The sequence below is a fragment of the Nocardia sp. NPDC058114 genome (genome assembly GCF_042884695.1).
GTDB lineage: Bacteria > Actinomycetota > Actinomycetes > Mycobacteriales > Mycobacteriaceae > Nocardia.
Window position 1 is genome coordinate 1257074 of sequence record NZ_JBHVTK010000001.1, and the last position, 56206, is coordinate 1313279.

Here is a 56206-nt window from a genome sequence, read left to right on the forward strand (position 1 = left end):
CGGCCTCGGCCGCGCCACGGCGTTCGCGGCCGCCGCGAAGGGGGCCTCGCTCGTCCTCACCGACATCACGGCCGACACGCTCGCCACCACCGCCGAGGAACTGCGCGCGGCCGGGGCGACGGTGCATCTCGCGCACGCGGCCGACGTCAGCGACCATTCCGCGGTGGTCGGTCTCGCCGCCCATACTTTCGAGGCCGTGAGCCATGTCGACATCGTCATGAACGTGGCGGGCATCGCCACCTGGGGCACCGTCGACAAGCTCACGCCCCAGCAGTGGCGCCGCACCGTCGACATCAACCTGATGGGCCCCATCCACATCATCGAGGAGTTCGTGCGCCCGATGATCACCGCCGGTCGCGGCGGTCACCTGGTGAACGTGTCCTCGGCGGCGGGCATCTTCGGTCTACCGTGGCACGCGCCCTACAGCGCCACCAAGTTCGGCCTGCGCGGTGTCTCGGAGGTGCTGCGGTTCGACCTGCGCCGCCACAAGATCGGCGTCAGCCTGGTCTGCCCCGGCGCGATGGCCACCCCGATGGTCGACAGCGTCGACATCGCGGGCGTCGACCGCGACAACGCGGCGCTGAACAAGGCGATCAGGCTGTTCATGCGCCACGCCGTCACCCCGGAGCAGGCGGCCACGTCGGTGATCAAGGGTGTCGAGCGCAACCGCTACTGGGTCTACACCTCCCGCGACATCCAGTTGGCCCACTGGGGTCAGCGGTACTTCCCTTACGGCTACACCTTGGCCATGCGCGGTTTGAACTCCGCGATGACCAACTATGTCGACAAGAACGCCCTGGTCCGCTAGACGAGGTCGCTGGGGTCGGTATTGGCCCCACACAGGATCACGCACACCCGTTCGCCGGGTTCGGGCCGATAGGCCGGGCCCGAACCGGTGTCGAGCAGTGCCGCCATCGCGGTGGCCGCGCCGTTCTCCACGGCGATGCGATGGGAGGTCCACAGCTGCTGCCTGGCCGCGCGGATCGCCTCGTCGGGCACCAGCAACGACCGCACACTCGGATGCTGGGCGGCGGCCAAGGCCATCGCCGACACATTCGGGGCGCCGAGGGAATCCGCGGCGATCGAGTCGACGGTGACGTCCACCGGGTGACCGGCTTCGAGCGCGGCGTTCAGCGATCGACAGCCCTCGGGTTCGACGGCCACCGTGCGAATCCCGAAATGCTGTGCGGCGACCGCCGTTCCGGTGAACAACCCACCGCCGCCGACGGCGACGAGCACCGTGTCCAGGTCGGGGATGCGCGCGTGGATCTCGCGCATCAGCGTGCCGGCGCCCGCGGCCACGAGCGTATCGTCATAGGCATGGGCGGCCAGCGCACCACTGGTCTCGGCGAATTCCCGGCAAGCGGCCAACGCCTGCTTGTATTCCGGACCGATCAGTCGCACCCGCGCGCCGTAGTCACGAAGTCGACCGATTTTGACCGCAGGCGCGGTCTCGGGCAGAAACACCGTCGCGGGCACCCCCGCCTCCCGTGCCGCCCATGCGCACGCCAACCCGGCATTGCCGCCCGAGGCGATCGTCACACCCGCGTCCGGCAACGTTTCCGCTGCCGCGTGCGCGCGCACGAAATTCTGCGCACCACGCGCCTTGAACGTGCCGGTGAACTGCAAGAACTCCAGTGCGAACCAGAGCGGGTCCGGCCCTGGTCCGGCCGGTGCGACAGTGATCGGGCGAACCAGTCCGTCGATGCGCGCTGCGGCGGCTTCGATATCAGCGAAAGTCGGGGTCACCCCTGCGACTATGCCACCGGCCACGTCCCCTCGAACCGCCCGTTGAGCGGGCGAATTGTTACGACGGGTTTACGTCCGCACCAGTCTGGGTACATAACAGATCGGTAACAAGCTCGAAGGCGGGTAGTCGTGTCGGTCTGGGGACGCGAAACCCCCCAGTGCACCGGCACACGCCCGGCGTGTCAGCAAAGGATGTGCACACACATGAGCGCGAACCTGATGATCGTGGACGACGATGTCCAGATGCGCGGCGACCTGCGTCGCGCGATGGAAGACGAAGGGTATGCCGTAGCCGAGGCAGGCGTGCCTTCCGACGCCCTCGATCGGCTGCGCAGCGACGGGCCACCCGATCTGATGATCGTCGACCTGATGCGCGGCGAAGCCGACGGCTTCGACTGCATCCGGGAGATCCGTCGTGACCACGATGTGCCGATCATCGTGATCAGCACCCGTTACGACACCCACGACGTGGTCGCGGCCCTGGAGGCGGGGGCCGACGACTTCGTGAGCAAGCCGTTCGAAATCAAGGAGATCACCGCCAGGATGCGCGCGCTCCGCCGTCGCGCCCGCATCACCGCCGATCGCGACACGACCCCCGAGGCCGTGCTCGACGCCGATCCGCACGCGCCACTGGTGCTGGCGGCCGACGCGGGCGCGGTGCGTCGCGGCGCCGAGGAGATCCACCTCACGGTCACCGAATTCCGGTTGCTGTGTGAACTGGCGGAGACCCCCGGCCGCGTGCTGAGTCGATCCGTGCTGCTCGAAAGAGTGTGGGATCAGGGCTTTTTCGGTGACGAACGCATCGTCGACGTCCACGTGCGACGCCTGCGTACCAAGATCGAACGCGACCCGTCCGACCCGCGCATCGTGGTTACCGTGCGCGGTCTCGGGTATCGCCTCGATGTGCAGTCGTAGTAAACGATTCGTCATACAACCGCAAAGAGCTCGACACAAAGACCGCAAAGTCGGCTGGGCACGTTAGATATATGACAACGTCCACCATGTCCATCGAGCCGGCCGCCAGCGCGGCGGCCCCTGGTTCGGAACCGAGATTGCGTCATCCGCGGCTGGGCGACGGTGCCCAGCTGTGGCGGATCGCCCGCGATTCGCAGGTACTCGACGTCAATTCCAGCTACGCGTACCTGCTGTGGTGTCGCGATTTCGCCGCAACCTCGTTGGTTGCCGAAAGTGACGGTCAGCCCGTCGGATTCGTCATCGGATATGTGCGCCCGGAAGCTCCGGACACGCTGTTCGTCTGGCAGATCGCCGTCGACGCGCAAGCTCGCGGCCGCGGCCTGGCCGCCGCCATCCTGCACGCGCTGCTCGATTCGGTAGCCGGCGCGGGCATCACCACCTTGGAAACCACGATCTCACCCGGAAACACCGCCTCGCATGCGCTGTTCTCCGCGGTGGCCCGGGAACGCGGTGCCGATTTGCGCACCGAGGACCTGTTCGAAGAAAACGATTTCCCCGATTCACACGAGGCAGAGCTGCTGTATGTGATTTCACCGGCTCAGCGCCAGGAGGAACGACGATGATCACGACCACCGACACCAGCATTTTCGAGGCCATGGAATCGAATGTGCGCGGATACTGCCGTGACTGGCCGGCCATCTTCAGCACCGCCGAAGGCGCCTGGTTGCGCGACGAGCAGGGCCGCGAATACCTCGACTTCTTCGCAGGCGCCGGCGCGTTGAACTACGGACACAACAACCCGATTCTGAAAAAGGCGCTGCTGGAATACATCGGCAGCAACGGCATCACCCACGGTCTGGACATGTCGACCGTGGCCAAGCGTGAACTGCTCGAGACCATCCGCGACAATCTGCTCTCGCCGCGTGGCCTCGACTACAAGGTCCAGTTCCCTGGCCCGACCGGCGCGAACGCCGTCGAAGCCGCGCTCAAGCTGGCCCGCAAGGTCACCGGCCGCAAGACCATCCTGAGCTTCACCAACGCCTTCCACGGCATGACCCTCGGTGCGCTGTCGGTGACCGGCAACGCCGCCAAGCGGGCCGGTGCCGGGGTGCCGCTCGAGCACTCCACCCCGATGCCCTACGACGGCTACTTCGACAACACCATCGAGGACTTCGGCTGGATGCAGCGCGTCCTCGACGACAGCTCCTCGGGCTTCGATCGCCCCGCCGCGGTGATCGTGGAGACCGTGCAGGGTGAGGGCGGCGTGAACCTGGCCCGCGCCGAATGGCTGCGTCACCTGGCCGGACTGTGCGCCGCGCGCGACATCCTGCTCATCGTCGACGACGTGCAGATGGGCTGCGGGCGCACCGGCCCGTTCTTCTCCTTCGAGATCGCCGGCATCACCCCCGACATCGTGACGCTGTCCAAGTCGATCGGCGGCTACGGTCTGCCGATGGCGCTGGTGCTGCTCAAGCCCGAGCACGACCAGTGGGCGCCCGGTGAGCACAACGGCACCTTCCGTGGCAACAACCCCGCCTTCGTCACCGCGACCGCCGCCCTGCGCGAGTACTGGTCCGATGACAAACTCGCCCAGCGCACCGCCGAGAACGGCGCCTACGTGGGTCGCACGCTCGACGCGGTCGCGCAGCGGCATGCCGGAGTGTCCACTCGTGGACGCGGCATGGTGCACGGCATCGTCTTCGACGACCCGTCGCAGGCGGGCAAGGTGTGCCGCACCGCGTTCGAACAGGGTCTGCTGGTGGAGACCTCGGGGTCGATGGACGAGGTCGTGAAACTGCTGCCGCCGTTGACGCTGGGCAGCGACGAACTCGATCAGGGCCTGTCGGTGCTGGTCTCCTCGATCGACACCGTCTGTGGTGGTGCCGCATGATCGTGCGCACCACCGAAGAGATCACCGGCACCGAACGCGATGTGGCAGGGCCGGGTTGGCGCAGCAAGCGCATCGTGCTCGGCGGCGACAAGGTCGGTTTCTCCTTCCACGAGACCACGATCGAGGCGGGCACCGTCCACCGGTTCCACTACCAGAATCACGTCGAGGCGGTGTGGCTGGTCGAGGGTGAGGGCAGCCTGCTCGATCTCGACAACCAGACAACGTACGAGCTGGGCCCGGGCTCGATGTACCTGCTCGACGGACACGAACGTCACCAGGTCACCGCCCGCACCCAGTTGCGGATGTTGTGCGTCTTCAATCCGCCGGTCACCGGTCGCGAGGTACACGATGAGAACGGGGTGTATCCGCTGATTATCGAGGAGGATGGCGCCAGTGTCTGATCAGCTCGACCGCTACCCGACCCGGTTGTCGGAGCCTGCCCCGCATATCGAACGCACCGATCCCACGGTGTGGGGCCAGGTCACCTCGCCGGAGCTGATCGGATTCGACGCGAACGGTTTCGCGACGATCCCCGACCTGCTCACCCCCGACGAGGTGGCCGCCTTCGGCGCCGAGGTCGGCCATCTCGCGGCCGACCCCGTGCTCTACGGCGATGAACGGGTGATCGTGGAACCCGTTGCGGGGCAGGTCCGTTCGGTGTTCCAGGTGCATCAGCTCAGCAAACCGATCGCGGAGCTGGTCGCCGAATCGCGGATCGCGGGCCTGGCCGAGCAGATCCTCGGTTCGCCGGTGTACCTGCATCAGACCCGGGTGAACTACATGCCCGGTTTCGGTGGTAGTGGTTTCGGCTGGCATTCCGATTTCGAGACCTGGCACGCCGAGGACGGCATGCCGGCTCCGCGGGCGGTGAGTCTGTCGATCGCGTTGACCGACAACTATCCGTTCAACGGCAGCTTGATGCTGATGCCCGGTTCACACCGCACCTTCGTGCCGTGCCTGGGCGAAACGCCGAGCGGTCACTATCGGGAGTCGTTGCGCGAGCAGCGAATCGGGGTTCCGACGACGGACGATGTCACGTTCCTGGCCGCCCGTTACGGGATCACCCAGTTCACCGGGCGGGCCGGTTCGGCGCTGTTGTTCGACTCCAACATGATGCACGGTTCGTCGAACAACATCACCCCGTTCCCGCGCTCGAACATCTTCCTGGTGTTCAACAGCGTGGAAAACGCCCTGGCGGAGCCTTTCGCGGCCCCCCAGCGCCGCCCGCAACACATCGCCGCCCGCGATTTCACGCCCTTGCGTGAGAATTCGGCCGAAGCCGGTGCGGTGCTGGCGGACCAGTCGCCCTAGGCAGGTCGGCCACGAAGCCGCCACCCGCGGATCACCGCGGGTGGCGGCTTTTCTCGTCCTAAGGCTGTTCGGACAGGGCGGAGAGGGAGGCCGCGGCGCGTGGGTCGTCGTGGGCGGCGGCCTTCCACCATTGTTCGGCGGCGGCGCGTTCGCCTTGCTGGAGGAGCAGGGTGCCCAGGTCGTAGGCGGCGCCGCTGTGGCCTGCCTGTGCGGCTTGGGTCCAGAGGGCGCGGGCCGAGTCGTGTTCGCCGCGTTCGTGCATGGCGGTTCCCAGGTCGTGCAGGGCGCCGCCGACGCCCTGGCTGGTTCGTGGGGGCTGGGTGGGATCGGTCGGGGCGATCGAGATTTTCGGTGGGGGATCCGATGATGCCGGTTCGGTGGAAGCGGCGGGGGGACTTGGTTCGACGGGGGGAGTCGAGGGGGCCGGGCCGAGCGGTGTCGTAGCCGGGTCGGCCGGATCGTGGGGTGGTTCGGGGCGTGCCGGTTCGGCCGGGCCGGTGCTGAGTTCGACGACCAGTTCGTTGAAATCGGGTGTGCCGGGACCGGTGCTGCACCACAGGGTCGAGGCCCCGTCGGGGAGCAGGTCGACGACCATGCCGTAGTTGCCGGTCCAGGATTGGTGTGTGCCCGATTCGGCCACCCAGACGGGTGTGAGGGTGAACAGCGCGTCGGGTGCGTCCGCGGTCACCGAGATGTCGATGCCGTCGGCGAGGGCTTCGTACCAGATGTCGACGCCCGCCAGCGATTTCCCGTTCAGATTCACGTGCCCGTCGTGGACGGAGAGACCGAGACCGAGGCCCGACACGTCCTCGGGTGCCATCACCGACAGTGCGCGCAGATGCACCGCCGTCGTTCCGGCGGGCAGCGCCTCGGTGTACATCGGATAGACCGCCGCACCGCACCATTCGATCGGATCGGCGCCGTCGTAGCGCTGATCGAGGGGGAGTGGGTCGCCAGGGCGTTGCGCGTCGGGATCATTCATCGGTGGCACCCGCCCTTTCCGCTGTTACACCCCCTCGCGGCGCCAGACTGTCCGCGGTTGCGCGCTACACCGTACTCGTGTCTACGTGGAGTCGTGGTCGATTCACGACAAGACGGCCGTTGAAAACGACAGTGCCCCGGCGACCCCGGTCGACCTGGTCCGCGACAGTGTGTCCGGATGTCGGGCAACGGGATTCGCCGGGGCCTGACCTGACTGATCAGGCGTGGAATCGACGCCTCAGACGGCCACCGATTCGCCGATCTCTTCCTCGACCGCGGCAGGTGCGACCGGCCGGGGTGCGTGGCGCGCCTCGTACCGACCGGCCACCACGACCAGCGCCACACCCACGACCAGCCACGCGAACAACCCGAACAGGCGGGAGCCGAACCCGGCGCCACCGTCGAAGTAGAGCAGACTGCGCAGGCCTTCGACGAAGTCGGCGCCGTTCCAGAACGAGTGCAGCGCACCGAAGAACCCGTTCTGGAGTTCGGGCCCGTAGACGCCGCCGGAGGTGGTGAAGTTCAGCATCACGAACAGGGTGATCAGAGCGAGGGTGGTCCAGCGCTTCAAGAACGTGTGCAGGCCGATGCCGATCAGGATGATGCCCGAGGTGTAGACCCAGGCGATGGCGAACACGCTCGCGAGATCGGTGTCGATCACGCCGAACACCGGACCCGCCACCACGACGCCGATGAGGCTGACGATCAGCGCGGTCACCACACCGATCGTGGCGCGCACCCGCATCCGCAGCAGCGCGCCCGCTGCGCCGATCACCGCGACGCTGCCGTACGCGCCCACGCTCAACGCGACCAGCAGGAAGAAGATGCCCTGCCCGGTCGGGTCACCGCCCGCCTTGGTCGTGACATCGGTGATCACCAGCGGCACGCCCTGGTGATCCGATACCGACCGGAAGGCCACTTCCGCGGCCATCGCGCTGGTGTCGGAGCTCGCGGTGGCGACCAGCAGTTCCGGCTTGGCGGCGTCGGGCACATAGGCGCCGACGAGCTCGCGATTGCGCAGTGCGTCGATGGCCGCGTCGCGATCGGGCACGGTGACCATGTCGAGCCCGGCGCCGCCCTTGTCCTTCATCGTCTGTGCCAGCACCATCGTCTGCGGGGAATCGCCCACCACGGCGAGCGCGAGATTGTTCGGCTCGGGCTGATGGAACGCGCCGAGGTAGGCCAGAGCCATGCCGAGGCACATCAGCAGCGGCGTCAGCAGGTGTCCGGCGACGTGCCGGAACTGGGTGCGAGTCATCGGGGCAGATCTCCAAACAGTTGGTAAATGCAACTATGTATGGTTGTATGATACAACTATGAACGCGCGGAGCACAAGAACCCAGGCTGTCGACACCATCCAGCGGGAACTCACCGCTTTCGCTCGCCGTGCCCGCGGCCGCGCCGCCGAACTACACCCCGAGCTGAGCCTGGTCGCCTACAGCATTCTCGACCTGATCCTCGAACGCGACGGTTGCCTGGCCACCGACCTGGCCGAGCAGTTCCTGCTCGACAAATCGACCGTCAGCAGGCAGGTCGGCGCACTCGAGAAGCTCGGCTACCTCGAACGCGCGGTCGATCCCGGCAATCGGCGCAACCACGTCCTGCGCGCCACCCCCGAGGGTCGAGCCGTCGCCGGCGAGGCCGAACGCCGGCGCCGGGAGGCCTTCCAGGCGCGTTTCGCCGACTGGACAGACGACGATGTCGCGGCGATGGCCGGTTACCTGACCCGCTACAACCGCGGCGACTGACCAGGCCCGTCTTCAGCGCGTTCGGTTCGTGGGCGGGCATCCGCCTGGCTATTGCGCACGTCACCCCCGCCGATGGGCGGTGCCCCGGCAGCGCGTGTGAGTCGGTATAGTCGCCGCGGATGAGTAGTGACACCACCCACCCCGAGCAAGAGCGTTCACCACGCCCGATCAATCGAGCATGGTGGCTGGTGCCGGTGTTGCTCACCATTGTGTCGGTGGTCTGTGTCAGGACGCCGATCTGGCCCTTCGAACGCTATTCCGGCGGGTTCATCGATCTCCAGGTCTACCGCCTCGGCATCGAGGCGATGCGCGACGGCGCCGATATGTACGGTCAGCTGCCCAAGACCTCGATCGGCATCGGTCTGCCCTTCATCTACCCGCCGTTCGCGGCCATCGCGCTCGCACCGTTCGCGCTGCTGCCGTGGGGCACGGCGAAGATCCTCTACGTCGTGGTGTCGATCGCCGCCGTCGCCTGGACGCTGTATCTGGTGGCCCGCCGCTACCACCCCGACCGCAAGCAGGTCGCCCTGCTCGTCACCGCCTGCGCGGTCCCCCTGGCGATGCTGCTGGAACCGGTTCGCTCGACCATCGACTTCGGTCAGGTCAATCTCCTGCTGATGGTGCTGGTCGCCACCGATTGCCTGCTGCCGAAGACCCGCTACCCGCGCGGCATGCTGATCGGTCTGGCCGCCGCCATCAAACTCACGCCCGCCGCCTTCGTTCTCTACTTCTTGGTCCGCAAGGACTACAAGGCCGCCGCGACCGCCGCGGGCACCGGGGCGATCGCCACCATCGCGTCCTTCGCGTTCCTGCCCACCGAATCCACCCGCTACTGGTTCGGCGGCCTCGGCAATGTCTCGGGCCTGAGCGGCTCGGCCTTCCATACCAATCAGTCGATCCAGGCCGTCATGGCCCGCCTGCACATCACCGGTCTGCTGTTCGACGCGCTGTGGCTCGTGCTGGGCACCCTGCTGCTGGTCCTGGTCGTCGCCGCGATGCGCAAGGCCGCCGACGCCCCCGCGATCGCGCTGTCGCTCAACGCGGTCTTCACGCTGCTGCTGTCGCCGATCTCGTGGTCGCACCACTGGGTCTGGATCGCGCCCGCGTTGCTGGCGATGGTCTGCCACGCCCGTACCCTGCCGGTCAGCAGCGCTCGCGGCTGGTACGCCACGACTGTCGTCGTCGCCGCGGTCTTCGTGATCGCGCCGCACAGTTTCCTGCCCGACGGCGAACACCGTGAGACCTCATGGACGTGGGATCAGCACATCATCGGCGACACGTATGTGTGGCTGGCGGTCGGGCTGGTTGTCTTGTTCCTCGTCACCGGACGTCGGCCGGCGCAGCCCGCGCAGGAGCCCGCGGCGGTCGAGGAACACGCGCGCGTCGCCTGAACATCCGGTGACCCCGGCGGTCTCAGCCCAGGTGGTTGACGACGGCTACCGGGGGCCGGGCAGCGATTCCGTCCGGGTCCGCGATGTCGGCCAGTTGCCGAAGGCTCGAGTCCAACCCGCGCTGAAGGGCGTGACCGAGTACGACCGCGTCGGCGTCTCGTAACACCTGGCCGTGCAGGCCGGTGCGAAGAGTGGCGCGCGAGAGGTCGCGCAGGTGCTCGAGTTCGACGGCGAAGGTGACCGCGATACCGGTCACCGCGCCGCACGTCATCGTCCAGCTGCGGTTCGGGCAGTATTCGGTGATGACCAGATGCACGTCGTGGAGCATGTCGAACATCTGGACCTGAGCGGCGAGTTCGAGATCGGCACCGACTCGATCCGGCGCCGGGCCGGTCCAGGAGTGGAGTTCGGACATCCACGCGGCGATAGTGTGCGGTTCGGACAGTAGGTCCCACAGCGCATCCGGGGCGACGGGCAGGGCGATGGCGCCGCTGACGTGCACCTGGTCCACGCCGTCGCCGGGCGCGCCGTCAGGCGTGATCAGCTGACCGGTCTGCCTGCGATGACTCCGCTGGGCCATGATCCCCCACTTCATCGGGACCCGGCGTGCGGTGGTCGCACGTCGACCGGTCCCGAACGGCGTGCGACAGACGATAGCCGACCCACTCGAAATGTCCATTCGGACAGTGGATTTCGCCGACGAGACTATATCCGCACCGTGTTCTTCGTGGAAAGTCACCATCGCCCCGCGTGCGATCCACGCGGGGCGGTGATGACTGAATCGGGTACTTCAGACCGTGACGGAGGCTTCGCGCCGGAGTTCCAAAGCGATGTCGATGAGTTGGTCTTCCTGGCCGCCGACGAGTTTGCGTTTACCCGCGCGGACGAGCATTTCGGCGGCGGAGACGCCGTAGCGTTCGGCTTGGCGTTCGGCGTGCTTGAGGAAGCTGGAGTAGACGCCCGCGTAGCCCATCATCAGTGATTGCCGGTCGAGCAGGCATTCCTGGGGCATGGCGGGGCGGACGACGTCTTCGGCGGCGTCGGCGATGGCGAAGAAGTCGACGCCGGTCTTGATGGCCAGCTTGTCGGCGACGCCGACGAAGGCTTCGACGGGGGTGTTGCCCGCACCGGCGCCGAAGCGGCGGGTGGAGCCGTCGATCTGGGTGGCGCCGGCGCGGACGGCGTAGACGGAGTTGGCCACGGCGAGGCCGAGGTTTTCGTGCCCGTGGAACCCGACCTGGGCGTCGGTGCCGAGTTCGGCGACGACGGCGGCGACGCGGTCGGAGACTTGTTCGAGGACGAGTGCGCCCGCGGAGTCGACGATGTAGACGCATTGGCAGCCTGCGTCGGCCATGATCCGGGCCTGTTTCGCGAGGGTTTCGGGTGGCTGGGTGTGCGACATCATGAGGAAGCCGACGGTTTCGAGGCCGAGGTCGCGGGCGTAGCCGAAGTGCTGGACGGAGACGTCGGCTTCGGTGCAGTGGGTGGCGATGCGGCAGATGGCGGCGCCGTTGTCCTGCGAGATCTTGATGTCTTCTTTGACGCCGACGCCGGGCAGCATGAGGAACGCGATCTTGGCGTTCTTGGCTGTTCGGGCGGCGACGGTGATGAGTTCTTGTTCGGGGGTTTTGGAGAATCCGTAGTTGAACGAGGAACCACCCAAACCGTCGCCGTGGGTGACTTCGATGACGGGGACGCCGGCGTTGTCGAGGGCGGTGACGATGTCGCGGACTTCGGTGGTGGTGAATTGGTGGCGTTTGTGGTGGGAGCCGTCACGCAGGGAGGTGTCGGTGATCCGGATGTCGAGTTCGGCAGAGAATGGCATGGTCGAGTCTCCTTACGCCCGGCTCGGCTGCGGCGGACGCAGGGCCTCGGGGGTGATGGTGTCCAGGGCTGACGAATCGGTCATGATCACACCCGCGTCGACAGGATCTGATCGGCCATGACCTCACCGACACGGGTTGCCGCGGCGGTCATGATGTCGAGGTTGCCCGCGTACGGGGGCAGGAAATCGCCCGCGCCTTCGACCTCGACGAACACCGAAACCTTCGCCAGTCCGCCGGAAACGACGGAAGGTTCGTCGAACTGGGGTTCGTTGAGCAGGCGGTAGCCGGGCACGTATTGCTGGATGTCGGCGACCATCTGGTGGATGGAGGCGGTGATCGCGTCGTGGTCGGCGTCGTCGGGGATCGCGCAGAAGATGGTGTCGCGCATGATCATCGGCGGTTCGGCGGGGTTCAGGATGATGATCGCCTTGCCGCGCTGGGCGCCGCCGATGGTTTCCACGCCACGGCTGGTGGTCTTGGTGAACTCGTCGATGTTGGCGCGGGTGCCAGGACCTGCCGAATTGGACGAGACCGACGCGACGATCTCGGCATAGGGGACAGGCACGACGCGCGAAACCGCGGCGACGATCGGGATGGTGGCCTGCCCGCCGCAGGTGATCATGTTGACGTTCGGCGCTTCCAGCAGCGAGGCCAGGTTCACCGGCGGTACCACGGCCGGACCCACCGCGGCGGGGGTGAGGTCGACGGCGCGGATGCCGAGTTCGGCATAGCGGGGTGCGGCCGCGCGGTGGACGTAGGCCGAAGTCGCCTCGAACACGATGTCGGGCTTCTCGTCCTGGGCGAGTAGCCAGTCCACACCTTCGGCGGAGGTTTCCAGGCCGAGTCCGCGCGCGCGTTCGAGCCCTTCGCTCTCGGGGTCGATGCCGATCATCCAGCGCGGCTCGATGGACTCCGAGCGCAGCAGTTTGTAGAGCAGATCGGTGCTGATGTTGCCGGATCCGACGATCGCGGCGGTGACGGAACCGTGGGACACGGTTGGCCTCCTCGAGGAATGGCGGCCCGGACGGGCCGCGGGTGGGATCGGCTCAGGTGAACGACAAGCGGACGGAGCCGAGTCCGGTGAAGTCGGCGCGGAAATCGTCGCCGGGTCGGGCGTCGATGGCGCGGGTACAGGAACCGGGGAGCACGATGTCGCCCGCTTTCAGCCGGACCCCGAAGGTCGCGACCTTGCGGGCCAGCCAGGCGACCGCGATCGACGGATCCCCGAGGACCGCGTCGCTGCGGCCTTCGGCGACGATCTCACCGTTGCGGGTGAGCACTGCATCGATCGCGGTGATATCGATATCGCCCGGGGCGACGCGTTCGCGGCCCAGGACGAACCCGGCCGAGGAAGCGTTGTCGGAGATGGTGTCGGCGAGCCCGATCTTCCAGTCGGTGATCCGTGAGTCGATCAGCTCGATCGATGGCGCGTAGGCGACGGTCGCGGCCAAGACGTCGGCTTCGGTGCAGTCCTCGCCGGGCAGGTCGGCGCCGAGGACGAACCCGACCTCGACCTCCACGCGCGGCAGCAGGAACTTGGTGGTATCGACGGGGACGTCCTCGTAGACCTCCATGTCGGCGAGCAGGTGACCGTAGTCGGGCTCGTCGACGCCCATCATCTGCTGCATCGCGTTCGACGACAGCCCCACCTTGTGCCCGACGACCTTTCCGCCGTCGTCGAGCCTGCGCCGGATATTGAGCAGCTGGACCTCGTACGCGTCCACCACATCGATGCCCGGATACCGGTCGACGATGGGGGACACGGCCACCCGATCCAGCTCCGCCCGCGCCAGTTCGGCGGCGAGCTCGGTGCGCATGCCGGTTGTCAGCATCCTGGCTCCCTCTTCTCGTCTGGTGATGCCACCCCATGCTCGTGGTCGAGGCGGCTCGCCGGGCCGGGCTCTCCCGCTGGATGGACAGGAAATTCCCCGGCCCGGCGCGGGATCGCCGCGCACGCGACGACCAGGACAACGGTCATGACCGCGATGGACACGAACACGAGATGTATTGCGGCGGAAAGCGATTGCGGTGTCGGCGCACCGTCGCCGGCCAGGCGCGCGTTGACGATCGCGCCGAAGACCGCGACTCCCACCGCGCTGCCCAGCGACCGCGCGAACATGGTGGCGGAGGTCACGACCCCGCGTTCGGCCCACCGCGCGCTCGTCTGCGCCGCGATGAGCGTGGGCGTGGCCACCAAGCCCATGCCCGCGCCCACCACGAAACACGACGCGGCGACCTGCCACAGCGCTGAATCCTCGTCGAGCAGCAGGGTCGTCACCACGCCGAGCGCCGCGACGGTACTGCCCAGCACCGCGCACGTGCGAAACCCGAAGCGCAGATACACCTTTCCCGCTCTGGCCGCGGCCAACGGCCAGCCCAGGGTGAGCGCTCCGGTGACGAGCCCCGCGACCAGGGCGCTCGACCCGAGCACGCCCTGATTGAACATCGGCACATACGTCGTGAACCCGAACAGCAGCGCCCCGCCCAGCATGGCCGCGACACTGCTCGCGATCACCACCCGCCGGGTGAACACCCACAGCGGCAGAATCGGTTGCGTGGCCCGCGCTTCGACGGCGACGAACAGCGTGAGCGACAGTCCGGCGCACCCGAAGACGGCGATACCGACCGGCGATCCCCACGCCCACGCGTGACCGCCCTCGAGCAGTCCGAGCACCAGTGCCCCCGCACCGAGCGTCAACAGGACCGCCCCGGCGTAGTCGACGCTGCGCCGGCGCCGCGGTACGGACTCGTGGAAGTTGCGGATCAGCATCCAGGCGGCGAGCGCGGCCAGCGGCAGGTTGACCAGGAAGATCCACCGCCACCCGAGATAGTCGGCGCAGATACCGCCGAGCAGCGGGCCCGTCACCGAGGCCACCGCCCACACCCCGGCCAGATAGCCCTGGATCGTGGCACGTTCGGCCAACGTGTACAGATCACCCGCGATGACCATGGTGGTGGGCTGGATGGCGCCGGCGCCGATGCCCTGGACGGCGCGGAACACGATCAGGGCGAGCATGCTGCTCGCCAGCCCGCACAGCAGCGAGCCCAGCGCGAACACCGCGATGCCGAACAACATCACCGGTTTGCGCCCGAACGTGTCGGCGAGCGCGCCGTAGATCGGCACGGTGACGGCCTGGGCGAGCAGATAGCTCGTGAACAGCCACGGGAACAGCGTGAAATCGCCCAGACTGTCGGTGATCGACAGCACCGCGGTCGCCAGGATCGTCGAATCGAGCGCGACGAGTCCGGTGGCGAGCATCAGCGAGGCCAGCACCGGCCCACGGTCCGAGCCGAAGCCGACATCGGGCCGCGCGGTATCGGTTGCCACAGAACACCTCTCGCTCAGAAGCGGATACGGACCCGGTCGGTGCGCGGGCGGGCTTGGCAGGCCAGGGTGTACCCGGCGTCGATGTCGTCCTGATCGAGGACGGCCGAGTTGGTCGTGGTGACCTCGCCGTCGACGACGGTGCACGCGCACGTTCCGCACTCGCCCTCGCGGCAGGAGTACGGGACATCGAGCCCGCCGGCGAGCATGACGTCGACGAGGGTGCGCGAGCGCGGCCAGCTCAACGCGTGCACGGTCCCGTCGAGCTCTACCTCCACGCGCGCGGCATCCGCGTCGTCGACGGGGTCGAGCGGCTCGGGTTCGGCGAACGGATCACCGGACAGCGAGACGAACACCTCGGTGGTGACGCGTTCGCGCGGCCATCCGGCGCCCGAGAGTGCCTCGGTCACCGCCGACATGAACGGGCCGGGCCCGCACACGAACGCCGCGAAGGACGAATACGGCGCGGCGAAGTCGGCCAGCTGGGCCGCGGTGGGCAGGCCCTGCAGCGATTCGAGCCAGTGCGCGACAGTGATCCGGCCCGGGTACCGCGCGACGAGATCGCGCAGGGCGTCGGCGAAGATCACCGATGCCTGCTCGCGATTGGCGTAGAACAGCACCACCCGGCCGGTGCCGCAGGCCAGGGCCGAACGCAGGATCGACATCACCGGTGTGATGCCGCTGCCCGCCGCCCACAACAGCAGATCGGTGTCGAGTGAGGCCGGGGTGAAGGCGCCCTGCGGCGGCAGCACATCGAGGGTGTCGCCGACAGCGATGTTGTCGCACAACCAGTTCGAGCCGTAGCCGCCGGGTGTGCGCTTGACCGTGACCTGCGGCGGATCGCCCGTGAACGGCGAACTCGCCAGCGAATAGCAGCGCGCCACCGGTTCGGGCCGCTCGCTCGGGATCCGCAGCGTGAGGAACTGGCCCGGCCGGAAGGCGAAGCGGTCGGTGACCGCTTCGGGTACCTCGAACACCAGCGTCCGCGCGTCCGCGGTCTCTTCGATCACCGCGGATACGCGCAGCGTCACCACCCGCGAGCTCCGCGGAACGTCGACAGTCGCCCTCGTCACTGGTGTTCTCCTCGATCTCGGAACCGGTCTTGCGGAGCACCGTCGCAGGCTCGCCGGCGTTGCGGAGCCCGTGGCTCCCGGTGGCCGGGAGATCGCGGTGCACTGCCCGCTGACCGGGAAGACCAGGGCGGATGCGGTGGACGGCGACCCTAGCGTCGGGCTCGTGGACACCAGATTCTCCGGGGGCACCCGATGAACCGCATGCAGCACACCGTCGCGCTGGTGACCGGCGCGGCCGGGGGAATGGGCCGCGCCCATTGCCGTCGGCTGGCCGAGGAAGGCGCCGACATCATCGCACTCGACATCGAGGCCGCCGCGCCCGAGCTGGCCGAGACGGCACGCGAAGTCGAGGCAACGGGTCGCCAGTGCGTTACCGGCGTCGCCGACGTGCGCGATCAGGCAGCCCTGGACGTGGCAGTCGCCGACGGCGTCGCCGCGCTGGGTCGCCTGGACGTGATCGTGGCCAACGCCGGCATCTACACCGACCTCGGCCTGTCCTGGGAGCTGTCGGATCAGGCCTGGCAGCGCACCATCGACATCAACCTCACCGGCATGTGGCACACCGTGCGCGCGGCCGTCCCCGCCCTGTCCGACGGCGGCTCGGTGGTGATCGTGAGCTCCACCAACGGCATCGTCGGCGCGGCCGCCGCCGCGCACTACTCGGCGAGCAAGCACGCCGTGGTCGGGCTCGCCCGCACCTTGGCCAACGAGCTCGGCCCGCGCGGGATCCGGGTGAACACGGTGCATCCCGGCTCCGTCGCCACGCCGATGATCCTCAACGACGCGGTGTACGCCAAACTGCGCCCCGACCTGCCGAATCCGACGCAGCAGGACGCGGCGGAGGCGCTGGCCCGGCGCACGATTCTGCCCGTTCCGTGGGTGGATCCGGTCGACATCAGCAATGCCGTGCTCTTCCTCGCATCCGACGAGTCCCGTTACGTGACGGGAACCCAACTCGTGGTGGATGCCGGACTTACTCAGAAGGTGTGACATGGGACGGGTTTCGGGCAAGATCGCGCTGATCACCGGCGCCGCGCGCGGTATCGGCCGCGCACAGGCGATCCGGCTGGCCGAGGAAGGCGCCGACATCGTCGCCGTCGACATCTGCGGGCCGGTCGAGACCGTGGTGTCGCCGGGAGCGACGCACGACGACCTCGCCGAGACCGTGCGCGCGGTCGAGGCGACCGGTGCGCGGATCGTCGCCGCGACCGTCGACGTCCGCGACGGCGCGGCGCTGCGGGCCGCGGTCGACGCCGCGGTCGAGCAGCTGGGTGGTCTCGACATCGTCTGCGCCACTGCCGGAATCAGTTCCAGCGGCGGCGCACTGGAACTGACCGAACAGCAGTGGCAGACGATGATCGACGTCAATCTGACCGGGGTATGGCAGACGTGCAAGGCCGCCACCCCGCACCTGATCGCGCGCGGCGGCGGCGCGATGATCCTGACCAGCTCGATCGCCGGACTACGCGGCCTGGTGGGTGTCGCGCACTACACCGCCGCCAAACACGGGGTGGTGGGGCTGATGCGCTCGCTCGCGAAAGAGCTGGCCCCGCACCATGTCCGGGTGAACTCGGTGCATCCGACCAATGTCGACACCCCGATGATCCAGAACGACATGGTGCGCAAGGTGTTCCGGCCCGACCGGGAGAACCCCACCCGCGAGGAATTCGCGGAGGCGGCCGTGACCATGAACATGCTGCCCATCCCGTGGGTCGACCCGGTCGACATCGCCAACGCCGCCCTGTTTCTCGCCTCGGACGAGGGCCGCTACATCACCGCGGTGACGTTGCCCATCGACGCGGGCAGCACCCAGCGCTAGTGCGCTAGCACCGTTCGTACTGACGCGCGAAGGGCTCCGACTCCGGTGCGACCTCGCGCTCGGATGCCGGGCAGCCGCCGACAAGGACGGCGACCCCGGGGCCGTCGCGCGTCACGATCGTGTAGTCGACCACAGCACCGGGCCGGGACAGGTAACGAAGGTGCCGGTCGGCGAGTTGTGTCGCCTGCGCGGCACTGAATTTCTGTCCGCTGGGCGGGAATACCGTGACGCCCAGTGTGCGGCCTGCTGTGTCGGGCGGGTCGAATACCGACACCTCGGCGAGGAACGGGGTGGGTTGATCGGTCAGGAACCACTCCCACAGTTCGAGTTCGCCGGTGGAGGGGAAACGGGGGCGGCGGTCCGTGTGGGTCGAACTGGGCGCCAGTTTCGAGTAGTGCTCGGACATGCTCTCCCCATGAACGGGGGACACTGTCCAGTAGTTGGATGCCAGTTCGGGGAAGTCCTGGATGATGCGGCGCATCGCCGCGGTGGCCCGGTGGGGTTCGGCCTCGGAGCCCGCTCGCACACTGATGAATTCGGTCGGTCCGTCCATGTCCGCGGTGGCGGTGAAGCTGCTGGTGGACCAGTGGATCTGCGCACCGGTATCGGCCGCTGACACTCGGGTCCAGGTGTATGCCGCGTTCGCTTCCACGTCCACGTTCCGCCACGGACTGCCGGTCCCCGAAAAGGAGTCGGTCTTCCGGTGGATCTTGACCATGGTCGAGTCGCCTCGATAGTGCGGCGGCAGTTGCTGAGCGCCCATGACACGCACGACAGACGCGGTCTCGGCTGGTGTGACGCCGTCCTCGAGCTGCACCTCGAGTCGGGATGTGTAGTAGGAGTTGGGGCCGTACGGGTGGTACTGGAACGTATGCGACGCGTCGGCCACTCCCGGAAGGGCCTCGATGGCTGTCTCGATCACCCGGGACCAGCGGTCACGCTCGGCCTGATCGGGCCCTTGCGGAAAGAGCGAACATCCAGTGAGCAGGACTGCCGCCATCATCACCACGATGGTGGGCACGGTGAAGCGCATAGCAGTTCATCCTGCCAGCAGCCGGCAGAGAATCCGCCGCGAAAACCGCAATGCGCGGGCCGCCCGATGGCGGCCCGCGCATTGTGCCGGTTCAGTGTGCGGTGTCCTCGCGGGTGAGGAAAGCCAGTACGGCCGACTCGAATTCGCCCTTGCGCTCGATCATCGCCCAGTGCCCACAGTGGGGGAACACGTGCAGTTCGGCGCGCGGGATGGTACGCATCGGGATCAGCGCCATATCGAGGGGGCTCACCCGGTCGTCGCGGCCCCAGGTGATCAGCGTGGGGGCAGCCACCTTGTGCAGCATCGCCCACGGCGGCGGTGCGTCGGAGGCCTCCATCGCCTTGATCATCATCGCGAACGCGGCCTTGCTGTACATCCGGCGAGCGCTGTCCAGTGTCGCGGGATCGGTGGCCTGGGTCCAGCGCTCCTCGATCAATTCCTCGGTCACCATCGCGGGGTCGTAGACCATCGAATGCAGCCACTGGATCAACCGCTCGCGGGTCGGTTCCTCGGTGAACTCCTGGAGCAGCTTGATGCCCTCGCCGGGGCCGGGGCTGAAGAGATTGCGGCCGATGCCGCCGATCGTCACCAGCTTGCCGACCCGCTCGGGATGGGCGATGGCGTAGTTGAGCGCTACGCCGCCACCCATCGAGTTGCCGATGATGTCGACGCTGTCGAGGCCGAGCGCGTCGACGAAACGAACCACCGCATCCAGCGCGGTGATCATCGGATGTCCGCCGAAGTCGTCGCTCACCCCGAAACCGGGGAATTCCAGGACGAGACAACGGAATCGTTGCGCGAAGACGGCGAGGTTACCGCGGAAGTTGCGCCATCCGGTGACACCGGGCCCTGATCCGTGCAGGAGCAACAGCGGCGGTCCTTCGCCCGCCTCGTGGTACCGCAAGACGCCCGCGTCGGTGGTGATCTCGCGCAGCGTGCCCTCGTAGCTCAGGTCGGTCATGCGTGGGTACCGCCGTCGATGCGGATCTCGGTACCGGTGATGAAGGCGCCGTCCTCGGAGACGAGCATCGCGATCACGCCGGCGACCGCGGCAGGGTCACCCATGCCCGCGCCGCCGGATTCGAGGTCGGTCGGCAGGACGGGCGACAGCTTTCCGAACAGGGCCCAGTTGGCGTCGGAGGGCACGTATCCGCCAGTGGCTTCGGTGATTCCGGACTTGATGCTGCCGGGCGCGACACAGACCGCGCGCAAGCCCTTGCCGCCGTACTCGAGGGCGATGGCGTGGGTGAAGGACTGGATGCCGCCCTTGCTCGCCGCGTAGGCCGCCATGTACGGGTGCGCGAAGGCCGCCGACGTCGAGCTGAAGTTCACCACGGTCGCGCGCGGGTTGACCAGCAGTGCCGGCAGTGCCTCGCGGACGACGAGGAAGGTGCCGGTGAGGTTCACCCGGATGATCAGGTCCCACAGGTCGAGCGGGGTCTGATCGGTGTGCGAGGCCCGCAGGATGCCCGCCGCGTTCACCAGCGAATCCAGGCCGCCGAGGGTCTCGATCGAGGAGCGGACGCCCTCGATCACCGACTGCTCGTCGCCGATATCGATGGTGAGGGTGGTGAGCCGGTCGGCGGTGCCGCGCTCGGCGGCCTGCGCGCTCGTCGCGGCGAGGCCCTCGGCTGATACGTCGGCGGCGACCACCCTGGCGCCCTCGTCGAGCAGTCGCAGGGCGGTGGCCGCGCCGATGCCCGAGGCGGCGCCGGTGACCAGCGTCCGGTGGTTGTCGAGTCTGTTCATGGGGTTCTCTCCTGGTCTTGGGTGTCAGCCGAGTCGGCCGGGAACCGGTTCGTGGCGGAGCTGATCGGTCGCCAGCGCGCCGACGCGGACAGCGTCCTCGATGGAGTCGCGCAGGGCGGGGCAGGTGGGGATCCAGCTGCTGTGCTCACCGAGGGCCGCGCGCCGAGCGAATTCGGGGCACGCGGACTCGGCGTCGTCGAGCCACTGGATGCTGGTGTGACTGGGACTGAATTTCTCTGCCAGCACCTTGTTTCCGCAGGAAGCGCATTCGACGGGTTGCATGGCCGCCCCTCTCATCGCTCGCCGGCGGCATGGCGGGCGCCGATGTAGCCGAACACCATGGCCGGGCCGATCGTCGCGCCCGCACCGGCGTAGTCGTTGCCCATCACCGCGGCGGAGGTGTTGCCCACGGCGTAGAGGCCGGGGATGGGAGACCCGTCGGCGCGCAGCACCTGGGCGTCGGCGTTGTAGACCAGGCCGCCCTTGGTGCCGAGGTCGCCGATCCGCACCCGCAGCGCGTAGTACGGGCCCTTGTCCAGCACATCGAGTGCGGGCGTGGCCAGGGTCGGATCACCGTAGTAGTTGTCGTAGGCGCTGACACCGCGGCCGAAGTCCGCGTCGTGCCCGTCGCGAGCGAAACCGTTGAAGCGTCCCACGGTGTAGCGCAACGCGTCGGCGGGCACGCCGATGGCGGCGGCGAGTCCCTCGAGATCGGGCGCGGACCGGATCAGGCCGGCCCCCGACCACGAGGCCGGGAACTTCTGGCCGGGCACGATGCCACCGATCGGGTAGCGGCTCTTGGCTTTCGCGTCGAAGACCAGCCAGGCCGGATCGTGGCCGCCCTTCAGCTGGGCGTGCACGAACGTCACATACGGCGATGCCTCGTTGGTGAACCGCTTGCCCGTGCCGTCGACGATGATCGAGCGTGGGATCGAGCGTTCCGACACCAGCACCTGGTTGATGCCCTCCGGTCGCTGGAACGACGGCATCCACCACGCGTCGTCCATGAGATCGACTGCCGCGCCGATCTTTTCGCCCGCGATGATGCCGTCGCCGGTGTTGTCCGCCGACGCCGCGCTGAAGTTGTCGCGCCCGCCCTCGGGCAGGTGGTCCTTGCGCATGGCCTGGTTGTACTCGAACCCGCCGGTGGCCAGCAGCACACCGGCACGCGCCCTGATCCGGATCTCGCGGCCGTCGCGCTCGGCGAGCACGCCGAGCACCGCGCCCGTATCGTCGGTGATCAGCGAGCGCAACGGGGTGTCGAGCCACAGCGGCACTCCCGCATCACGCACGGCCAGGCGCAGCCGGGCGATCAGGGCCCGGCCGAGCGTGTCCATGTGTCTGCGCAACACGATCGCCTTGACCGCCCGCAGGCCGGTCAGCAGCGCGGTCCAGCGGGCCTTCCAGGTGCGGGTCACCATATTGAGCTGGACGAAGTCCTTGGAGGTGATGAACAGCCCCGGCGGTGTCGCGAGCGCGGCCGGACGCAGCAGATCCTCATCGGCGCCGAGCTGTTTGAGATCGACCGGCAGCGGCTCGATGGAGCGGCCCGCGGGCCGTCCCCCCGGTGCTTCGGGGTGATAGTCGGAATAGCCGGCGCACCACTGGAAACGCAGGTGCGGGCTGGTCTCGAGGAAGGCCAGCATCCGCGGGCCCTCGTCGATGAACGCGTCGAGGTTGGCCGACGGCACCCGATCGCCGACCACGGCGTCGAGGTAGGCGCGCACGTCGGCGCGGGAATCGCCGAGGCCCTCGCGCAGCAGCGCCGGGTTGTTGGGCACCCAGATGCCGCCGCCCGAGAGCGCGGTGCTGCCGCCGTACACGGAGGCTTTCTCGATGACCAGGGTGTCCAGGCCGCGATCGGCGGCGGCGAGCGCGGCGGTGAGCCCGCCCGCGCCGCTGCCGACGACGAGGAAGCCGACTTCGTGATCCCAGTGTTGTTCGGTCGCAGTCATCTCCGCCTCGCTCAGCCGACGACCATGTCGTCCTGGGACCAGAACGCGCGCATGCTCACGATGCGGGCGTCCTCGTCGAAGGTCATGACATCGATCGGATCGAGGGTGAAGGTCTGCTCACCGAACTTGGTGACCACCCGGAAGCTGAACGCGGCGCTGTTGCCGGCCACGCGGACGGAGAACAGTTCGGTCGAACGCTCCAGCGGCTCGATGTTCTCGTAGAACTTCGTGATCGCTGCGTGCCCGACATGCGGTTCGGTGCCGACCGGGTCCTCGACCGTCGCGTCCTCGCGGTAGAGGGCGACGACGTCGGCGGCCGTACCGCTGCCGACGGCCTCCACATATTTGCGCACCGTTGCGCGAATGTCGTCCGCTGAAGCCATCGTGTCGCTCCTGAAATGTCGAAAGGGATGAGTCTGTGAACCGAACCACATCCGGTGGCTCGGATGCCCCGGTCTCTCCCGTCCAGCGGGAAAGACCGGGGGTGGATCATTCGCCGAGGATGTGGCGGACGGCGAGGTGGCTGAACAGCATGGACGCGCCGATCGGATTGCCGCCGCCGGGGTAGACCTCGCCGCTCACGGCAGCCATGGTGTTGCCCGCGGCGTAGAGGCCGGGGATCGGCTCGCCGTCGCGGCCGAGAACCCGGGCCGCGCTGTCGGTGCGCAGCCCGCCCTTGGTGCCCAGATCGGAGATGCCGAACGCCGCCGCGTGGTAGGGCCCCTTGTCGATGGTCACCAGTGGCGGTTCGCCGTTGGAGAAGGCCCGGTCGTAGGCCTCGTCGCCGCGCCCGAAATCGGGGTCGGCACCGGTGGCGACGATCGCGTTGAACCGCTCCACGGTGGCCGCCAGGTTCGCCGCGGGCACGCCGATCTTCGCGGCCAGCTCGGCGAGGGTGTCGGCGGTGTGCCACAGCCCGGCCTCGACGTACTTCTCGGTCTCGACCATGGAGACATTGGTGGCCTTGATCGGCGGCACCTCGCCCTCCTTGTCGTCGTAGATCATCCAGAACGGCAGGGTGAGCCCGCGATCGTTCATCTGGCGGATCACGTCGCGGCCGAGCCGGTCGTAGGGGGCCGACTCGTTGACGAACCGCTTGCCGTCCTGATCGACGAAGATGCCGCCGGTGATCCACAGCGCGAACGCGGACCGCCCGTCGGGATGGGTCAGTCCGGGCGACCACCACGCCTGATCCATCAGATCGGTGTCGGCGCCCGCCGCGATGCCCGCCTGATGCGCCTTACCCTGATTTCCCCAGGGCCCCATGGTGTCTCGCGCCTCGCCCGGCACACCGTAGTGCGTGCGCAGCTCGGCGTTCTGCTCGAAACCGCCCGCCGCCAGGATCACGCCGCGCCGCGCGCGGATCGCGACGCGGGCGCCGTCGCGTTCGACGATCGCGCCGGTCACCACACCGTCCTCGACCACCAGTTCCACCAGCGGCGAATCCAGGTGCAGCTGTGCGTGCGGGTAGCTCGAGATCGCGCGCAGCATCCGCCCGATCAGCGCCTGACCGCCGATCAGCAGGTCCTGCGGGGGAGCGCCGAGCCGGTCGGTGTCCAGCGTTCCGCGCAACGATGCGCGCAGCGGGCCCAGCTCCGCGGCAGGCAGCGGCGTCGGCATGATGTGGCGCTGACCGTCGAGCCGGGCCTTGGGTGCCTTCCCGAAGTAGTCCGGCCACGGCAGCACCATGAAGGCGAAATGGTCGTCGGCTTCGAGGTACTCGATGAGATCGCGGCCCCGCCGCACATAGGTCTGCTGCAGTTCGTCGGGGGTGCGGTCACCGACCACCGCGCGGTAGTAGGTCAGTGCGTCGTCGAGGGTGTCGTCGGTGCCCGCGCGCTCCAGTACGGGGTTGCAGGGGAACCACACCCCGCCGCCGCCCGAGTACGCCGTCGTGCCGCCGAACTTGTCGGTCGCCTCGACCACCGCGACGCTGAGTCCCTCGCGCGCGGCGGTGTAGGCGCCGGCCAGGCCACCACCCGACCCCGCGACCAGCACATCCACCTCGTCGTTCCAGTCCACCACTGTTTCCTCCTGGTACCACCTCGAATTGCGCTCGACGGTAGGCCCGGCGCCGGTGGTCGTGGGGCGGCTCTCCCGATCACCGGGAGAGCATCGATGCGCGAATGTGCCGGTCAGCGGGAAGGGGACCTGCTCGAACGCGGCGCGCGTCCTTAGCGTCGCCCGCAGAGAAACCGGTCTCCATCGAAAGGTAGGCACTGTGAACCCCGAGACCCCATCGGCACCAGCGAAAGGCCCGGCCGACGTCGACGTGGTCGTCGTCGGTGCGGGCATCGCCGGCCTCTACGCGCTGCACCGCTTCCGCGGCAGCGGTCTCACCGTGCGGGTGTTCGAAGCCGGCGACGGCGTGGGCGGCGTCTGGTACTGGAACCGCTACCCGGGCGCGCGCTGCGATGTCGAGAGCGTCGACTACTCGTACTCCTTCGACGACGCGCTGCAACAGGAGTGGAACTGGAGCGAGAAGTACGCCACCCAGCCCGAGATCCTGTCCTACCTCGAGCACGTCGCCGACCGCTACGAACTGCGTCGCGACATCGAATTCAACACGCGCGTCACCGATATCGTGCTCGACGAGCAGACCCTGCGCTGGCAGGTCGACACCGACACCGGCCGCGCGGTCTCGGCCCGGTTCGTCGTGCTGGCCACCGGCCCGCTCTCCAACGCCAACACCCCGGCCATCGACGGACTCGACACCTTCGCCGGGCAGCTCCTGCACACGTCGCACTGGCCGCACGAGGGGGTCGATCTCACCGGCCGCCGGGTCGGCGTGATCGGCACCGGCTCCTCCGGTATCCAGACGATCCCGTGCGTGGCCGAGCAGGCCGAGCGCTTGCACGTGTTCCAGCGCACCGCCAATTACAGTGTGCCCGCGGGCAATACGCCGCTGACCGAACAGGACCGGGCCGCGCAGAAGGCGAACTATCCCGAGCGCAGGCGGCTGTCGATGGCCAGCGGCGGCGGTTCGCCACACCAGGCGCATCCGGCATCCGCGGTCGCGGTGAGCGAGCCGGACCGGCGCGAGGCCTACGAGAAGCGCTGGGCGCTGGGCGGTGTGCTGTTCAGCAAGACCTTCCCCGATCAGCTGACGACCCTCGCCGCCAACGACACCGCCCGCGAATTCTGGGAGGAGAAGGTGCGGGCGGTGATCGAGGACCCGCGCGTCGCCGACCTGCTCGTCCCGCACGACCACCCCATCGGCACCAAGCGGATCTGCACCGACACGAACTACTACCAGACCTTCAACCGCGCCAATGTCGACCTCGTCGACCTGAAGGCGACACCGATCACCCGGATCGACGCCGAGGGCGTGCACACCACCGACACGCATTACCCCCTCGACACCCTCGTGCTCGCGACCGGCTTCGACGCGATGACCGGTTCGGTGTCGCGGATGAACATCGTCGGCCGCGACGGCGAGACGCTCAACCACGCCTGGCGGGAAGGGCCGAAAACCTATCTGGGACTGGGGATGGCAGGGTTTCCGAACCTGTTCAACCTCACCGGTCCCGGCAGTCCGTCGGTGCTGGCCAACATGGTGCTGCACTCGGAACTGCACGTCGACTGGGTGGCCGAGGCGATCGGCTTCCTCGACGGCAGGGGAGCGGTGGCGCTGGAGGCACGCCAGGACGCGGTCGCGGAGTGGGTGCTCGAATGCGTGAACCGGGCCGCGGGAACGCTGATGACACAGGCGAATTCGTGGTACCTGGGTGCGAACATCGAAGGCAGGCCACGGGTGTTCATGCCCTTCGTCGGCGGCTTCGGCGTCTACGGCCAGATCATCGCCGAGGTCGCGGCCGCCGGGTACAAGGGCTTCGACGTCATCGAGGCGTGAGCGGCGACGACGGGGTGGTCCGCACCGGACCACCCCGTCGTCGTGTCAGGCCGTGAAGCCGCCGAACCCGCCCTTGTAGAACAGCAGCGGCTCGGCGCCCTCGGTGGCCCGCAGCTCACCGATGCGCGCGAGTACCACGGTGTGGTCGCCCGCGTCGTGCTCGAGCTCCACCGTCACCTCGATCTGGGCCAGCGCCCCGGCCAGCGCGGGTGCGCCGTTGCCCGCCCTGTCCCACTCGACGCCGGCGAACTTGTCGGCCCCGCTCACCGCGAACTGGCGGCACAGCGCGCTCTGCTCCTGCGCCAGGATGTTGATGCACAACGCGCCCGCCGCCCGCAGCAGCGGCCAGCTGGTGGAACTCTTGGCCGGGCAGAACGACACATACGGCGGGTCCAGCGACACCGACACCACCGACTGGCAGGTGAAGCCGAGCGGTCGCGTCCCGTCGTGGGCGGCGATCACCGCGACGCCCGTCGCGAAGTGCCCGAGCACTCTGCGCAGGTCCGCGGGGGCCGGGATACCTGCGTCGACGACGACGTTGTCCGCATTCATAGAGGTCCTTCCGAACGGAATTCGATGCCTCCCAGAATCCGGGAAGATCGGGCAGCGCCTCAAGACGGCCTCCCGGTCAGCGGTTGCTGACGGGTGAATTCCGGGAAGATCGGTTGCTAGCATTCAGCCATGGCTACCCCCGACCCCGACTCCGGCGTGCCCAATCTGCCGCCGACCAGCTGGGCGGTGCTCGCCATGCTCTCGTACGAGGAGGAGATCTCCGGCTACGACCTGAAGAAATGGGCGGACTGGAGTCTGCGCTACGTCTACTGGACCCCGTCCTACAGCCAGATCTACGCCGAGCTGAAGAAGCTCGAACAGCACGGCTTCGCGAGTTCGCGACTCGATCCCGACAACACCATGCGCGCCAGACGGCTGTACCAGATCACCGCGGAGGGCCGGGCCGCGGTGACCACGTGGTGGAACAAGGCGCCGGTCGATCCGTCGGTGCTCAAACACCACGTGCTGCTGCGCGTGATGTTCGGCCATCTCGGGTCCCCGGATCGGCTCAAGCAGATCCTGCACGACCACATCGCCGACGTCGACAAACTCGCCCAACGCGCCGCGATCGATGCCGAAGCCGCGAAATCCGAACCGGGCTGGGCCTATTCGCAGCTCGTGCTGCAATGGGCGCAGCGCCACTACGCGACCGAACGCGACCTCGCGCAGCAGCTGATCGATGACATCGACAACGCGGCCACCGTCTTGGCGGGCGCCGAACACGACGACCGCACCGACTACCCCCACCCGACGCCGGGTCGCTGGCGCGAGATCGAGCAGCGGGTGCGCGAAGAAGAGCTCGAGCAGCACGACCCGGCGGACTAGGCCGTGTCTCTCCGATCGCGGGTACTGTCGCACCAAAAAGGGAGAGAAATCATGATCGCAGTCATCGCCGAGGTGACCGTCAAAGCCGGTGCGGGTGCGGAGTTCGAAGCCGTCGTCGCCGATCTCGTCGAACAGATCAAGGCCAACGAGCCGGGCAATCTGACCTACCAGCTGGTGCGTTCGCGGACCGACGCCGATCACTACCGGTTCTTCGAGCTGTACTCCGACGACGCCGCCGTCGAAGCCCACGGCCGGTCGGAGCACTTCCGCGCGGCAGGCAAGTTGATGGCTCCTTTGCTGGCGGCTGCGCCGAAGATCGAGTACTTCACCGCGGTCTGAACCTGAACCCCCTACTCGGAACGCGGGCCTGAAGGGTCTCGGGTGGGGCGCTACCGGTACCGATCACCTCGGGTCCCGAGGGAGGTCGAGCGTCTCGCGCACCATAGCCCAGATCTCGGTGCGCGCGGCGACGGTGGCGGCGAGGGACGGGATGCTGAGGAATCCGTGGAACAGCCCGGTGTAGCGGCGATAACGAACCGCGACACCGTCGGCTGCCAGGCGCTGGGCGTAGGCGTCCCCGGCCGAACACGGCGGGTCCAGTTCGGCGGTGACCACCACCGCGGGCGGTAGACCGGCCAGCGAGTCCGCCCTGGTCGGCACGAGACGCACGTCGTCGGTGCCGTGCGGTGCGTAGTTCGCCCAGTACCACCGCATGGCGCTGGTGGTGTTGTAGTGGCCCGTGCCGAATCGCCGGTAGGACTCGGTCTCGAAATCGTCGTCGATCACCGGATAGATCAGGATCTGGGCCGCGATCTGTGGCCCGTCCGCGTCCCTGGCCGCGATGGCCACGGTGGCGGCGAGATTACCGCCCGCGCTGTCACCGGCCACCGCGATCCTCGACGGGTCGCCGCCATAGTCGCCGGCGTTGGCGGCGGTCCACCGCAGCGCCGCGAACATGTCGTCATGGGCCGCGGGGCCCGTGTGCTCGGGCGCGAGCCGATAGTCGACCGAGACCACCACCGCACCGACACCCGCCGCCATCGAGCGGCAGAACTCGTCGTGACTGTCGAGGTCGCAGAACACGAAGCCGCCGCCGTGCGCGAACACGATCACCGGCAGCGGTTCGGCGTCGTGATGCGGCCGGAACACCCGCAGCGGTAGCGGGCCGCCGGGTCCGTCGATCGTGAGGTCGCGCGCCAGCGCCATATCGGGAAGTCGTTGCAGCGGAGCGCGTCTGGCGCGGATCGCGGCACGCGCCTCGCTGGCGGCCATCGTGGCGACATCGGGGAATCCGGCGTCGAGCGTGGCGAGCACGGCCGCGACTTCCGGATCGGGAACCGCACCGGGCCCGGTGGTCGGGAACGTTCGCACAGTCACTGGTCCTCCTGAATTTCGGCGACGGAATCGGACGTCGTCGGCCTCACCGTAGGGTCGGTGCCGCGCGATCCGTACCGCGTTCTCCCACTGGGCGGAAACACCAGGTCGATGCCCTTCGGCGGCTGCCTACGGTCGGTGCATGGAAGCCACGAAGGTCTACGTGATCGACACCGTAGTGACCAAGCCAGGACGGGCCAGGGAATTCGTCGACGCCTATCTGCGCGACTACGCCCCGGGCGCGCGCCGACGCGGCATGACGCTGGAGCGGATCGTGGTGAGTCCGCCCGTGTGGTTCCCGGACGAGTCGAACACGATCATCGCGAGCTGGGTGCTCGACGGCGCACAGGGCTGGTGGGAGATGACCTGGCAGGGACGGTCGGATGAGTCGGTGCGGCAGTGGTGGGCCTCGGCGCGGGAGCTGATCGTCGAACGGACCCGCTCGACCGGCGCGCTCGCCACCGACATCGACAGGCTCGGCAATGTTTGAAGTGACTCGGCTGGTGCATCTTTCGCCCGGCACCGAGGCCGTGGTGCGTGACCGGCTGATGACCGGGGTGCGCGAAATCGCCGCCCCGGCCGCACGCCGCGTGCTGGTCGAGCCCACATTGCCGGGCGTGCGCAACGGTGGTGATGTCCTGGTGCACCTGCGCTTCGACGAGTCCGCGGACTGGACAGGGACCACCACCGAGGTGGATACCCTGCTGAGCGAGAGTCCGGTCGCCCACGTCGACGGCGCCGAATATCACGGCGGCACAGCGGGTATCGCCGAGCCGGACGCCACCGGGTCGGTATATCGGGTACTGCTGCTGCGAGTCGAGCAGCACACCCCGCGCGCGACGGTCGAGCGCTTCGAGGCAGACCTGCTGCGGATGCCCCGCTACCTGCCCGGCATCCGAACCTGGCAGTTGAGCCGGGTCACCCGTGGCACCGGACTCGCGGCGTGGACCCATGTCTGGGAGCAGGAGTTCGCCGACCTCGACGCTCTCGCAGGCCCCTATCTGATGCATCCGGTCCACTGGGCGCACGTCGACCGCTGGTTCGACCCCGAATCCCCGGACATGATCATCCGCGACCGGATCTGCCACAGTTTTTGCGTGAACCGCCCGCTCTGACGGAAGTGATCGTCCGCGAACGGATCTGACCCCGCTGCTGCGCACAACCGGGTCGCGCCGTGCGCCGCCCGCGTTCGGGCCGGCGGCGTACGGCGCGACGGGGCATCACGCCGTACGCGGCCCGCGGTGGTCGGCGTACGAACGGCTCACGCCCAGCGGACGAGGATGCTGCTGCAACGTCGGATGCACCCGGACCCGGCCGTCGTCGACGTGGCGCCAGATGTTGAGCGCGGTCGTGCGCACCGGTGCGCTGAGACGGTGATCGAACAGCATCCGATCCACCGGTCCACACACCGACACCGCCGCCACGGCGGCCTCGCCGAGATCGCCGATGGGCGCCGCGATACAGCCGAAGCCGGGCAGTGACTCCTCGCGCTCGACGGCGATCCCGTGTGCGCGCACCTTGTCCAGTTCGGTGTCGAGCTGGGCCTTGGTGGTGATCGAGTAGCGGGTGCGTGCGCCGGCCTGACCTGCGAGGGCATCGGCGATGCGGCGCTCGTCGGAGTAGGCCAGGATCGCCTTGCCGACCGCGGTACAGGCAGCGGGCCGCCTGCCGCCGACGCGGGTGGGCACCACCGCCGACAGCTCGCCGCCGACCTTGTCGAGGTACACGACGTCGGGACCGTCCAGCACGGCCAGATGCACCACGAACCCGGTGACCCGGTGCAGCTCGTGCAGGAACGGCATCGCCGCGCGGTGCAGCCGGTCCTGGTGCACCGCCAGTGAGCCGAGCTCCATCAGCCGGATGCCGAGTTCGTAGTCGCGCCCCTCGCGACGTAGCCAGCGCAACTGCACCAGCCGATCGAGCATGCGATGCGCCGAGGACCGGGGTAGACCGGTGCGCCGGACGATCTGGGCGAGCGTGAGCCTGCCCGGGCCGTCGAAGGCGTCGAGCAGCAGGGACGCGCGATCGAGGATCGCGCTCGGGGTGGTGGCCTCGGCCTGGATGACCATGAGCTCTCCATTCGGATCTACGAGCTGATGCCCAGTCGCATATTTCGATTAGGCATATACCTATTCATACCATCCGTTGTGGTCGTTGTCACATGAATCGGCAGGCCAATATGAAAAAGACGGCCCCTGGCCCGAGCGAGAAGCTCGGGCCAGGGGCCGTCGTGGGACTACCTGCGGAATTACATCGCCGCGAGCGGCTCACTCCCGGACCAGTCGTGGCCCCAGTAGCTGTCCGCGGTGATCTCCTCGGCGCTGTAGTACGTCTCGTCGACCCGCATGCCTTCGGTACCGAACTCGATATCCCAGCCGCCGGGCGCGCGGACATAGAACGACACCATCTTGTCGTTGGTGTGCCTGCCCAGCGTCGAGGACACCGAGAAGCCGTCCTTGGTCACCCGATCGAGGGCCTGGCCGACGGCGTCGAGGGAGTCGACCTCCACCATGATGTGCACCAGGCCCGGCGCGCCACCGTGCGGGGCAGGGCACAGCGCCAGGCTGTGATGGCGTTCGTTGACACCGAGGAACCGCACCCGCATCGGGCCGTACTCCGGCGGCGCCGGGATCCGGAACGCGCCGCGCGGCAGGAACCCGAGCACGTCGGTGTAGAAGCCGAACGCGCCGTTGGGGTCCATGGTCGGCAGCACGACATGGCCCAGACCCTGTGCGCCGGTGACGAATCGCGCGCCGAAGGGGGTGATCACCGGGCTGTGGTCGAGCACCGCGCCGTGGAAGATCTCGAGGGTGGCGCCGGTCGGGTCCTGGAAGGTGATGACCTCCTCGACCCGGCGCGCGTCGGCCTCTTCGACCGACAGCGGTTTCACCGCGATCCCGGCCGCCGTCACGGCTTCCTGCACGCGGACCAGTGCCGCGTGGTCGCGGACTTCCCAGCCGATCGTGACGATGGCGTCGCTGTCGCCCGGCACGATCGTGATCCGCGCCGCGCGCTCGTCCATCCGCAGGTACAGCGCGTCCTCGTCGGGCCCGCTGCCCTGGGCGAAGCCGAGCACCTCGAACGCGAACTTGCGCCACCGGTCCATGTCGGCGGTCTGGATCTTGACGTAGCCGAGGCCTTTGATGTCTGTCATTTCCGTTGTCCTTCGTGGTGTTCGGGTCAGATCATCGAGCGCAGGTTGTCCGCGGGCTCGAGACCGAGGGAGCTGACGGCCGAGGCGTGATACACCGTGCTCGGCACGTGGATGGCGTGGGCGAGGCCGACGTGCGCGTCGCGCCAGTAGCGCTGCAGCGGCTTGTCGATCCGCATGGCGTTGCCGCCGGAGCGGGCGAAGATCTGGTCCACGGCGGTGACCGCGCGCCAGGCCGCGCGGACCTGGGTGCGCCGGACCGCGGCCCGCTCGGCGAAGCCGATCTCCTTGCCCGCGTCGACGGCGTCGAAGATCTTGTCGGCGTTGGCGAGGAGTTCCTGGCGCGCGGCGTTGATGTCGGCGGCGGCCTCGCCGATGGCGAACAGCACGTACGGATCGTCCTTGACCGCGGTGCCCTGCGCGCCGACCCGGTCGCGCTGGTAGTCCAGGTGCGCGGCCAGCGCGCCTTCGGCGATGCCGACCACCGCGGAGCTGATGCCCAGTGGGAACATCGTCGACCACGGCATCTTGTACAGCGTCTCGGTGACCCCGTACTCCTTCTGCGCGGTGCCGTCGATGACGTGGTCACCGTTCATCACCCGGTAGTCGGGCACGAACGCGTCCTTGACGATGATGTCCTTGGATCCGGTCCCCTTGAGGCCCACCACATTCCAGGAGTCCTCGACGATCTGGTAATCCTGGCGCGGCAGGATCATGTGCAGCATCGTCGGCGGCAGCGCCATCTTGCCCTCGGCATCACCGAGCATGGCGCCCAGGAAGATCCAGTCACAGTGGTCGGTTCCGGAGCTGAACTGCCAGCGGCCGTTGAAGATGTAGCCGCCGTCGACCGGACGGGCGATGCCGGTCGGCGCGTAAGGCGAGGCCATCCAGGTGTCGTGGTCGTCGGCCCACACCTCGTCCTGCACCTTCGGGTCGGCGAAGGCCAGCTGCCACGGGTGCACGCCGACGATGCCGGCGATCCAGCCGCTGGCCGGGTCGAGCGCGGCGGTGGCCATCACCGTCTCGGCGAACTCGCGCGGGTGCGCCTCGTAGCCGCTGTACTTCTTCGGCTGCAGCAGGCGGATCGGGCCCGCCGTCTTCAGCAGCTGGGCTGTGGCATCGGGCAGCTGCCCGAGCCGCTCCGCCTCCGGTGCCTGCTCACGCAGCTGGTCCGCGATGGCGGCGATATTGTCGAGAACTCTGGTCATCTCCGGTGATGCTTTCTGTTCGTAGTGGGGTGGCGGATCAGGACATGGTGTCGATGACGGCGCCGCGGGCGATGTTGTCGGCCACCTCGGCCTCCCAGCTCGTCACCGCGCGATCGGTATCGATCTCGAACTCGAACCGCTTGGTCATGTCCTCGGTGACGTCGTCGACGTCGACATAGAACTGCTTGTACCAACGGCGCAGCTGATACACCGGGCCGTCTTCCTCCGACAGCAGCGGATTGTCGATGGGCGCCTTGTTCTTCCAGATCTCGACGTCCTGCTCGAAGCCGTACTCGACGCCCTGCGCGAACTGCGCCGCCATCGCGTTGGCGTCCTCGTCGGACATGCCCTCGGGCTTCTTGACCATCGCGCCGTACTGCAGCACGAACGAGTTCTCGTCGACCGGGTAGTGGCAGTTGACGAGCACCGTCTCGATTGTCATCCCGTTCGATTCGCTCCACAGCCAATCGAGCATGTACGACGGACCGAAATACGAGGCGTCCGAGCGCAGCGCGGAATCCGGGTCGTCGTAGCTGGTGCCGACGGTGACGTCGTGGCGCGGGGTCGAGCGCATGTACTGGGTGGCGACGTGGCCCTCGAAGACGTTCTTGAAGTAGCGCGGGAACGAGTAGTGCACGTAGAAGAAGTGCGCCATGTCGACGACGTTGTCGACGATCTCGCGGCAGTGCGAGCCCTCGATCAGAATCGAATTCCAGGTCAGGTCGGTCCACTCCGGCGTGCCGTACCCCTCGATCTCGGGGATGGTCACGTCATCGGTGGGCTTGCTGCCTTGCGGGTCGTGCCAGACGTAGAGCTGGCCGTTGCGCTCCAGTGTCGGCCAGGTGCGGGTCTTGGCCAGCGGCGGCACCCGGCGCGCGTACGGAATGGCCGTGCACTTGCCGTTGCCGCCCCAGCGCCAGTCGTGGAACGGGCAGGCGATCGAGTCGCCCTTGATGGTGCCGCGCGCGAGGTTGCCGCCCATGTGGCGGCAGTAGCCGTCGAGCACGTGCAACGCGCCGTCGGATTCGGACTGGAACACCACGAGCATGGTGCCGAAGGCCTTCACCTCGTGCGGGTTGCCGTCGCGGAACGACGAGAGCAGGCCGAGGCAGTGCCAGCCGCGGGCGAACCGAGTCGGCGCCGCGGCGGCCTCGATCTGCCGGTAGTCGGCGGTGGTGTCCTGCGATCGGCCGTTCGGCGAGTTCTCCGGCATCGAAACCTCCATGTTCGGACGGAGTGGGGATGAGCTGCGCCGATGGTCGCGCCGCGCGGGGGTCGGCGGGTCGTGGTGTTCCCGGTCAGCGGACATGTTTTCGTCCCGGTCGGCCGCTGTCCCGATGACCGGGAGAGGAACCGATCACAGGAGGCGGACCGCCCTACCGTGACGGCATCGGTTTCGACGAGCAGGAGTGAATCATGGGTAACGTCGCGGTGGTACTGGACACCGATGCCATCCGGCTGTTCGCACAGGCGGCGCGCTCGGACAATCCGGCCTACCGGCTCGCCGATCGGCCCGTGGTGCCGCCGACCTTCCTGCCCGCCGACGGATCCATCGCAGGGGAGCGAGTCGAAACCGATCACCGGTTCTTCGGTCCGCCGCCGCGCGCGGGTGACCAGCTGACCGCGATCCGCGCGGGCGCCCCCGGCCAACCCGCCGTCGGCGCCGCCGAGTCGCTCACCCGATACTTCGACCGCACGGGCGGTCTGGTCGCCGAGTCGTGGGCGGCGGCGGAAGCTTTCGCGGGCGAGCAGGTGTCACCGCAGGCGGCGGCGCTGCTGGCGACCTACGCCACCGACTGGCTCGGGGCCGAGGCGATCCGCCGCTTCCGCACCAGGTCGGTGCGACCACTGCCGCCCGGCGATGTCATGTCGTGTTCGGGGCGGGTGACCCAGAGCTACGTGCAGGACGGCGAATCCCGGGTCGATGTGAGCCTGTGCGGCGCCGACGCCGCGGGCACCGTGGTCGTCCGTGCGTGGGCCACCTTCGCCGTGACCGGCGACGGGACCCCGGACCCGCGCTAGGGGAGCGGACCTCTCCTCGCCCGCGGGCGCGGACAACGGGTAGTCGACTACTCGTGAGGATGGCTGCGGTGGCGACGACGATCGTGTGTACGCAACTGCCGACACACCTTGTCCACCCTTCGGGAAGGGGCCTGCGATGACCGTCCACGTGGATTCTCCGTCGACAACCGGATTCGAGAGCGACGCGCCGCGGACCGGGTACGACCCGGACTTTCTCGGGTCGAGGGTCGAGGTTCCGGAACTGGATGCGGCCGTGCGCGGCGATGCGGTTCGTCTCGACGGCTCCGACGTGATCAGCTACACCCACTTCTCGTTGGCGCTGAGCAGGCCACGGCGGTTCGCGTTCTGGGTGGCCTGGAACATCGACGGCGCCGCGATGCGCAAACTTTCCCGCACCGGCATCGACTTCGTGAAAGACCCACGCGTCCCGGCCGAGGCGCAGGTGGGAAACGAACTCTACCGACAGAATCGGCTCGATCGCGGCCACCTGGCGCGGCGCGCGGATCTGCTGTGGGGCAGTGAGGCCGAAGCCGAGCAGGCCAATGTCGACTCGTTCTTCTACACCAACATCACCCCGCAGATGGACGACTTCAACCAGAGCAGTCGCGCCGGGGTGTGGGGCCAGCTCGAAGACGCGGTCTTCGCCGACGTCGAGGTCGACAACCTGAGGGTGAGCGTGCTCGGCGGGCCCGCCTTCCGCGCGGACGACCAGGTGCATCGTGGGGTGGCCCTGCCTCGGGAGTATTGGAAGGTGATCTGCTTCGCCGAGGGAAACCGACTGCGGTGCAAGGCGTTTCTGCTGACCCAGCACCTCGACGAACTCGAAGCGCTCGCCCTCGACGAGTTCCGCGTTTTCCAGGTCGCCGTGGCCGAGATCGAACAGCGAGCGCACTGCCGATTCCCGGCCGCGCTCCACATCGCCGACACTTTCGTGACCCAGGAGTCGGTGGCCCAGCGCAGCCCGCTCGAGTCGACGGCCGATATCAGCTGGTAACCGCTAGCCGACACCGGCGCGGGTTACGACGTCGCCGCCCGACGTGCCGCCACGCGCGCCCATACCTGGGGATCGGTGCGTGGGCCGCCGGCGGTGGTCGCGCCGTACCGCCGGATCTGGGCGTCGATGTCGAGTGGCGCGGTCAGTGAGGTGCCGGGAGCGAGCGCGTCCTCCACCTGCTCATCGGGCACCAGCCAGCACACCTCGAACTCGATGCCGTCGGGGTCGCGGGCGTAGAGCGCCTTGGTCGACCCGTGATCGCCGGCACCGGTGAGTGCGCGAGCCGCCGTCAAGCGGTCCCGGACGGCGACGAGCTCGGACAACGTGTCCACTTCCCAGGCGACGTGATAGAGCCCGACCGAGCCCGCCGGGCCCGCCGTGGGTGTCCTGGCCTGGAAGAGGCCGAGGTCGTGATCGTTGGCCGAGCCGGGGTGACGCAGAAACGCGCCGCCGGGGAATCCTTCGGCGAGCCGCTCGAATCCGAGCACGTCCTCGTAGAACGCGATGCTGCGCGGCAGATCCGCGACGAACAGAACGATGTGGTTGATTCCCCGCATCGGGCGGTGGCCTCCTCGATCGACAGTCTCGATCTCTGAGCGTCCCACGCCGACCTCCGGCGACACCACTGGACGACCGGGGAGTGGGAGACTTTCGTGCCTGGGCGGCTCGCGCTATTGCGCCGACTTCGTCGCGGTGACGTGCTGCGTGCTGTCGGAGCTGAGCAGCAGCCGGGCGATGAGGTCGGTGAGATGTTCCCGGGTGGTGTCGAATTCGCCGCGCATCCAGGCCGCGACCAGCTCCAGTGCGCCGCTGACCACGCTGTAGGCGGTCATGTCGGCGTCGAGCGGATCGGCGGGTTCGGCGAGGATCTCGCGACCCACCGCCGACATCGCGCGCGCGATCGCGTGCTGGGTGGTCAGTCGCGCGGCCTGCAGTGCCTCGGTGCTCTGCGCGTTGAGCAGCAGGGCCGATCGGCGGGGGTCGGCGAGCAGGAAGCCCAGCGCGGCGTCCGCCGCCGCGCGCACCTGGCTGTGGACGTCGGGGTCGGCGTCGTGGGTGGCGGTGACCACCGCGGCGATGCCGAGGGCGGTGTGCTCCTCGACCAGCGCGGTGAGCAGGGCGTCGCGGTCGGTGAACTGCTCGTAGAAGTAGCGATCGTTGAGCCGGGCTCGCACGCAGACGGCCCGTTTGGTGACCGCGGGCGCTCCGCCCTCGGCGAGCAGGTCGAGCGCGGCGTCGAACAGCGCGCCGCGACGGCGGGATCGGCGTTCGTCCGCGGCTACACCGCCGTAGACGCGTGATGTCGCCGCGTCGTCGGTGTCGTTGCGCATGGCCGCCCTTCCTCTTCCTCGGGCGCCAGAATAGTCCACCCGGAACTCTTGACCCTCCCTCAATTCTGGTGCACTCTGACACCAGACTAGTTTATGGTGTCGTCCAGCACCAGAACTGTCGGCGGAACAAAGGAGTTCACCGATGACCTGTCCTGTGCCACATCAGGAAACCCGCTCGGTCGACGTCAGCCCGGCGTCCTCGCGCGAATCCCACAGCGCCGTCGCACGATTCGAACGTGTCGGCGGCTCGGTGCTGTTCGGTTTGTTCGGGGTCGGCCTGTTCGACCAGCCGATGCTGCCCCCCGTCTCGGCCGCGCTCGAGGCCACCGGCCGGGCGCGATATCAGCCGTGGGCGCGGGCAGTGCGCACCGCGGCGGCCGACCAGCTGATCTATCACGGCGAAGACGCTGACCGGGACGCCGAGTCGCAGCGGCTCATGCTCCTGCATCGCGACGTCAAAGGCGTCGGCCCGGACGGTGAACGCTATTCGGCGCTCAACCCGCACGCCTGGAACTGGATCCTCTACTCGACTTTCTTCGTCCAGCGCGGCGCCTACCTCGCATTGACCGGCGACACCCCGTCGCCGGCCGCCGACCAGGCCATCTGGGACCACTACCGCACCAAAACGCGCGGCCTGCACCTGCCGGGTAACTCGCAGCCGATCGCGAACTACGCGGACCTGGCCGTCCACTACGACCAGATGATCACCGAACTGCGCGCGACCCCGGCGCTGGAGGCGGCCACCACAACGGTTCGCCGTGCACCGCGCCCGGACTTCCTGCCCGCCGTCACCGCCCCGTTCTGGTGGGTGAGCGCGCCCACGTTCGGCTATATCGCGATGGTTCTCGGCTGCGGGATCATGCACCCCGAGGTGCGCGCCAAGATGCCGATCGCCTGGACCGCTCGCCACGACCGGCACTTCCGAATCCTCACGACCGTCCTGCGCGTCGCCTACACCCGGCTCCCGGCCGCGGTCACCGACTCCCCGATGGCCCGCAATCGGCGCAAGTACGAACGCCTGGCCGGGCGATACCGGGAGATCGGCCTCACCTCGTTCGCACCGGAGACCGGCCAGGCCCGATCGCGGCGGCGCGTGCGAGCCTAGCCGCGATCGAGTGGCGCTCGGTCCGGCGCGGAGCCCGGCAGGTGCGGATCCATCCAGCGCAGCATCCGGTCGACCGAATCCGCGCAGTCGCCCTGCGCGCCGGACTCGGCCCACTCGATCAGCGCGGCGAAGGTGGCGGACTGGTACGCGGTGGCGATGGCCCGGCAGATGGGAGCGGGGGAGCCGGGCAGTCGACCGGCGAGGTAGTCCGACAGCGTATCGATCCACGGACGGTAGATCCGGGGAGCGGTCGCGGCCAGCTCGGGTTCGGAGGAGATCAGCCGCAGCCAGTCCGGCGCCAGCTCCTGGATCTGCGGATCGCGCGACACCGACTCGACGATCGCGGACCGCACGACCACCGCGGGCGGCTCCTCGGGAGCGGCGCCGGCGAGCGCGTCTCGTAGCCGCTCCGTCGCGGGCGCGACCCCGATCCAGGCGATCTCGGCTCGGGACGAGAAGTGTCGCAGCAGGGTGCGCGTGCTGATTCCGGTGGCCTCGGCGAGATCGCTCCAGCTGGTGGTGGCGAAACCGCGGTCGGTCCACAAGCGCAGTGCGCCGACCGACACGGCCCTGGTGTCCAGCACGGAGGGGCGGCCGGGGCGGCGGGGAGCTGGCTGGGTCACCGTGAAAGCCAAACAGTTTTGGCGAAGTGTGTCAATATTCAGTGAGACCTCACCGAAAACAGGAGAAACAGTATGGATTTCGTCAACTCGTCCGCGATCGTCACCGGCGGTGCGTCGGGTCTCGGCTTGGCGACCGTGCAGGAACTGCACGCCAAGGGCGCCAAGGTCGTCATCGTCGACCTCCCCTCGTCCAACGGTGCGGCCATCGCCAAGGAACTGGGCGAGGGCGCGGCGTTCGCGGCCGCGGACGTGACCGACGAATCGGCGGTGGCCGCGGCCCTCGACGTCGCCGAGTCGCTGGCGCCGCTGCGGATCGCCGTGAACTGCGCCGGTATCGGCAACGCGATCAAGACGGTCGGCAAGAAGGGCGCGTTCCCGCTCGCCGATTTCACCAAGGTGATCAACGTCAACCTCGTCGGCACGTTCAACGTGATCCGGCTGGCCGCCGAGCGCATGTCGGGCACCGACCCGGTCGGTGAGGAGCGCGGCGTCATCATCAACACCGCCTCCGTCGCCGCCTACGACGGCCAGATCGGCCAGGCCGCCTACGCCGCGTCCAAGGGTGGCATCGTCGGCCTGACCCTGCCGATCGCGCGTGACCTGGCGAGCTTCAAGATCCGCGTCGTCACGATCGCGCCCGGCCTGTTCCGCACGCCGCTGTTCGAGACGCTGCCCGAGGAGGCGCTGCAGTCCCTCGGCGCGCAGGTGCCGCACCCCTCGCGCCTGGGGCAGCCCACCGAGTTCGCCGCGTTGGCCCGCCACATCGTGGAGAACCCGATGCTCAACGGCGAGACCATTCGCCTCGACGGCGCCATCCGGATGGCGCCGCGCTGAGTTGATCTGTGCGACAACATATCCGGCCGGGCGTGCTGCCCGGCCGGAGGTGTTGTCGGCACCGGCGTACCACTTGTGATCGTCGTCAAAATTCGGCACGGGCGACGGCAAAACTAGAACGTGTTCTAGTAGGCTTCTGCTATGGAACAACTCACCGGACTGGATGCCAGTTTCCTCTATCTGGAGACCGACACCCAGCATCTCCACGTCTGCGCACTGCTGATCCTCGACCCGGCCGACGGGCCCTACTCCTTCGGCGACCTCCGCGACGAGCTCCGCAAGCGGTTGCCCCTCATCCCGCATATGCGTCGCCGAATCCACTCGGTGCCGTTCAACCTCGATCATCCGCTGTGGGTCGACGACGCCGACTTCGACATCGACAACCACATCCGGCGCGTGGAATTGCCGGAGACGGGCGGTCTGGCCGCGCTGATCGGCGCCATCGCCAGTCGCCCGATGGACCGGAATCGGCCGCTGTGGGAGATGTCGGTGGTGGAAGGTCTCGACGACGGCAAGGTGGCCGTCGTCTGCAAGTACCATCACTCGGCCGTCGACGGCATCACCGGCACGAACATGATGATGCACCTGTGCGATCTGGAGCCGGGGACCAGCCGCCCGGAACCCGAGCCGTGGCAACCGGAACCGGTGCCCGGCGATCTGGAACTGGCGGCGCGGGCCGCGGTCCGCTTGCCCGCCAGGGCCGGCATGCTCGGCATGGTCCCCAAGACCCTCGGGATGGTCGCGGGCTTCGCCCGGCGGCGCCGCAACAATCAAGCGGGGATGGAACTTCCGTTCTCCGCGCCACGCACCCCGTTCAACCAGGCCGTCACCGCGGCGCGGTCGGTCTCGTTCACCAAGACCGACCTCGGCGCGATCAAGGAGATCAAGGCCGCGTTCGGGGTGAAGGTCAACGATGTGGTGCTGGCCGTCGTCGGCGGCGTGCTGCGCCGCTACCTGGAAGAACGAGGCGAGCTGCCCGATCGCTCCCTGATCGCGTCGGTGCCGGTCTCGGTGCACGAATCCACCCGGCACACCGAGGGGATCAACAAGGTCTCGACGCTGTTCTGCCGCCTCGGCACCGATGTCGCCGATCCGGTCGAGCGGCTGCGGGTGCTGGCCGTCGCGAACCGCGAAGCCAAGGCCGAACACGACATGATCGGCGCCGACTTCCTGCAGGACTGGTCGAAGTACGCCCCGCCCAACACGTTTCGGCTCGCCTCGCGCGTGTACTCGTCGCTGAAGCTGGCCGAACGACACCCGGTGGTGCACAACCTGGTGGTCTCGAATGTGCCGGGCCCGCCGATGCCGCTGTACTTCCTCGGCGTCCGGGTGGACGGGATGTTTCCGTTCGGTCCGGTCTTCCACGGTGCCGGGCTCACCGTCACCGTGCTGTCGAACTGCGGCGATCTCGATTTCGGCTTCATCGCCTGCCGCGACCTGGTTCCCGATGTCGACGCACTGGCCGAAGCCGTGCCCGCCGTGATCGAAGACCTGCTCGCCGCGGCGCGAGCCAAGGGCTGATCACCCGCTCGGGCCGATCGCCCTGTTCGCCACCGGCGTCGAACAGGGTCGTCACCTACAGCCGTGCCGCCACTGCCCGGCACGCGTCGGTCAGCGCCGCGACGAACCGGTCGGGCGCGACGGCGCACGCCGCGTGACCCGCCGCGAGCGGATGAATACTCGACCCCGGGACGGCGGCCGCGAGTTCGATCTGGCGGTACACCGGGATCGCCCGGTCTCTGGTCGTGATGACCACCGCGGTCGGCATCCGCAGCTCGGGTAGCCACTCGGTGGCGTCGAAGGTCCCGATCTCGGCCAGCACGGGGGCTAGCGCCCAGCCACTCGTACTGCGGAATTCGGCCACCGCCCAGCGGCGGAGCTGCCCCGGCACCAAGGCGGGCGGCAGATCCGGCAGGGTCCGCGTGAAGCGCCGGGCGCGGCGATACGGATAGTCGCCCAGTGCCTCGGCGACGGAAGCGAAACCGCGATGGAACGCCCGCTCGCGCCACTTCTCCTGGAAGCGATAGGGAGTCGCGCACAGGACCAGTCCCGCCACCCGGTCCGGGTACCGGCGTGCCGTGAGCAGCGAGACGATACCGCCGAGCGAATAGCCGACGCAGACAAAGCGATCCAGACCCAGCGCGTCGGCGACCGCGACCACATCGTCGGCGCAGTCGTCGATCCGGAACTGGGCCGACTGGATCCCGCGCCCGTGCCAGCGCTGATCGAACAGCACCACGCGATAGTGGGCGCTCAGCGACTCCAACGCGGGAAACCAGTTCAGTGCCGCCGTGCACGCGGTGCCGTGCAGCAGGATCAGCACCGGTGCGCCGGGTGGTCCGGGGAGGTCGACGACATAGGTCCGGCCACGTCCGGGAAGGTCGAGCATCCGCCCACCGGGGATCTCGTCCACGGCGGGCACGACGAACGGCCCTGTCCGCACCGATCGCGCAGCACCCACGGTGGCCTCCTCGGGCATTTCTAGAACTCGTTACAGTTCATGATGGCATATCGAGGCGACAGTGTCGGCGCGGCAGCGTCAGGCGAGGAAGCGCTGGAGTTCCTCGGTGACGAATCGAGGGTTCTCCTCGACGAGCCAATGTCCGGCGTGCGGCACGTCGACCGCCCGCACGATGTTGCTCAGGCGCGGGGAAACGGTGGCGCGGATCGCCTCGAGCTGCCCCTCGGCGGTCATGAGCAGAGTCGGGACTGGAGTCGGCGCGGTCGCCACAGTGTCGCGGACGTCCTGGTCGAGGGCGCGGTAGAGCTCGAAGCCGCCCGCGAGAGCCTCGGGCTTGCGGTAGGTGCGGGCGAACTCGTCGACCTCGGCGTCGGTGAACGGGGATCGATCCGAGGTGCCGCCGAACGCCGTGCCGCCGAAGGAGACCTGCGGGTAGAACAGCGCCAGGTACTCGCGAACATTGTCGCCGACAACAGCTTCGGGTACTCCCCGCTGGGAGTGCAACGCGATGTGCCAGCTCAGTGTGCGGTAGGTCGGTGCGTCGATCGCGGGCCCGGGCAGCGGGAGATCGAGGTAGCCGAGGCGGTCGGTATCGGCGGGGAACTGGGCGGCGTACGCGAAGGCGACGGCGGCGCCGAAGTCGTGTCCGACCACGCGCGCATCCCGCACGCCGAGCCGGTCGGCGATGAGGGTATGCACGTACCGCGCCAGCGTGGCCTTGTCGTAGGCGGTCGGTGAACCGGTGCTGTCACCGAGCCCGGGCAGGTCGACGGCGTAGACGGTGTGGTTCTCGGCGAGGGCGGGCATGATCGGCCACCAGCCGTACCAGGTCTGCGGCCACCCGTGGATCAGCACCACCGGTGTGCCGCTGCCGCCGGTCACATAGTGCATCCGGACACCGTCGACGTCGGCGAACTCGTGCCGGAATGTCTTGTCGAACACGGGGTCGCCCGCCGTCGCGGCGGCGTGGGGTGCGATGTCGGAGGCGGCCGGGGAACAGGCTGCGGCACACATCGTGAGCAGGAATGCGAGCGCGAAAGCCGCTGCCGCGCAGGCAGATCGACCGACGCTGTGTGGTCGGGAGGTGGAGATCATCTGTTCCTTGTCCGGGTGAGATCAGCGGCCGGTGGCGCCGTCGATCAGTTCGCGGAGGATGTCGGCGTGGCCTGCGTGGCGCCCGGTTTCCTCGATCATGTGGGCGAGTGCCCAGCGCACGCTGGGAGCGCGGCGTCCCGGTCGCGGTCGCGGCAGCGGGGCACCGAGATCGGTGCAGCCGTCGAGTATCTCGTTCGCTTGCTCGACCGCGGCCCGGTAGCGGGCGACGACGTCGGCGACAGGGGCAGACGCCGGGGCGTGGAAGGTCGCCTGCCAGTCGGTCACGGTGTCCCCGAGGAACATCGAGCGTTCGACGAAGGTGAGGTGCTCGAGGAGGCCGAGCAGGTTGGTGCCCGATGCCACCGCGGCCGTGCGTACTCGAGGTTCGGGCGCGCCGTCCACCTTCGCGACGATCGAAGTCCGCAGATAATCGAGGAATCCGCGCAGGACCTCGATCTCCGCGCTTCCCGTCCGTGGGGGCGGGGTGTCTCGGCGGTGGGCGCGACGCGGTGTGCTGGGCACGGTGGTCACCTTCCTTCGTCGCGAAACGTCAGGCGCTGCGGTGGATGAGCAGGCGCGCCCAGTTTCGCTGAGGCCACCACGATCTGGCACGCGAAATTGCGGGTTCGGCAAAAAGGTCGGTCAGCGGACTCGCTGCGCGTCCCGGATCGTGGTCGCCAGGCGTTCCAGCAGGGGAGCGGTGGCGGTATGGGAGAAGCGGAAGATCGGCGACCAGGGCGCGACCTGGCCGGCCAGCACCGCGGGCAGGCTGCGCCAGACCGGCCGGTCGGCGAGCGCGGCCGGCTGCAGGCCGGAGGTTCGGTCGTCGAGCAGGATCAGGTCGGCGCGATAGCGGTCGGCCGTCTCCCAGCTCAGTGATTGGAAGTAGCCGCCGGGATCGACCTGGTCGGGAACGACGAATTCGACCCCGAGTTCGGTGAAGTAGCTCAGATCGGCCGAGGCGCGCGGGTCGGAGGCGTAGAAGAGTTCGGGGGTTGCCGAGGCGGCGAGCACGCGCAGGCCGGGGCGCACCGCCACGGCGTCGCGCACCGCCTGGGACGCGGCGGCGAAGCGCTGCTCCGCGGCCGCGACCGCCGGGGTGGCGGTCTCGGCGCCGAGCGCCGCGGCCAGGGCGCGATAGCGCGCGATGATGTCGGGGAGCCGCTGACCGGCGATCTGCACGGCGACCACATTCGGGTTCGCCGACTCGATCTTGGACAGGTTGTCGTCGGGGACATACCAGAGTCGGCCCGGCACATAGGAATCGGTGACGAGCAGATCGGGCTCGAGCGTCGCGTACTTCTCGATGTCGAACTGCCCCCAGGCGTCACCGACGACGGTCACCGAGTCCGGATCGAGGTCGCCCAACATATCTCGGTCATGCGCTTCGCCGAAAATGCCCACGATGGACTCGCGTACCCCGTAATCGACCAGCGCGCCCGCCGAGCCGGTGAACGCGACCACCCGGTGCGGCGTCCCCTCCGTCCGCAGGGTGCCGCCACGACCATCGGGAAACTGCCAGCTCCCGGTGCTGTCGCGTCCGTTGTCGGCGTTGGCCCCGCAGGCCGCAAGACTCGCGCTCACCCCGACCGCCCCCGCTACCGCGAAGAATCGGCGCCGGGTGAGGGCACGGTCGGGTCGATCCTGTTTCGCGATCACGATTCTCCTCCGCACGTGGCAATCGGTTCGCGATCACTAGACCACACTCAATAAGGCAAGGCAAACCTTACTATCGACCGGCGGATTCAGCCGTGCCAGCGGCGGTAGACCTCGACGGCGCCGGGGTGCAGCGGGACGGTCCCGGTGCCGATCAGGAATCGGCCGTCGAGGAACTGGGTGCCCGCGGCCTCGGCGGGGACGAGCGCGTCCGCGTGGCGGACCAGCAGGTCGACGATGGTGGCCGCTGTCTCGTCGGGCAGGGTCGCGGCGGCCAGGAGAAGGTTGGCGACGCCGATCGTGTGCACCGCCGGGCTACCCGGATAGGCGTCGGCGGGAATGGCGACCCGGTCGTAGACGGGGCCGTATCGCTCTCGCAGGGGAGCGGCGAGGGCGCCGAGGTCGATCAGGCGCAGGGGATCGGGCACGGCGAGTGCGGCGGTGGGCACGCCACCGGCCCACAGCAACGCGTCGATGTCGCCGTCGGTCAACCGTTGCGCGGCCTCGCGCAGCGGTCGATGCTCGACCACGACGTCGACGCTCGGATCCAGCCCGGCCGTTGTCAGCAGTCGCTGACCGGTGACCGCGGCGCCCGAGCCCGCGGCACCGAGATTGACTCGGCGTCCGCGCAGGTCGGCGACCTCGTTGATCGGATCATCGGTGCGGACCGCCAGCTGGAGATAGTTCTCGTAGACGCGACCGAGCGCCACCACACGCCCGCCGAAATCGCTCGCCGAGTCCGCCAGCGCCAGTGCGGTGTCGACGTCGCCGTCGGCGACCATCCGCAGATTCTGTTGCGAACCAGCGGTTTCCACCGGTTCGATGCGGAGAGTGTCGGTGTCGTCAGCGGCCGCGGCGGCCAGCAGTCGCGCGAAGGCGTAGTAGAAGCCCCCGTCCTCGCCCGAGGCCAGCCGCACCATTGTCCGGTCGTTCGTGCCGCACCCGGCCACGCCCGCCGATACAAGTGCGGCCAAGGCCAGCATTCGGCGACGTGACATCGGCGATCCACCACTCATCGCGCCACCTCGGGTATCCGGACCGTCACGGCGAGCCCGTGCGGGTGCACCGCCTCGACCGTCAACCTCGCGCCCCATGCCGTGGCCAGTGCCTGCGCGATCGACAGCCCCAGCCCCGTTCCGCCCGCGGCCGCGGCGGAACCGCGGAAGAACCGCGCCGTGAGTTTGTCGAGTTCGTCCGGCGCGACGCCCGGCCCGTCGTCGGCGACCTGGACCCTCACCCAGCCCGGTTCGTCGCTCACCCCGACGACCGTGTGCGCGCCGGATCCCGCGTACCGGCACGAATTGCTCAGTGCCACATCGAGAATCTGGGCCAGCGCCGCCGAGCTGATCGCCGCCGCGCTGTGGCTGCCGGAATCCTCACCGCTGTCCGGCGGCGCAGGGCTGACCGATCCGTCGGGTCGGCGTGCCGTGGTCAACCGCATCCCCGCGTCGTCGAACGCCGACCCCCATGCGTCGATTCGGTCGGCCACGACCTGTGCCGGATCGCACCGCTCGTCGGCGGATGCCGCAGTGCCGAAGGACGCGGGTGCTTGCGCCACGGCCAGCTCCAGCAGATCGTCGAGGAGCGCGGTCAGCCGTTCCACTTCCGCGGTCGCACCGCGGAAAGTCGCCGACGCCTGGCCGGGGACCGCGTACTCCAGCGAGTCGAGACGAATCATCAAGGCGGCGAGCGGGTTTCGCATGGCATGCGCGGTATCGGCGACGAGCTGGTGTTGCGCGTCGGCGGAATCGGCGACGGCGGTGGCCATGGCGTCGACGGATTCGGCGAGATCACGGACCTCCGGTGGGCCACCGTAATTTCTGGTGATCGGGGCGCGGCCGCGTGGTTTCGGCAGTGTCGCGGTGAGTTCGGCGACCGCGTCCGACATCGCGGCCAGCGGGCGCAGCACCCATCGGCTCAGGACCAGTGCCAACAGCACGAAGACCACCATCGCGCCGAGCGCGCCCACCGCGATCACCGCCCACACCCGGGCGATCGTCGCGCGCGCCGCGGCGGTCGACGCCTCGATCACGACGGCCCCGTTGACCTGCACGCCCGTGCCGACGGGCCGGGCGATGAGCATGACCGGGGCGCTCCACGGCGTCAGCCGATCCACCTGCTGCGGTCGCTGGTTGCGGCGAGCCGCGGCCACCGCGGCCCGGATCCGCACATCGCTCACCTCGACCCCGGCGTTGACGATCGGTGCCCCGCGAGCATCCACGACCAGCACGTTCTCCCCGTACAGCTCGTGATAGCGGCCGACCTCGTCGGCGAGTGCCTGCACCCCGCCGGCCGACCCCGCCGCGTCGGCGAGGGTCGCGAAGCGGTCGGCGTCACCGGATCGGCCGAGCACCAGCTCCTGGGTTCGGCTGGTGGCGGCGGTCAGCGACAGCGGAATCGCGAAGGCCAGCACCGCGAGCGCCGCGAAGACGGTGAGCGCGATCAGCAGTCTGCGGCGCATGCCGGTCCTCGGGCACTCACTCGCCCCACCGATACCCGTAGCCGCGAATGGTGGTGATCAGCCCGGGCCGGTTCAGTTTGGCGCGCAGCCCGGTCATGTGGACATCGAGCGAGCGCGAGACCGCGACGAACGCATCGCCCCAGATGCGGTCCATCAGCTGCTGCCTGCTCACCGCGGCGCCCGGCCGTTCCACCAGAACCTCGACGAGCTCGAATTCCTTCTGGGTGAGCGCGATCGGAGTACCGGCCACCTCGACGACCCGCGCATGCAGATCCACCCGGACATCACCGGTGACGACTTCGGTCCTGGCCCGCGTGGCGACGGCCGCGGCCCGGCGCAGTACGGTCTCGAGCCGCGCCATCAGTTCGGCGATCCGCGGGGGCTTGACCACGTAGTCGTCCGCTCCGCCACGCAAGCCGCGCACGATGGAGCGTTCGTCGCTGCGGGCGGTCAGGATCAATACCGGGATCGTGCTGACCTCACGCAGCTGACGCAGGACCTGCAACCCGTCGGCATCGGGCAGCCCGAGGTCGAGGAGCACGGCGTCGAAGTCACGGTGGGCGATGAGCAGGTCGGCGCCACGGCGCATGCGCTCGGCCCGGTAGCCGCGCGCGGTGAGCGCCTCTACCAGGGCGTCGCCCACTCCGTCGTCGTCCTCGACCACCGCAAGCCGCACGCGCCGATCCTCCCATAGCGGCAGGACCGGCGCGTGTTCCGGACGGTCAGCCACGCACGGCGGCCATCGCCCGTTCCGGCTCGACCGCATCGGCATCGATGGTCGACTCGGCCGACGTTTCCCGCATGAAGTAGTAGGTGATCAGCGAGATCGCGATACATCCGGCGACGTAGAAGAAGTAGAGCGACTCGAGGCCTGCCTTCTTCAACGCCAGCGCGATCATCTCCGCGGTACCACCGAAGATCGCGACGGTCAGCGCGTACGGCAGCCCGACGCCGAGCGCGCGGATCTTGGTGGGGAACAGCTCGGCCTTCACGATCGAATTGATCGAGGTGTAGCCGGTGACGATCACCAGCGCGGACATCATCAGGCCGAAGGCCGCGAGTGGGTTGGAGGTGTGCGCGAGCGCCGTCATGATCGGCACCGTCAGCACCGTGCCGGCGACACCGAAGAAGATGAGCAGTTTGCGGCGGCCGATCCGGTCGGACAGACCGCCCGCGATCGGCTGGAGCACCACGAAGACCAGGAGCGCGACGAAGTTGATCCAGGCCACGGTGTCCTTGGAGATGCCCGAGGTATTGATCATGAACTTCTGCATGTAGGTCGTGTAGGTGTAGAACGCCACCGTGCCGCCCAGCGTCAGGCCGACTACCAGCAGGCATTCGCGGGGGTACTGCAGCAGGACCCGCAGCGAACCGCGCGAGTTGCTCGCGGCCGCCTTGCCGGTCTCGGCGGTCTTCTCCATGGCCTTGAACGAGTCCGACTCGTCCATGCCGCGTCGCAGCAGCATCACCACGATCGCGCCACCGGAACCGATCAGGAACGGGATGCGCCAGCCCCAGCTGTACATCTGCTCGGACGAGAGCATCTGCTGCAGGATGATCTGCACGCCCAGGGCGACGAGCTGGCCCGCGACCAGTGTCACGTACTGGAAGCTCGAGTAGAACCCGCGCCGGCCCGGGGACGCGACCTCGGACAGATACGTTGCGCTGGTGGCGTATTCACCGCCGACCGACAGTCCTTGCAGCAGTCGCGCCATGAGCAGCAACACCGGCGCCGCGATACCGATGGTCTGGAATCCGGGCGTCACCGCGATCATCAGCGAACCCGCGGCCATCACCGTCACCGACAGAGTGAGGGCGGCGCGCCGGCCGAACCGGTCGGCGTAGCGCCCGAGCGCCCAGCCGCCGATCGGGCGCATGATGAACCCGACCGCGAATACCGCCGCCGTCGACAGCAGTTGCGCCGTGGGGTCGCCGTCCGGGAAGAACGCCTTCGCGAAGTACACGCTGAACGCGGCGTAGACGTACCAGTCGTACCACTCGACGAGATTGCCGATCGAGCCGCGCAGCACGTTCGCCACGACTCGCCGTTCACCACCGGCCTGTGTCGTTGTCACCTTGGACCCTCCTCTATCGGCGCGGCATTGCGCCGTCGGAGACCACTGTGTCGGCGCTCACATGCCGAAAGGAAGCAGCACGGGCGGTTCCTAACCTTCCCTTAGGACGATCCCCGATGACGGCCATATCGGGCAGCACCGCACCCGCCCCGTCGTCGGCGAGGAAATCCGTCATCCGGCGCTGCATTTCCGTTGTGCCAGAACTGAATGCGTTACTTCGCGGCGTCGTCGGTGAGCTCGGTGACGATCTCGGCGATCCGGGTGGCGCGGGCGTCGGTCGGCACCGGCAGTACTGCGCCGCGACGTCCGACGGACTCCGGCGGAATCGCTCAGGAGGCGGTCGGGGTCGCCGTCCGGTCCTGCTCGGCGAAGCAGTCGGCGAGGAACGCGAATCCGGCCCGGGCGAATTGCGGTGCCGCGGTGAAGTGGCCACCGAATCGGATCCGATGTTCGCTGACCTCGACGCCGAGTTCGCGCCACCGCTGGGTGAGCAGCTCGGTCTGTCGGTAGGGAACCACCCGGTCGCGGGGGCCGTGCCCGACGAGCACCGGCGCTGTCGGCGGTAGGTATCCGAGGCTGACCTCACGCATTCGCTCGAGCCACACCGGATCCTCGAACGGGTCGGTGCGGAGATAGACGGTCCGCGACTTCGGGATGACGAACCCGACCGCGGCGAGCGCCAGTGGATGCAGTCGACGAATCACCGGCAGCGTGAACTTGCCCGCGGCGTTGAGATTTCGGCGCAGATCCAGGTTGTCGAAACTGGCTTCCAGCCCCATCGCCGAGTACACCAGCAGGAACAAGCCCGCGGTGCGATCGAGGCTCGCACCCATTTCGGCGAGGTCGGCGGGTGGTGCGCCGACAGCGACACCGGCCAACGGCAGATCCGGAGCGTAGAGCGACTGGATCTGCGCGGCCCAGGCAGCGGTGTTGCCGCCCTCGGAGTAGCCGTAGATCCCGTACTGGCTGATCTGCGCCGATCGGGTGGTGAGCAGGTACCGCGCGGCACGCATGACGTCGAGCAAGGCGCGGCTGTTGGCCGGACCGATCACATAGGGATGAGTTCCCTCGGTTCCCAGCCCGGGGTAGTCCGTGACCGCCACCACCCAGCCGCGGGCCAACGCGGCGGCGATGAACACTCCTTCGTATTCCAGCCCGCGTTCGAGTAGCCGCGACACCGCTGCCGAACGTGCCATTCCCTGCGTGCCCGGAGCGAACCCGACCAGTGGCAGCGGTCCCGAGATATCGCGGGGAATCAGAATTGCTCCCGAGACCGTGATCGGCTTTCCGGCAAGGTCGGTGGAACGGTACAACACGCGATACGTGTCGGCCCGCACCGTGATTCCCGGGGCGATCCGTGCGGTCATCGGTCTGATTCGCAGAATTTCCCCGGCGGCGGCTCTGCTCACGGTCGATTCCGGGAGGGGCTGATAAAACCTTGTGCGCCGGCACGACATCATCGGATCAACCCCGTGCCGTGGGGTGCGGCGATCCGGTCGAACGTCAGTACGCCGTCTAGGAGTTCGCCTTTGCCGAGTAGGGCGCGATCGCGGTAGTAGTTGTTGACCACCTTCCAGGGAGAGCGCCGCCCCTGTCGCGGCATGACACCGTCGCCGCGCTGGATGTAGCCGGAGGTCAGGTCACCACCCATCACGGACTCTTCGGCGATGTCGTCGGCACCCGCTCGCACCGAGAACCGGGAGTATCCGCTGTCGCGCATGGTGTTGAGGACCCGGCAGAAATAGGTGGCGGCGAGGTCGGCCTTGAGCGTCCACGACGCGTTGGTGTAGCCGAGAATGATCATGGCATTGGGGACCCCGGAGATCAGGACACCCTTGTAGAGCACCGAACCGTGGGGGTCCACCGGTACGCCGTCCACTACGAGTTCGGCGCCGCCGACGATCTGCACGTTCAGGCCGGTGGCGGTGACGATGATGTCGGCCTCGAGCTCCTGGCCCGACTCGGTCAGCACGCCCTTCTCGGTGAACTTCGCGATGCGGTCGGTGACGATATCGGCCTTGCCGCTTTTCAGCGCCTTGAACAGGTCACCGTTGGGCACCACGCACAGACGCTGATCCCACGGGTTGTAACCGGGCGTGAAGTGCCGCATGTCGATCTTGTCGCCCACTTGCAGTCTGACCTGGTTCAAGAACACCTTCTTGGCCAGCTCGGGATTGGTGCGCGAGAGCTGGAAACTGGCGCGCTGCAACGCGATATTGCGGGCACGGCCGATCCGATAGGCGATCTTCTCCGGCACACGGGCTTTGCGCATCGTGATCGCGACGGGATCATTCGAGGGCAGCGTCTGGATGTAGGTGGGCGAGCGCTGCAGCATGGTGATGTGCTCGACGGCGTCGGCCATCGCGGGGATCAGGGTGATCGCGGTGGCACCCGAACCGATCACCACGACCTTCTTGCCCTGGTAGTCGAGGTCCTCGGGCCAATGCTGCGGGTGCACGATCTGGCCGGTGAAGTCCGCGGCCCCGGGGAACGTCGGCTGATAGCCCTTGTCGTAGTCGTAGTAGCCGGTGGCGCCGACCAGGAAATTCGCCGACCAGATCTCGATCTCGCCGGTGCGCTCGTTGTGGACTTCGCCCGTCCACAGTCCGGTGGTGCTGTCGAAGGAGGCGCGAATTCCTCTGCGGCCGAAGTGGATATGTTCCAGCACGCCGTACTCGCGGGCGGTGTCTTCGATGTAGTTCCGGATGCTCGGCCCGTCGGCCAGGATCTTGGTGCCGATCCACGGGCGGAACCCGAAACCGAAGGTCAACATGTCCGAGTCGGACCGGATGCCCGGATACTTGAACAGATCCCAGGTACCGCCGACGTTGTCGCGACGTTCGATGATCGCGAAGCTGCGGCCGGTCCGCTCGCGAACGAGCTGACAGGCAGTGCCGATGCCGGAGAGGCCGGCGCCGATGATCAGTACGTCGACGTGTCGTGTCGTCATGACAGAGTTCCATCCTGGTGAGCGATCAGGTAGTCGCGGTCGTCGGGTTCGGTGAGCAGGGTGGTCATCGTCTTGCGGTCGAAAGGCCACAGGTCGATGGTGTTTTCCTCGGTGAAGTACCAGGAGTTGCACCCGGTGTTCCACACGGTCGGGCCCATGGCGTCCGCGACGGAGTCGTTGAACCGGACGGTGGCCTCCTCGGTCACCTCCACGGTGTCGAACTCGTTGTCGCGGAAGCGTTTCAGCCACTGCGTGATGTAGCGGGCAGTCAGTTCCGCGGAGTACTGCAGCGAGATCGATCCGGTGGGCGAGTTCGGGCCGAGCACGGTGAACAAGTTCGGGAAACCGGGGATCGCGGTCATCCGGTAGGCGCGTGGCCCCTTCGCCCAGGCCTCGTCGATGCTCAGTCCGTCGCGGCCACGCAGGTTCATCGGGCGCATGTAGTTGTGTGGGTGGAAGCCGGTCGCGAAGACGATCACGTCGAGATCGTGGTGGGTGCCGTCGGCGGTGCGGATTCCGGTTTCGGTGATCTCGCTGATCGCGTCGGTCACCAACGCCGCGTTGCCGGCGCCGATCGCGCGGTGATAGGTGCCGGAGAGGACCTGCCGTTTGCAGAACGGCTCGTAGTCGGGAGTCAACGCCGCTCGTAGCTGTGGATCGCGCACCTGGGTGGTCAGCGACCACCGGGCGAACTGCTGCGCGGCGCGGCGTCGCCATGTCGGTTTCAACGCGATATCGGCGAGGATGCCCGAGCTCCACAACAGCGTGGAGTAGAGGCGCTGGTGCGCGGCGGGCGCGGCGGCGAGCAGCTCGGCCAGCAGCCGCGGCTGGGGCAGACCCATCGGAGCCCAGAGCACCCATTGGGGTGTGCGGGCGAACTGGGTCAACTTCGCGGCTCGCGGTTGCAGCGCGGAGACCACCTGAACGCCGGTGGACCCGCTGCCGATCACCGCGATGCGCTTGCCTGCGGTCTCGATCGCGTCGTCCCACCGGGCGGTATGGACCACCGCACCGGTGAACCGGTCGATTCCCGGGATATCGGGGGTGAAGGGGTGGTGCAGCACGCCGGTGGCGGCGATGACGAAGTCCGCCGTGATCTCTCGGCCGCCCGCGAGGGTGACGGTCCACCCGTCGGCGCCGTGAACGGCCTCGGTGACCTCACTGTTCAGTGCGAGATGATCGGTCAGACCGAACTGCTCGACCACATCGCGGTGGTAGCGCTGGATCTCGCCACCGGTGGCCCAGATCTGTGACCAGTCGGGTTTGGGTGCGAAGCCGAACTGATAGATCTGCGACGGAACATCGCAGGTCAGTCCGGGGTAGCGGTTCCAATGCCAGACCCCGCCGACATCGGAGCCCTTCTCCACGATCACGAAGTTCTCGAAGCCGGCCTGCTTGAAGATCACGCCGGCGGTGATCCCGGCGACGCCGGCGCCGATGATGACGATCTTCGGGTCACGCATGACGAACTCCCTTGTCCTGTCTCCATGCCTGGACTGACACATCATTCTACTTACGGAATGAAGTGTCACTCAACTTTGACGGAGGCTATCATCACAGGCGTGGTCGGACCAGAGGCACTCGGAGACAGACGCGCTCAGCGAGCGGAACGCATGCGCGAGGAAACACGCCGCGACATCATCGACGCCGCCTTCGACTGTTTCGCGACGAGCGGCTACCACGACACCTCGATCGCCGACATCGCCACGCGGCTGGGGATCGGCCACGGCACCTTCTACCGGTATTTCCAGAACAAGCGCGACATCATCGACCACGTCGTGGACGACCTGTTCGGTCGCGTGCTGGAAGCCTTGGCGACCGACAACGCCCCCGCCGCCGCGGAAACCCTCGACGACTACCGCGCCCAGGTCGGCCGCATCGCCGACGGACTGACCGGCATCCTGTACTCCGACCCGCGCATTCCCCGGTTCCTGTTCACCGGGACGGTCGGTGTCGACGCCGAGCTGAACAAACGAATGTTCAGCGTGCTCGACTCCGCCAACGCTCTCACCGCCGGCTATCTCGAACACGGGATCGAACGCGGGTACCTGCGCGCCGATCTCGATGTCGACCACACGGCGCAGGCTGTGATGGGCATGCTGCTGGCCGGGGTCATCGCCTGCGCCAGAGATGCCGGGGAACGGGGCAGCGCGGACGACAGTGGGCCGCCCGAACAGCAACGAGAGCTCAGTATCGCGATACAGCGGCTGATGTTCGACGGAATCGCCCGCTGACTCACCGCTCGCGCAGAATCCACCGATTCTTGCCCAGCGCTTTGGCCTGGTAGAGGCAGTCGTCAGCCTCGGCGAGCAGTTCGGAAACGCGTCTGCCGGTCAGCGGCGTCACCACCGCGCCGATGCTGACCGATACCGATATCGGCCCGTCGGGCAGGGCGAACGGATCGATCACCGCGGCGTGGAGCAGATCGATGGTCTTGCGCGCTCGGTCGACCGCGGACGGGGGGAGTACCACGATGAACTCGTCCCCGCCGAGGCGAGCGAGCAGCTCCTCATCGGTGCTCAAGCATCGCCGCAGGCGTTCGGCGAGCTCGACGAGGATCTGATCGCCCACGGCATGTCCGTAGGTATCGTTGACCGCTTTGAACCCGTCGACGTCGAGTGCGCACACCGCCGCGCACTGTCCGGGGTGGGCGTCGCCGACGAGCGAGTGCAGCTCGGTGTGCAGGCCGCGCCGGTTGGTCAGGCCGGTGAGCGGGTCGTGGTGGGCCTGCCAGTGCAGGCGTTGCGCGGCGGTGTGCTGTTCGGTGAGGTCCTGGCCGAAGCCGAGCAGATAAGCCCGTTCGCCGTCGGCCGAGACACACTGGGTGATCGTCCAGCCGACCCATCTGGTGGTTCCGTCGGGGCGAGGCT

58 protein-coding genes (2 of these 58 cut by a window edge) are annotated in these 56206 nt (G+C 68.2%); 21 read left to right on the top strand and 37 right to left on the bottom strand.

The features are described from left to right. On the top strand, positions 1 to 808 hold the 3' portion of the coding sequence (locus ACFVVI_RS05730; protein WP_378987759.1) for an SDR family oxidoreductase. 47 nt of this gene lie to the left of the window's left edge; only the last 808 of its 855 coding nucleotides appear in the window; its start codon lies beyond the left edge, outside the window; the stop codon is at positions 806 to 808. Here ACFVVI_RS05730 and ACFVVI_RS05735 read toward each other — a convergent pair. Beyond that, positions 805 to 1749: a threonine/serine dehydratase gene (locus ACFVVI_RS05735; RefSeq protein ID WP_387443481.1), complete on the bottom strand. Its 945-nt coding sequence runs from the start codon at positions 1747 to 1749 to the stop codon at positions 805 to 807. The genes ACFVVI_RS05730 and ACFVVI_RS05735 overlap by 4 nt on opposite strands. Before the next feature lie 204 nt (positions 1750 to 1953). Between ACFVVI_RS05735 and ACFVVI_RS05740 the strand changes: the two genes are divergently transcribed. The 5 genes from ACFVVI_RS05740 to thpD all read left to right on the top strand — a co-directional run bounded on the left by ACFVVI_RS05740 (position 1954) and on the right by thpD (position 5866). Then, positions 1954 to 2664, top strand: coding sequence for a response regulator transcription factor (locus ACFVVI_RS05740; protein ID WP_378987756.1), 711 nt, complete (start codon positions 1954 to 1956; stop codon positions 2662 to 2664). 71 nt (positions 2665 to 2735) lie between these two features. Beyond that, on the top strand, positions 2736 to 3287 hold the full coding sequence (gene ectA, locus ACFVVI_RS05745; protein WP_378987753.1) for a diaminobutyrate acetyltransferase: 552 nt from the start codon (positions 2736 to 2738) through the stop codon (positions 3285 to 3287). Continuing rightward, on the top strand, positions 3284 to 4555 hold the full coding sequence (gene ectB, locus ACFVVI_RS05750; RefSeq protein ID WP_378627672.1) for a diaminobutyrate--2-oxoglutarate transaminase: 1272 nt from the start codon (positions 3284 to 3286) through the stop codon (positions 4553 to 4555). The genes ectA and ectB overlap by 4 nt, the downstream gene beginning before the upstream one ends. Then, on the top strand, positions 4552 to 4956 hold the full coding sequence (locus tag ACFVVI_RS05755) for an ectoine synthase (RefSeq protein WP_378627675.1): 405 nt from the start codon (positions 4552 to 4554) through the stop codon (positions 4954 to 4956). Before ectB ends, ACFVVI_RS05755 begins: the two co-directional genes overlap by 4 nt. Continuing rightward, positions 4940 to 5866, top strand: coding sequence for an ectoine hydroxylase (gene thpD, locus ACFVVI_RS05760; protein WP_387443484.1), 927 nt, complete (start codon positions 4940 to 4942; stop codon positions 5864 to 5866). The genes ACFVVI_RS05755 and thpD overlap by 17 nt, the downstream gene beginning before the upstream one ends. Positions 5867 to 5924: 58 nt before the next feature. Here the strand turns inward: thpD and ACFVVI_RS05765 are convergent, their stop codons facing one another. Both ACFVVI_RS05765 and ACFVVI_RS05770 read right to left on the bottom strand, forming a co-directional pair. After that, positions 5925 to 6848 (bottom strand): hypothetical protein, encoded by a 924-nt coding sequence (locus tag ACFVVI_RS05765; RefSeq protein ID WP_387443487.1) that lies wholly within the window; start codon positions 6846 to 6848, stop codon positions 5925 to 5927. Positions 6849 to 7085: 237 nt separating this feature from the next. Further along, entirely contained in the window at positions 7086 to 8105 is a 1020-nt protein-coding gene (locus ACFVVI_RS05770) for a hypothetical protein (protein ID WP_387443489.1), read from the bottom strand. Between the two features lie 58 nt (positions 8106 to 8163). Between ACFVVI_RS05770 and ACFVVI_RS05775 the strand changes: the two genes are divergently transcribed. Together ACFVVI_RS05775 and ACFVVI_RS05780 are read left to right on the top strand one after the other, a co-directional pair. Then, positions 8164 to 8595, top strand: a complete 432-nt coding sequence (locus tag ACFVVI_RS05775; RefSeq protein WP_378987740.1) for a MarR family winged helix-turn-helix transcriptional regulator — start codon at positions 8164 to 8166, stop codon at positions 8593 to 8595. Positions 8596 to 8714: 119 nt separating this feature from the next. After that, complete coding sequence (locus tag ACFVVI_RS05780) at positions 8715 to 9986, top strand: glycosyltransferase 87 family protein (protein WP_387443491.1); 1272 nt, start codon at positions 8715 to 8717, stop codon at positions 9984 to 9986. A 22-nt stretch (positions 9987 to 10008) separates the two neighbouring features. On the opposite strand, the gene ACFVVI_RS05785 is transcribed toward ACFVVI_RS05780, so the two are convergent. From ACFVVI_RS05785 to ACFVVI_RS05810, 6 genes are all read right to left on the bottom strand, one after another. Further along, a complete protein-coding gene (locus ACFVVI_RS05785) occupies positions 10009 to 10566 on the bottom strand; it encodes an SRPBCC family protein (RefSeq protein ID WP_387443493.1) in 558 nt (185 codons plus the stop codon). Between the two features lie 210 nt (positions 10567 to 10776). After that, on the bottom strand, positions 10777 to 11811 hold the full coding sequence (dmpG, locus tag ACFVVI_RS05790) for a 4-hydroxy-2-oxovalerate aldolase (RefSeq protein ID WP_387443495.1): 1035 nt from the start codon (positions 11809 to 11811) through the stop codon (positions 10777 to 10779). A gap of 86 nt (positions 11812 to 11897) precedes the next feature. Next, positions 11898 to 12806 (bottom strand): acetaldehyde dehydrogenase (acetylating), encoded by a 909-nt coding sequence (locus ACFVVI_RS05795; protein WP_378987728.1) that lies wholly within the window; start codon positions 12804 to 12806, stop codon positions 11898 to 11900. 52 nt (positions 12807 to 12858) lie between these two features. After that, positions 12859 to 13644 (bottom strand): 2-keto-4-pentenoate hydratase, encoded by a 786-nt coding sequence (locus ACFVVI_RS05800; RefSeq protein WP_387443497.1) that lies wholly within the window; start codon positions 13642 to 13644, stop codon positions 12859 to 12861. Then, complete coding sequence (locus tag ACFVVI_RS05805; protein WP_387443499.1) at positions 13638 to 15140, bottom strand: MDR family MFS transporter; 1503 nt, start codon at positions 15138 to 15140, stop codon at positions 13638 to 13640. Before ACFVVI_RS05805 ends, ACFVVI_RS05800 begins: the two co-directional genes overlap by 7 nt. A gap of 14 nt (positions 15141 to 15154) precedes the next feature. Further along, complete coding sequence (locus ACFVVI_RS05810; protein WP_387443501.1) at positions 15155 to 16210, bottom strand: 2Fe-2S iron-sulfur cluster-binding protein; 1056 nt, start codon at positions 16208 to 16210, stop codon at positions 15155 to 15157. A gap of 192 nt (positions 16211 to 16402) precedes the next feature. Between ACFVVI_RS05810 and ACFVVI_RS05815 the strand changes: the two genes are divergently transcribed. Continuing rightward, positions 16403 to 17200, top strand: coding sequence for a mycofactocin-coupled SDR family oxidoreductase (locus tag ACFVVI_RS05815; protein ID WP_378987716.1), 798 nt, complete (start codon positions 16403 to 16405; stop codon positions 17198 to 17200). Position 17201: 1 nt separating this feature from the next. Then, entirely contained in the window at positions 17202 to 18029 is an 828-nt protein-coding gene (locus ACFVVI_RS05820) for a mycofactocin-coupled SDR family oxidoreductase (RefSeq protein WP_387443504.1), read from the top strand. Between the two features lie 4 nt (positions 18030 to 18033). Here the strand turns inward: ACFVVI_RS05820 and ACFVVI_RS05825 are convergent, their stop codons facing one another. From ACFVVI_RS05825 to ACFVVI_RS05855, 7 genes are all read right to left on the bottom strand, one after another. Next, the gene (locus ACFVVI_RS05825) at positions 18034 to 19062 is read right to left on the bottom strand and encodes a hypothetical protein (RefSeq protein ID WP_387443507.1); all 1029 of its coding nucleotides are present in this window, start codon (positions 19060 to 19062) and stop codon (positions 18034 to 18036) included. Positions 19063 to 19153: 91 nt separating this feature from the next. After that, a complete protein-coding gene (locus tag ACFVVI_RS05830) occupies positions 19154 to 20023 on the bottom strand; it encodes an alpha/beta fold hydrolase (protein ID WP_387443509.1) in 870 nt (289 codons plus the stop codon). Further along, positions 20020 to 20811 (bottom strand): SDR family NAD(P)-dependent oxidoreductase, encoded by a 792-nt coding sequence (locus ACFVVI_RS05835; protein ID WP_378987705.1) that lies wholly within the window; start codon positions 20809 to 20811, stop codon positions 20020 to 20022. Before ACFVVI_RS05835 ends, ACFVVI_RS05830 begins: the two co-directional genes overlap by 4 nt. Positions 20812 to 20835: 24 nt before the next feature. After that, on the bottom strand, positions 20836 to 21093 hold the full coding sequence (locus ACFVVI_RS05840) for a hypothetical protein (protein WP_378627708.1): 258 nt from the start codon (positions 21091 to 21093) through the stop codon (positions 20836 to 20838). Between the two features lie 11 nt (positions 21094 to 21104). Further along, positions 21105 to 22766, bottom strand: a complete 1662-nt coding sequence (locus ACFVVI_RS05845; RefSeq protein ID WP_387443512.1) for an FAD-binding protein — start codon at positions 22764 to 22766, stop codon at positions 21105 to 21107. 11 nt (positions 22767 to 22777) lie between these two features. Beyond that, positions 22778 to 23149: a nuclear transport factor 2 family protein gene (locus ACFVVI_RS05850; RefSeq protein WP_378987699.1), complete on the bottom strand. Its 372-nt coding sequence runs from the start codon at positions 23147 to 23149 to the stop codon at positions 22778 to 22780. A 106-nt stretch (positions 23150 to 23255) separates the two neighbouring features. Next, positions 23256 to 24791 carry an FAD-binding protein gene (locus ACFVVI_RS05855; RefSeq protein ID WP_387443514.1) on the bottom strand — a complete coding sequence of 512 codons (1536 nt, stop codon included), beginning with the start codon at positions 24789 to 24791 and terminating at the stop codon, positions 23256 to 23258. A gap of 196 nt (positions 24792 to 24987) precedes the next feature. On the opposite strand from ACFVVI_RS05855, the gene ACFVVI_RS05860 reads away from it, so the two are divergent. Then, complete coding sequence (locus ACFVVI_RS05860; RefSeq protein ID WP_378987693.1) at positions 24988 to 26619, top strand: flavin-containing monooxygenase; 1632 nt, start codon at positions 24988 to 24990, stop codon at positions 26617 to 26619. Positions 26620 to 26664: 45 nt separating this feature from the next. Here the strand turns inward: ACFVVI_RS05860 and ACFVVI_RS05865 are convergent, their stop codons facing one another. Beyond that, positions 26665 to 27171, bottom strand: coding sequence for a flavin reductase family protein (locus ACFVVI_RS05865; RefSeq protein ID WP_378987690.1), 507 nt, complete (start codon positions 27169 to 27171; stop codon positions 26665 to 26667). A 129-nt stretch (positions 27172 to 27300) separates the two neighbouring features. Here ACFVVI_RS05865 and ACFVVI_RS05870 point away from each other — a divergent pair, with 129 nt between their 5' ends. Beyond that, entirely contained in the window at positions 27301 to 27996 is a 696-nt protein-coding gene (locus ACFVVI_RS05870; RefSeq protein WP_378987687.1) for a PadR family transcriptional regulator, read from the top strand. A gap of 51 nt (positions 27997 to 28047) precedes the next feature. Continuing rightward, positions 28048 to 28335: a putative quinol monooxygenase gene (locus ACFVVI_RS05875; protein WP_378987684.1), complete on the top strand. Its 288-nt coding sequence runs from the start codon at positions 28048 to 28050 to the stop codon at positions 28333 to 28335. 63 nt (positions 28336 to 28398) lie between these two features. Here ACFVVI_RS05875 and ACFVVI_RS05880 read toward each other — a convergent pair whose 3' ends face one another. Continuing rightward, entirely contained in the window at positions 28399 to 29373 is a 975-nt protein-coding gene (locus ACFVVI_RS05880; protein WP_387443517.1) for an alpha/beta hydrolase, read from the bottom strand. A gap of 139 nt (positions 29374 to 29512) precedes the next feature. Here ACFVVI_RS05880 and ACFVVI_RS05885 point away from each other — a divergent pair, with 139 nt between their 5' ends. Both ACFVVI_RS05885 and ACFVVI_RS05890 read left to right on the top strand, forming a co-directional pair. Then, on the top strand, positions 29513 to 29860 hold the full coding sequence (locus ACFVVI_RS05885; protein ID WP_378987678.1) for a hypothetical protein: 348 nt from the start codon (positions 29513 to 29515) through the stop codon (positions 29858 to 29860). Next, positions 29853 to 30485, top strand: a complete 633-nt coding sequence (locus tag ACFVVI_RS05890; protein WP_387443519.1) for a Dabb family protein — start codon at positions 29853 to 29855, stop codon at positions 30483 to 30485. Before ACFVVI_RS05885 ends, ACFVVI_RS05890 begins: the two co-directional genes overlap by 8 nt. A 105-nt stretch (positions 30486 to 30590) precedes the next feature. On the opposite strand, the gene ACFVVI_RS05895 is transcribed toward ACFVVI_RS05890, so the two are convergent. The 4 genes from ACFVVI_RS05895 to ACFVVI_RS05910 form a co-directional block, all read right to left on the bottom strand. Next, positions 30591 to 31439, bottom strand: a complete 849-nt coding sequence (locus tag ACFVVI_RS05895) for an IclR family transcriptional regulator (RefSeq protein ID WP_378627732.1) — start codon at positions 31437 to 31439, stop codon at positions 30591 to 30593. 179 nt (positions 31440 to 31618) lie between these two features. Then, a complete protein-coding gene (bphC, locus tag ACFVVI_RS05900; protein WP_378987672.1) occupies positions 31619 to 32524 on the bottom strand; it encodes a biphenyl-2,3-diol 1,2-dioxygenase in 906 nt (301 codons plus the stop codon). 26 nt (positions 32525 to 32550) lie between these two features. Continuing rightward, positions 32551 to 33729 carry an acyl-CoA dehydrogenase family protein gene (locus ACFVVI_RS05905; protein WP_378987669.1) on the bottom strand — a complete coding sequence of 393 codons (1179 nt, stop codon included), beginning with the start codon at positions 33727 to 33729 and terminating at the stop codon, positions 32551 to 32553. 37 nt (positions 33730 to 33766) lie between these two features. Further along, a complete protein-coding gene (locus ACFVVI_RS05910; RefSeq protein ID WP_378627736.1) occupies positions 33767 to 34942 on the bottom strand; it encodes a Rieske 2Fe-2S domain-containing protein in 1176 nt (391 codons plus the stop codon). A 203-nt stretch (positions 34943 to 35145) separates the two neighbouring features. On the opposite strand from ACFVVI_RS05910, the gene ACFVVI_RS05915 reads away from it, so the two are divergent. Both ACFVVI_RS05915 and ACFVVI_RS05920 read left to right on the top strand, forming a co-directional pair. Beyond that, the gene (locus tag ACFVVI_RS05915; RefSeq protein ID WP_378987663.1) at positions 35146 to 35751 is read left to right on the top strand and encodes a hypothetical protein; all 606 of its coding nucleotides are present in this window, start codon (positions 35146 to 35148) and stop codon (positions 35749 to 35751) included. Between the two features lie 136 nt (positions 35752 to 35887). Beyond that, on the top strand, positions 35888 to 36745 hold the full coding sequence (locus tag ACFVVI_RS05920; RefSeq protein ID WP_387443524.1) for a DNA/RNA non-specific endonuclease: 858 nt from the start codon (positions 35888 to 35890) through the stop codon (positions 36743 to 36745). Positions 36746 to 36768: 23 nt separating this feature from the next. Here the strand turns inward: ACFVVI_RS05920 and ACFVVI_RS05925 are convergent, their stop codons facing one another. Beyond that, complete coding sequence (locus ACFVVI_RS05925; RefSeq protein ID WP_387443527.1) at positions 36769 to 37302, bottom strand: VOC family protein; 534 nt, start codon at positions 37300 to 37302, stop codon at positions 36769 to 36771. Positions 37303 to 37416: 114 nt separating this feature from the next. Continuing rightward, positions 37417 to 38076, bottom strand: a complete 660-nt coding sequence (locus ACFVVI_RS05930; protein WP_387443529.1) for a TetR/AcrR family transcriptional regulator — start codon at positions 38074 to 38076, stop codon at positions 37417 to 37419. Positions 38077 to 38218: 142 nt separating this feature from the next. On the opposite strand from ACFVVI_RS05930, the gene ACFVVI_RS05935 reads away from it, so the two are divergent. After that, positions 38219 to 39181: an oxygenase MpaB family protein gene (locus ACFVVI_RS05935; RefSeq protein WP_387443530.1), complete on the top strand. Its 963-nt coding sequence runs from the start codon at positions 38219 to 38221 to the stop codon at positions 39179 to 39181. Here the strand turns inward: ACFVVI_RS05935 and ACFVVI_RS05940 are convergent. Beyond that, positions 39178 to 39804, bottom strand: coding sequence for a TetR/AcrR family transcriptional regulator (locus ACFVVI_RS05940; protein WP_387443532.1), 627 nt, complete (start codon positions 39802 to 39804; stop codon positions 39178 to 39180). The genes ACFVVI_RS05935 and ACFVVI_RS05940 overlap by 4 nt on opposite strands. 72 nt (positions 39805 to 39876) lie before the next feature. On the opposite strand from ACFVVI_RS05940, the gene ACFVVI_RS05945 reads away from it, so the two are divergent. Then, positions 39877 to 40638, top strand: coding sequence for a 3-hydroxyacyl-CoA dehydrogenase (locus ACFVVI_RS05945; protein ID WP_378987645.1), 762 nt, complete (start codon positions 39877 to 39879; stop codon positions 40636 to 40638). Between the two features lie 141 nt (positions 40639 to 40779). Continuing rightward, positions 40780 to 42159, top strand: coding sequence for a wax ester/triacylglycerol synthase family O-acyltransferase (locus tag ACFVVI_RS05950; protein ID WP_387443535.1), 1380 nt, complete (start codon positions 40780 to 40782; stop codon positions 42157 to 42159). 55 nt (positions 42160 to 42214) lie between these two features. Here ACFVVI_RS05950 and ACFVVI_RS05955 read toward each other — a convergent pair whose 3' ends face one another. The 11 genes from ACFVVI_RS05955 to ACFVVI_RS06005 all read right to left on the bottom strand — a co-directional run bounded on the left by ACFVVI_RS05955 (position 42215) and on the right by ACFVVI_RS06005 (position 54799). Then, positions 42215 to 43099, bottom strand: coding sequence for an alpha/beta fold hydrolase (locus tag ACFVVI_RS05955; protein ID WP_378987639.1), 885 nt, complete (start codon positions 43097 to 43099; stop codon positions 42215 to 42217). Between the two features lie 78 nt (positions 43100 to 43177). After that, the gene (locus ACFVVI_RS05960) at positions 43178 to 44194 is read right to left on the bottom strand and encodes an alpha/beta fold hydrolase (RefSeq protein ID WP_387443538.1); all 1017 of its coding nucleotides are present in this window, start codon (positions 44192 to 44194) and stop codon (positions 43178 to 43180) included. Positions 44195 to 44215: 21 nt separating this feature from the next. After that, positions 44216 to 44716, bottom strand: a complete 501-nt coding sequence (locus ACFVVI_RS05965; protein WP_387443539.1) for a DinB family protein — start codon at positions 44714 to 44716, stop codon at positions 44216 to 44218. Positions 44717 to 44836: 120 nt separating this feature from the next. Further along, the gene (locus ACFVVI_RS05970; protein ID WP_387443541.1) at positions 44837 to 45853 is read right to left on the bottom strand and encodes an ABC transporter substrate-binding protein; all 1017 of its coding nucleotides are present in this window, start codon (positions 45851 to 45853) and stop codon (positions 44837 to 44839) included. A gap of 86 nt (positions 45854 to 45939) precedes the next feature. Next, entirely contained in the window at positions 45940 to 46866 is a 927-nt protein-coding gene (locus ACFVVI_RS05975) for a TAXI family TRAP transporter solute-binding subunit (RefSeq protein WP_387443543.1), read from the bottom strand. Beyond that, positions 46863 to 48311 carry a sensor histidine kinase gene (locus ACFVVI_RS05980; protein ID WP_387443545.1) on the bottom strand — a complete coding sequence of 483 codons (1449 nt, stop codon included), beginning with the start codon at positions 48309 to 48311 and terminating at the stop codon, positions 46863 to 46865. The genes ACFVVI_RS05975 and ACFVVI_RS05980 overlap by 4 nt, the downstream gene beginning before the upstream one ends. Before the next feature lie 16 nt (positions 48312 to 48327). Further along, positions 48328 to 48987 (bottom strand): response regulator transcription factor, encoded by a 660-nt coding sequence (locus ACFVVI_RS05985; RefSeq protein ID WP_387443547.1) that lies wholly within the window; start codon positions 48985 to 48987, stop codon positions 48328 to 48330. A 46-nt stretch (positions 48988 to 49033) separates the two neighbouring features. Beyond that, positions 49034 to 50386, bottom strand: a complete 1353-nt coding sequence (locus tag ACFVVI_RS05990; protein WP_387443549.1) for an MFS transporter — start codon at positions 50384 to 50386, stop codon at positions 49034 to 49036. A 329-nt stretch (positions 50387 to 50715) separates the two neighbouring features. Continuing rightward, a complete protein-coding gene (locus tag ACFVVI_RS05995) occupies positions 50716 to 51753 on the bottom strand; it encodes a lipase family protein (RefSeq protein ID WP_387443552.1) in 1038 nt (345 codons plus the stop codon). A gap of 89 nt (positions 51754 to 51842) precedes the next feature. Then, a complete protein-coding gene (locus ACFVVI_RS06000) occupies positions 51843 to 53336 on the bottom strand; it encodes a flavin-containing monooxygenase (RefSeq protein ID WP_387443554.1) in 1494 nt (497 codons plus the stop codon). Next, positions 53333 to 54799, bottom strand: a complete 1467-nt coding sequence (locus tag ACFVVI_RS06005) for a flavin-containing monooxygenase (protein ID WP_379316767.1) — start codon at positions 54797 to 54799, stop codon at positions 53333 to 53335. The genes ACFVVI_RS06000 and ACFVVI_RS06005 overlap by 4 nt, the downstream gene beginning before the upstream one ends. 150 nt (positions 54800 to 54949) lie before the next feature. On the opposite strand from ACFVVI_RS06005, the gene ACFVVI_RS06010 reads away from it, so the two are divergent. Continuing rightward, positions 54950 to 55570: a TetR/AcrR family transcriptional regulator gene (locus ACFVVI_RS06010; protein WP_378987606.1), complete on the top strand. Its 621-nt coding sequence runs from the start codon at positions 54950 to 54952 to the stop codon at positions 55568 to 55570. A gap of 1 nt (position 55571) precedes the next feature. On the opposite strand, the gene ACFVVI_RS06015 is transcribed toward ACFVVI_RS06010, so the two are convergent. Then, a protein-coding gene (locus ACFVVI_RS06015) for a diguanylate cyclase domain-containing protein (protein WP_387443556.1) crosses the window boundary here: on the bottom strand, positions 55572 to 56206 show its 3' portion. 583 nt of this gene lie beyond the right edge of the window; only the last 635 of its 1218 coding nucleotides appear in the window; the start codon falls outside the window, past its right edge — the gene reads right to left on this strand; its stop codon occupies positions 55572 to 55574.

Coding starts and splice junctions, on each gene's coding strand:
- ACFVVI_RS05765 (WP_387443487.1), bottom strand. CDS start 6,848: ATGAATGATCCCGACGCGCAACGCCCTGGCGACCCACTCCCCCTCGAT.
- ACFVVI_RS05845 (WP_387443512.1), bottom strand. CDS start 22,766: ATGACTGCGACCGAACAACACTGGGATCACGAAGTCGGCTTCCTCGTC.
- ACFVVI_RS05925 (WP_387443527.1), bottom strand. CDS start 37,302: ATGCGGGGAATCAACCACATCGTTCTGTTCGTCGCGGATCTGCCGCGC.
- dmpG (WP_387443495.1), bottom strand. CDS start 11,811: ATGCCATTCTCTGCCGAACTCGACATCCGGATCACCGACACCTCCCTG.
- ACFVVI_RS05825 (WP_387443507.1), bottom strand. CDS start 19,062: ATGCGCTTCACCGTGCCCACCATCGTGGTGATGATGGCGGCAGTCCTG.
- ACFVVI_RS05820 (WP_387443504.1), top strand. CDS start 17,202: ATGGGACGGGTTTCGGGCAAGATCGCGCTGATCACCGGCGCCGCGCGC.
- ACFVVI_RS05910 (WP_378627736.1), bottom strand. CDS start 34,942: ATGCCGGAGAACTCGCCGAACGGCCGATCGCAGGACACCACCGCCGAC.
- ACFVVI_RS06005 (WP_379316767.1), bottom strand. CDS start 54,799: ATGCGTGACCCGAAGATCGTCATCATCGGCGCCGGCGTCGCCGGGATC.
- ACFVVI_RS05800 (WP_387443497.1), bottom strand. CDS start 13,644: ATGCTGACAACCGGCATGCGCACCGAGCTCGCCGCCGAACTGGCGCGG.
- ACFVVI_RS05980 (WP_387443545.1), bottom strand. CDS start 48,311: ATGCGCCGCAGACTGCTGATCGCGCTCACCGTCTTCGCGGCGCTCGCG.
- ACFVVI_RS05865 (WP_378987690.1), bottom strand. CDS start 27,171: ATGAATGCGGACAACGTCGTCGTCGACGCAGGTATCCCGGCCCCCGCG.
- ACFVVI_RS05785 (WP_387443493.1), bottom strand. CDS start 10,566: ATGGCCCAGCGGAGTCATCGCAGGCAGACCGGTCAGCTGATCACGCCT.
- ACFVVI_RS05995 (WP_387443552.1), bottom strand. CDS start 51,753: ATGACCGCACGGATCGCCCCGGGAATCACGGTGCGGGCCGACACGTAT.
- ACFVVI_RS06010 (WP_378987606.1), top strand. CDS start 54,950: ATGCGCGAGGAAACACGCCGCGACATCATCGACGCCGCCTTCGACTGT.
- ACFVVI_RS05945 (WP_378987645.1), top strand. CDS start 39,877: ATGGATTTCGTCAACTCGTCCGCGATCGTCACCGGCGGTGCGTCGGGT.
- ACFVVI_RS05835 (WP_378987705.1), bottom strand. CDS start 20,811: ATGAACAGACTCGACAACCACCGGACGCTGGTCACCGGCGCCGCCTCG.
- ACFVVI_RS05840 (WP_378627708.1), bottom strand. CDS start 21,093: ATGCAACCCGTCGAATGCGCTTCCTGCGGAAACAAGGTGCTGGCAGAG.
- ACFVVI_RS05935 (WP_387443530.1), top strand. CDS start 38,219: ATGACCTGTCCTGTGCCACATCAGGAAACCCGCTCGGTCGACGTCAGC.
- ACFVVI_RS05905 (WP_378987669.1), bottom strand. CDS start 33,729: ATGACCAGAGTTCTCGACAATATCGCCGCCATCGCGGACCAGCTGCGT.
- ectB (WP_378627672.1), top strand. CDS start 3,284: ATGATCACGACCACCGACACCAGCATTTTCGAGGCCATGGAATCGAAT.
- bphC (WP_378987672.1), bottom strand. CDS start 32,524: ATGACAGACATCAAAGGCCTCGGCTACGTCAAGATCCAGACCGCCGAC.
- ACFVVI_RS05780 (WP_387443491.1), top strand. CDS start 8,715: ATGAGTAGTGACACCACCCACCCCGAGCAAGAGCGTTCACCACGCCCG.
- ACFVVI_RS05890 (WP_387443519.1), top strand. CDS start 29,853: ATGTTTGAAGTGACTCGGCTGGTGCATCTTTCGCCCGGCACCGAGGCC.
- ACFVVI_RS05870 (WP_378987687.1), top strand. CDS start 27,301: ATGGCTACCCCCGACCCCGACTCCGGCGTGCCCAATCTGCCGCCGACC.
- ACFVVI_RS05885 (WP_378987678.1), top strand. CDS start 29,513: ATGGAAGCCACGAAGGTCTACGTGATCGACACCGTAGTGACCAAGCCA.
- ACFVVI_RS05815 (WP_378987716.1), top strand. CDS start 16,403: ATGAACCGCATGCAGCACACCGTCGCGCTGGTGACCGGCGCGGCCGGG.
- ACFVVI_RS05875 (WP_378987684.1), top strand. CDS start 28,048: ATGATCGCAGTCATCGCCGAGGTGACCGTCAAAGCCGGTGCGGGTGCG.
- ACFVVI_RS05960 (WP_387443538.1), bottom strand. CDS start 44,194: ATGATCTCCACCTCCCGACCACACAGCGTCGGTCGATCTGCCTGCGCG.
- ACFVVI_RS05775 (WP_378987740.1), top strand. CDS start 8,164: ATGAACGCGCGGAGCACAAGAACCCAGGCTGTCGACACCATCCAGCGG.
- ACFVVI_RS05895 (WP_378627732.1), bottom strand. CDS start 31,439: ATGGTCATCCAGGCCGAGGCCACCACCCCGAGCGCGATCCTCGATCGC.
- ACFVVI_RS05740 (WP_378987756.1), top strand. CDS start 1,954: ATGAGCGCGAACCTGATGATCGTGGACGACGATGTCCAGATGCGCGGC.
- ACFVVI_RS06000 (WP_387443554.1), bottom strand. CDS start 53,336: ATGACGACACGACACGTCGACGTACTGATCATCGGCGCCGGCCTCTCC.
- ACFVVI_RS05850 (WP_378987699.1), bottom strand. CDS start 23,149: ATGGCTTCAGCGGACGACATTCGCGCAACGGTGCGCAAATATGTGGAG.
- ACFVVI_RS05920 (WP_387443524.1), top strand. CDS start 35,888: ATGACCGTCCACGTGGATTCTCCGTCGACAACCGGATTCGAGAGCGAC.
- thpD (WP_387443484.1), top strand. CDS start 4,940: ATGGCGCCAGTGTCTGATCAGCTCGACCGCTACCCGACCCGGTTGTCG.
- ACFVVI_RS05755 (WP_378627675.1), top strand. CDS start 4,552: ATGATCGTGCGCACCACCGAAGAGATCACCGGCACCGAACGCGATGTG.
- ACFVVI_RS05830 (WP_387443509.1), bottom strand. CDS start 20,023: ATGACCGACCTGAGCTACGAGGGCACGCTGCGCGAGATCACCACCGAC.
- ACFVVI_RS05770 (WP_387443489.1), bottom strand. CDS start 8,105: ATGACTCGCACCCAGTTCCGGCACGTCGCCGGACACCTGCTGACGCCG.
- ACFVVI_RS05975 (WP_387443543.1), bottom strand. CDS start 46,866: ATGAGTGGTGGATCGCCGATGTCACGTCGCCGAATGCTGGCCTTGGCC.
- ACFVVI_RS05930 (WP_387443529.1), bottom strand. CDS start 38,076: ATGCGCAACGACACCGACGACGCGGCGACATCACGCGTCTACGGCGGT.
- ectA (WP_378987753.1), top strand. CDS start 2,736: ATGACAACGTCCACCATGTCCATCGAGCCGGCCGCCAGCGCGGCGGCC.
- ACFVVI_RS05950 (WP_387443535.1), top strand. CDS start 40,780: ATGGAACAACTCACCGGACTGGATGCCAGTTTCCTCTATCTGGAGACC.
- ACFVVI_RS05915 (WP_378987663.1), top strand. CDS start 35,146: ATGGGTAACGTCGCGGTGGTACTGGACACCGATGCCATCCGGCTGTTC.